31 protein-coding genes, 1 pseudogene and 1 riboswitch are annotated in these 45,534 nt (G+C 38.8%); of the genes and pseudogenes, 8 read left to right on the forward strand and 24 right to left on the reverse strand.

Annotated features, from left to right (window positions below; translation table 11 throughout):
• Window positions 1-149: 149 nt before the first annotated feature.
• Together EDC17_RS11115 and EDC17_RS11120 are read right to left on the reverse strand one after the other, a co-directional pair.
• The gene (locus EDC17_RS11115) at window positions 150-3,548 is read right to left on the reverse strand and encodes a DUF1080 domain-containing protein (RefSeq protein ID WP_132778145.1); all 3,399 of its coding nucleotides are present in this window, start codon (window positions 3,546-3,548) and stop codon (window positions 150-152) included.
• Window positions 3,549-3,560: 12 nt separating this feature from the next.
• Window positions 3,561-4,826, reverse strand: coding sequence for a Gfo/Idh/MocA family oxidoreductase (locus EDC17_RS11120; RefSeq protein WP_132778146.1), 1,266 nt, complete (start codon window positions 4,824-4,826; stop codon window positions 3,561-3,563).
• A 193-nt stretch (window positions 4,827-5,019) separates the two neighbouring features.
• Between EDC17_RS11120 and EDC17_RS11125 the strand changes: the two genes are divergently transcribed.
• The 3 genes from EDC17_RS11125 (at window position 5,020) to EDC17_RS11135 (ending at window position 7,788) form a co-directional block, all read left to right on the forward strand.
• Entirely contained in the window at window positions 5,020-5,619 is a 600-nt protein-coding gene (locus tag EDC17_RS11125; RefSeq protein WP_132778147.1) for a 50S ribosomal protein L25/general stress protein Ctc, read from the forward strand.
• A gap of 84 nt (window positions 5,620-5,703) precedes the next feature.
• Window positions 5,704-6,267 (forward strand): aminoacyl-tRNA hydrolase, encoded by a 564-nt coding sequence (pth, locus tag EDC17_RS11130; RefSeq protein WP_132778148.1) that lies wholly within the window; start codon window positions 5,704-5,706, stop codon window positions 6,265-6,267.
• A 291-nt stretch (window positions 6,268-6,558) separates the two neighbouring features.
• On the forward strand, window positions 6,559-7,788 hold the full coding sequence (locus EDC17_RS11135; RefSeq protein WP_132778149.1) for an ROK family transcriptional regulator: 1,230 nt from the start codon (window positions 6,559-6,561) through the stop codon (window positions 7,786-7,788).
• On the opposite strand, the gene EDC17_RS11140 is transcribed toward EDC17_RS11135, so the two are convergent.
• Window positions 7,785-9,026: a hypothetical protein gene (locus EDC17_RS11140; RefSeq protein WP_132778150.1), complete on the reverse strand. Its 1,242-nt coding sequence runs from the start codon at window positions 9,024-9,026 to the stop codon at window positions 7,785-7,787. The genes EDC17_RS11135 and EDC17_RS11140 overlap by 4 nt on opposite strands.
• A gap of 97 nt (window positions 9,027-9,123) precedes the next feature.
• Here EDC17_RS11140 and EDC17_RS11145 point away from each other — a divergent pair, with 97 nt between their 5' ends.
• The gene (locus EDC17_RS11145; RefSeq protein WP_132778151.1) at window positions 9,124-10,794 is read left to right on the forward strand and encodes a glutamine--tRNA ligase/YqeY domain fusion protein; all 1,671 of its coding nucleotides are present in this window, start codon (window positions 9,124-9,126) and stop codon (window positions 10,792-10,794) included.
• A gap of 47 nt (window positions 10,795-10,841) precedes the next feature.
• Here EDC17_RS11145 and EDC17_RS11150 read toward each other — a convergent pair whose 3' ends face one another.
• From EDC17_RS11150 to EDC17_RS11165, 4 genes are all read right to left on the reverse strand, one after another.
• On the reverse strand, window positions 10,842-13,829 hold the full coding sequence (locus tag EDC17_RS11150; RefSeq protein ID WP_132778152.1) for a protein O-mannosyl-transferase family: 2,988 nt from the start codon (window positions 13,827-13,829) through the stop codon (window positions 10,842-10,844).
• A gap of 129 nt (window positions 13,830-13,958) precedes the next feature.
• Window positions 13,959-14,915, reverse strand: a complete 957-nt coding sequence (locus EDC17_RS11155) for a methylenetetrahydrofolate reductase (protein WP_132778153.1) — start codon at window positions 14,913-14,915, stop codon at window positions 13,959-13,961.
• A 58-nt stretch (window positions 14,916-14,973) separates the two neighbouring features.
• A riboswitch (SAM riboswitch) is annotated at window positions 14,974-15,075 on the reverse strand.
• 154 nt (window positions 15,076-15,229) lie between these two features.
• Entirely contained in the window at window positions 15,230-15,757 is a 528-nt protein-coding gene (gene rimM, locus EDC17_RS11160; RefSeq protein ID WP_132778154.1) for a ribosome maturation factor RimM, read from the reverse strand.
• Between the two features lie 126 nt (window positions 15,758-15,883).
• Window positions 15,884-16,408: a 30S ribosomal protein S16 gene (locus tag EDC17_RS11165; RefSeq protein WP_132778155.1), complete on the reverse strand. Its 525-nt coding sequence runs from the start codon at window positions 16,406-16,408 to the stop codon at window positions 15,884-15,886.
• 172 nt (window positions 16,409-16,580) lie between these two features.
• On the opposite strand from EDC17_RS11165, the gene EDC17_RS11170 reads away from it, so the two are divergent.
• Together EDC17_RS11170 and EDC17_RS11175 are read left to right on the forward strand one after the other, a co-directional pair.
• Window positions 16,581-19,943, forward strand: a complete 3,363-nt coding sequence (locus tag EDC17_RS11170; RefSeq protein ID WP_132778156.1) for a UvrD-helicase domain-containing protein — start codon at window positions 16,581-16,583, stop codon at window positions 19,941-19,943.
• Window positions 19,944-19,996: 53 nt separating this feature from the next.
• Complete coding sequence (locus tag EDC17_RS11175) at window positions 19,997-22,882, forward strand: PD-(D/E)XK nuclease family protein (protein ID WP_132778157.1); 2,886 nt, start codon at window positions 19,997-19,999, stop codon at window positions 22,880-22,882.
• Window positions 22,883-22,925: 43 nt separating this feature from the next.
• On the opposite strand, the gene EDC17_RS11180 is transcribed toward EDC17_RS11175, so the two are convergent.
• The 5 genes and pseudogenes from EDC17_RS11180 to EDC17_RS11200 all read right to left on the reverse strand — a co-directional run bounded on the left by EDC17_RS11180 (window position 22,926) and on the right by EDC17_RS11200 (window position 26,740).
• The gene (locus EDC17_RS11180; protein WP_132778158.1) at window positions 22,926-23,792 is read right to left on the reverse strand and encodes a cupin-like domain-containing protein; all 867 of its coding nucleotides are present in this window, start codon (window positions 23,790-23,792) and stop codon (window positions 22,926-22,928) included.
• Between the two features lie 175 nt (window positions 23,793-23,967).
• On the reverse strand, window positions 23,968-24,516 hold the full coding sequence (locus tag EDC17_RS11185; protein WP_243646130.1) for a hypothetical protein: 549 nt from the start codon (window positions 24,514-24,516) through the stop codon (window positions 23,968-23,970).
• A 1-nt stretch (window position 24,517) separates the two neighbouring features.
• Window positions 24,518-24,772 (reverse strand): annotated as a pseudogene (locus EDC17_RS17510) (gliding motility-associated lipoprotein); the annotation flags it as partial.
• A gap of 201 nt (window positions 24,773-24,973) precedes the next feature.
• Window positions 24,974-25,741, reverse strand: coding sequence for a uroporphyrinogen-III synthase (locus EDC17_RS11195; RefSeq protein WP_132778160.1), 768 nt, complete (start codon window positions 25,739-25,741; stop codon window positions 24,974-24,976).
• 6 nt (window positions 25,742-25,747) lie between these two features.
• Window positions 25,748-26,740, reverse strand: coding sequence for a DUF4271 domain-containing protein (locus EDC17_RS11200; protein WP_132778161.1), 993 nt, complete (start codon window positions 26,738-26,740; stop codon window positions 25,748-25,750).
• Between the two features lie 45 nt (window positions 26,741-26,785).
• On the opposite strand from EDC17_RS11200, the gene EDC17_RS11205 reads away from it, so the two are divergent.
• Window positions 26,786-27,355, forward strand: coding sequence for a DNA-3-methyladenine glycosylase I (locus tag EDC17_RS11205; protein WP_207895748.1), 570 nt, complete (start codon window positions 26,786-26,788; stop codon window positions 27,353-27,355).
• Here the strand turns inward: EDC17_RS11205 and hpt are convergent.
• The 4 genes from hpt to EDC17_RS11220 all read right to left on the reverse strand — a co-directional run bounded on the left by hpt (window position 27,352) and on the right by EDC17_RS11220 (window position 30,809).
• Complete coding sequence (gene hpt / locus EDC17_RS11210; RefSeq protein WP_132778162.1) at window positions 27,352-27,897, reverse strand: hypoxanthine phosphoribosyltransferase; 546 nt, start codon at window positions 27,895-27,897, stop codon at window positions 27,352-27,354. The two genes, EDC17_RS11205 and hpt, sit on opposite strands and share 4 nt — an antisense overlap.
• Window positions 27,897-29,387 carry a biosynthetic peptidoglycan transglycosylase gene (locus tag EDC17_RS11215; protein WP_243646131.1) on the reverse strand — a complete coding sequence of 497 codons (1,491 nt, stop codon included), beginning with the start codon at window positions 29,385-29,387 and terminating at the stop codon, window positions 27,897-27,899. The genes hpt and EDC17_RS11215 overlap by 1 nt, the downstream gene beginning before the upstream one ends.
• Window positions 29,388-29,399: 12 nt before the next feature.
• Window positions 29,400-29,936 carry an AsmA family protein gene (locus tag EDC17_RS17290; protein ID WP_243646132.1) on the reverse strand — a complete coding sequence of 179 codons (537 nt, stop codon included), beginning with the start codon at window positions 29,934-29,936 and terminating at the stop codon, window positions 29,400-29,402.
• 63 nt (window positions 29,937-29,999) lie between these two features.
• Entirely contained in the window at window positions 30,000-30,809 is an 810-nt protein-coding gene (locus EDC17_RS11220; RefSeq protein WP_132778163.1) for a DUF3575 domain-containing protein, read from the reverse strand.
• 160 nt (window positions 30,810-30,969) lie between these two features.
• Here EDC17_RS11220 and EDC17_RS11225 point away from each other — a divergent pair, with 160 nt between their 5' ends.
• On the forward strand, window positions 30,970-32,031 hold the full coding sequence (locus EDC17_RS11225; RefSeq protein WP_132778164.1) for an Mrp/NBP35 family ATP-binding protein: 1,062 nt from the start codon (window positions 30,970-30,972) through the stop codon (window positions 32,029-32,031).
• An 88-nt stretch (window positions 32,032-32,119) separates the two neighbouring features.
• Here the strand turns inward: EDC17_RS11225 and EDC17_RS11230 are convergent, their stop codons facing one another.
• From EDC17_RS11230 to ltrA, 8 genes are all read right to left on the reverse strand, one after another.
• Window positions 32,120-32,803 (reverse strand): energy transducer TonB, encoded by a 684-nt coding sequence (locus tag EDC17_RS11230; protein ID WP_165894406.1) that lies wholly within the window; start codon window positions 32,801-32,803, stop codon window positions 32,120-32,122.
• A gap of 61 nt (window positions 32,804-32,864) precedes the next feature.
• Entirely contained in the window at window positions 32,865-33,728 is an 864-nt protein-coding gene (locus EDC17_RS11235; protein WP_132778166.1) for a DUF1735 domain-containing protein, read from the reverse strand.
• A gap of 8 nt (window positions 33,729-33,736) precedes the next feature.
• Complete coding sequence (locus EDC17_RS11240) at window positions 33,737-35,332, reverse strand: SusD/RagB family nutrient-binding outer membrane lipoprotein (RefSeq protein ID WP_165894407.1); 1,596 nt, start codon at window positions 35,330-35,332, stop codon at window positions 33,737-33,739.
• Window positions 35,333-35,351: 19 nt separating this feature from the next.
• Entirely contained in the window at window positions 35,352-37,871 is a 2,520-nt protein-coding gene (locus tag EDC17_RS11245) for a SusC/RagA family TonB-linked outer membrane protein (RefSeq protein ID WP_207895749.1), read from the reverse strand.
• The gene (locus EDC17_RS17070; RefSeq protein ID WP_207895750.1) at window positions 37,822-38,484 is read right to left on the reverse strand and encodes a carboxypeptidase-like regulatory domain-containing protein; all 663 of its coding nucleotides are present in this window, start codon (window positions 38,482-38,484) and stop codon (window positions 37,822-37,824) included. Before EDC17_RS17070 ends, EDC17_RS11245 begins: the two co-directional genes overlap by 50 nt.
• 515 nt (window positions 38,485-38,999) lie before the next feature.
• Window positions 39,000-40,541, reverse strand: a complete 1,542-nt coding sequence (locus EDC17_RS11250) for a RagB/SusD family nutrient uptake outer membrane protein (RefSeq protein WP_132778168.1) — start codon at window positions 40,539-40,541, stop codon at window positions 39,000-39,002.
• A gap of 13 nt (window positions 40,542-40,554) precedes the next feature.
• A complete protein-coding gene (locus EDC17_RS11255) occupies window positions 40,555-43,773 on the reverse strand; it encodes a SusC/RagA family TonB-linked outer membrane protein (RefSeq protein ID WP_132778169.1) in 3,219 nt (1,072 codons plus the stop codon).
• A 475-nt stretch (window positions 43,774-44,248) separates the two neighbouring features.
• Window positions 44,249-45,534 (reverse strand): group II intron reverse transcriptase/maturase (gene ltrA, locus EDC17_RS11260; protein ID WP_132778170.1); only part of this gene is annotated, 1,286 nt, incomplete at its 5' end.

Here is a 45,534-nt window from a genome sequence, read left to right on the forward strand (position 1 = left end):
GGACACCCTTGTCCTAAGCTAACACTTCCCACTGTAAAGGCGTGTTCGGGACTTACACCCTAGAGTTATTGCACATGCTGGGCACACAAACAAAAAGGATGAGCAAATTGCTCATCCTTCTTCGTATAATGATTAGAAATTCCGGCTAATTACAAAGTCTTAACCCTAATATTTCTAAAGAATACTTCTGTACCATGTCCAAGGAAACCAATATGCCCCTTCGTTTGATTCAAACCTGGATGCTGTTTGTTATCCGCAGTACCGTTTTTAGCAGCTTCTTTGATGTCGCCGTCAACGATTACTTTGCCATTCAATGTGACTTTGATTTTAGAACCTTGCACGCGGATCTCTTGCTCATTCCATTCGCCCATTGGTTTTAAAGCGCCTCGCTTGGCAGCAATAATTCCATATACAGACCCATGGTATTGATAAGGTTTTAGATTCTTATATACATCTGCATCATCATCCAATATTTGGATTTCATGACCCAAGTATGCTGCATCACCTTCCATAGGCGTACGTATACCCACACCATTATTTGCGCCAGGAGTCAATTTGAATTCAAATCGATACACAAAATCACCGTACTGCTCCTTGGTATAGATATTTTTACCAAACTTAGCGTCGGGATTTGCTCTCAAAACACCTTCTTCTGTGATCTCATAAGCCGAAGAAGAAGTCCATTTGTCTAGATTCGTACCATCAAATAACATATCGAATCCTTCTTTTTTCTCCTGCTCAGACAAGGTATAAGTGACCTTACGCGGAAGTTCCTTCAGATAAATATCGCGGTACCACACTTGTGAACCATGCGCTTGCAATTCGATTTGCTCCATTGGGAAAATAGATTGATTGCGATCCCAAAAGTTCTCTAAAGTCACATTATCAACAACCAATTCACCATTCAACCAAACCCAAACTTTTTCTCCAACCATCTTGATTTTCATGTTATTCCATTCACCAAGAGGATTATCGGCAACTTTTAAAGGTTTAGACTCATTTTTTTGATTGTTATACAATCCTCCAGAACCTACCTGAGCACCTACATTTGTACGTGAAATATCCCACATTTGAACTTGCGGAGTACCTCTCAAATATACGCCTGCATCAGGTTCTTTACCATTTTTGTCTAATTTCCAGTCGAGCAACAATTCAAAATCACCGTATTGTTTTACCGTAGCGATATTGTCGCCGTGTCCGTTAAACACTAAAACACCATTTTCTGCTCGCCAGCTGTCGCGCATCTTTTTGTCTGCCTCAACTTGTTTAGCTGCTAACTCCTTAGCACTCATTTGCGCACGCTTAATCGGATTTTCTACCAATCCTTTCCAGCCTGTCAAATCTTTACCATTGAATAATGCGACGTAGCCTTCTCCTTTTGGCATTTCCGCTAAATGACGTACAATAGCCTCACGAAGATACGAGCTTTCGCTACCTTCCAGATTCTTCATTGCTGCTTCTAACCAATCACGTACATCTGCACCCACATACGAAGGATTGTCTGTGGCGATATTCATTACCACATCGGTAGCCGCACCTTTGAGTTCAGGATGTGTTAAGTATTTGCTCGCAAATACCAAGGCCATATAAGTACCTGTAGACTTAAGGTTAGATAAGGCTGTGTTCTTCTGTCTTGTTGTCTGTGCGTATTCGAAAGCGTCTTTAAGCAAGATTGTCTTTTGGTCGGTATTGACTTTACTAGCACTCAATTGTCTAATAAATCCATCGAAAACGACATTAAACAAAGTCGGATCTTTTTCCGTACGCAACAAAGTTGTCAACGCATCCAGAGAGGAAGTATTCGACCAGCTCGCTAAAGAAGCTATCGCCTCTGCACGTAAGGGATTGCCTGCAGGAAGATAATTCTTAACCGTTTGCAATGCTTCGGCACTACCTTCGCCAGCAAAAATCGGAAAATAACGCGCCGCCGATGGAGCCATCGAACGCGAAATATTCGCGGATAGTCGCTTTACTATATTTTCCTTTTCTGGATTATTCTGTAGGGCAACTACTGCTGCACGCTGTGCCAACGCTATTTCTTGATTATTAGCTTTGTCCAATAATTCAATCACAGTATTGAAATCACTATCCTTAACCACACTTGGTAAGGCTGCGAATGCTGCTGTACGTACGTTGCCATTAGCGCTTTTGATTAATTTTATAATTTCAGCAGAAGAATTAGCATTTGAACGTTTAGCTAATACATCTAAAAGAGCAATTTGTGTTTTCTCATCAGCGGATGCCAATGAACTATTTACTACATCTATAGTTTGTGCATCAGCGGCAGTCAACAATAAGGTCTTAAGCACATTCAATTCTTTTTCCGAAGCTGTCGGAATCTGGCTGATGACAAAAGATGCATTATTCCCTTTGCTCAAAGCAGATAGGGTGTAATAGGACGCTATTCGAGCTTCTTCGCCTTTGATTTTTGGAAGACCTTTTTCGATCGCTTTTATGGATGCTGTCGCATCATTTGTTTTCAAAAAGTTCAATACGCTTTCCTGTCCCTCTGCATCCAATTTCACTAGAGAAGATGTTATTTTCTTCATCTCGGAAGCAGATACATCTGTACTAAGTAAGCCCAACGCAACATTACGCAAGATCGGATCTTTACCTGTCGACAGCGACATTAAGTTTTTACGTTGTTTCTTCGGGTCAAGTCTTGCTAACAATTCTAGAGACGCTATTTTCGCACCCAAAGCCTTCTCTGTAGAAGCTTCGGCATACACCCTAGAAGCGATAGACGAAGCTAATTTGGCATCACCATTATTCGCCAAATTATTCGCGTATTCCAATAGTAAAGCAGAAACATTGGTTCTGTCAAATTCCAGATTATTTGCCTTTGCTTTCGCATATAGAATATCATATGATTTGGCAGTACCCAACTTGCTCAATGCAGCGTACGCGTTATACTGGAAATTATCGGAGTCATAGTTTTTCAACAATTCCAAGATACGGTCTTCAGCGTCCGTATTGCGAACTTCGCCCAATGCACCAATAATCGCTGTCGCTGTTTTTTCGGTTACATTAGCTGATAGCGCCTTGTTCAGCGCCGCCGAGGACTCATTCGTGTGTATAGCACTTAATACACGTGCTGCCTTTTCTGCTAAATATTCGTCTGACAAATAGGAAGAAACCTTTGATATTGCTTCGTTTTTCGCGCAGAATTTCAACAACTCGAGTACGTATCCTTTATTATCTTTATCAGACAATTTATCTAAGGCCAACAAAAGTCCTTGTGCATATTTCTCGCGTGCAGCTTCTTTACCTGGCTGCATGACATATAATGCATAAGAGTTCGTAGCGTATTCTATAGGAGAATTGTCATTGCCTGCAGGACGCAGTTTGGACAACAATTGAGCCACGTCCTCCGAACTGAAATTCTCCAGCTCACCCATTGCCAGTAGAAATTTATCCATCTCTGCTGCAGGTTGCTGAGCCAGCACATCGGCGATTTTGGTTTCGGCAGTACGCCCCGCAGGTTGTTGCGCGTATGATGCTGTCTGTAACAGCAATAGTATTGATATGGTATTAAAAATCTTTTTCATTGGTAGGGCAGATTACATAGTCCAAGGACCTCTCATAGGTTGATTAATTAAACGATTTGCAGCTTCGTCATTGACAAATTCTTGCTTAGCAGAATCAAAATGCAATGTTCTATTAAGTCTTAAGGCAGCTAAACCTAAATTTACCAACGTACAAGAATAATATCCATTCTCCTCATTCAGAGCAAATTTCTGACGTGTACGCACGGCTTCTACAAAATCTGTAAGCTGAGGTGCTGGATCCGGATATTGAGCTAATTTGCGTTCCAAATCCGGAATATCGGATTTGAACCCTCTATATAATTTACCTTTTGGACCTTCTATATACGCTTTGCCCACCTCTGTACCTTCGCCATCTAATATGATTTGACAGCCGTCCGCATAGGTGTAGGTAATTTTACGCCATGTACCTACTGCATCTGAGTGCTGTTGTGGAGCGTCTACCTCAATTTTCACGGGACTTTCATTGTCCTTACCTAGGAAATACTGCACAGGGTCTAAGTAATGCTGTCCCATATCACCGAGGCCGCCACCATCATAATCCCAATATCCACGGAATGTGGTATGTACACGGTGTGTGCTGTATGGCTTATGAGGTGCAGGACCCAACCACATGTCGTAATCCAATTCTTTAGGCACTTGCTCCACTGGAAGCTGCTCCTTTCCTACCCAGTAGAATTTCCAGTCAAATCCCGTATGCTTACTGATGGTGACCTTCAAAGGCCAGCCTAGCATTCCTGTATCGACTACTTTTTTGATTTTCTTTACAGGAACATTCATTCCATAAAAGTTAGCATCAAATCTAAACCATGTATTTAATCTGAAAATATTGCCGTGTTGAGCAATAGCTTCTTTGACCTTTTTACCCTCGCCGATGGTACGTGTCATCGGTTTTTCACACCAGATATCTTTACCTGAGCGCGCTGCTTCTAGAGCCATCAGACCGTGCCAATGTGGAGGAGTAGCAATATGCACAATATCCACATTTTGATCTTGAATCAAATCCCTAAAATCATGATATTGCTTCACGCCGCCTCCGAGCGCATTCTGCGCAAGAGCTAAATGCCTAGAATCTACATCACATATAGCTACTGTTTTTGTACCTGCATAATTAAAATGTCCTCGTCCCATGGCACCTACACCAATTACACCTTTTGTCAGATGGTCAGATGGGGCCAAGTAACCCTTGCCCAAAACAAATCGCGGTACGATAGTAAAGGCTGCGGCTCCAATCAATGATTTCTTGATAAAATCACGTCTTGAAGAGTGTTGTTTTTCCATAATATATTAAATTGTGTTGTAAGGTTTAATATTCTAAGTTTAAGTTGCATGCTATGGACGCAGGTGTTAAATATAAGAATTAATCTTTTTATATCTGCGTAACAATCTTTTCACTTTTCACAAAATCGATTGTTTATTTTTTTATTCAGAAAATTTCGCTATTTTTGCACCTCAAAATTTATATATTTTTAATATGAAATCAATTGCTATTAGCGGTTCTGTAAGACAGAACGTAGGGAAAAGAGATGCAAAAGAATTGCGTTACGAAGGTCAAGTGCCTGCAGTTCTTTATGGAGGTGCTACTCAAACTCACCTTTCTGTATCCGCAGCTGATTTGAAACAAGTTCTTTACACTCCTGAAGTAGTATTCGTAGAATTAAACTTAGAAGGAAAAACTGTAAAAGCTATCGTTCAAGACGCTCAATTCCACCCTCTAACTGACTTAGTTAGACACATAGACTTCTTAGAATTATCTGATGATAAAGAAGTATCAATGAACATTCCTATCAAATTAACTGGAACATCTCCAGGTGTTAAGATGGGTGGTAAATTAGTTCAAAAATTACGTAAATTACGCATCAAAGCTCTTCCTGCTAATATGCCTCAAGAGATTGAAGTACCTATGGAATCATTAGAAGTAGGTAAATCATTCCGCGTAAGTCAAGTAGTATTAGACAACGCAAAAGTATTAAACAACGCTGACGATACTATCGTATCTGTAATCATGTCACGTGCATTACGTCAAGCGGAGCAAGAAGCTGCTAAAGCTGCTAAAGGTACTAAGAAAAAATAATTTTGCTTTACCGCAATCTAAAGGGCATCGAAATATCGATGCCCTTTTTTCGTGCCATATGAAATCATTTTTTACCTTTGTAACATGAATTTTTTGATTGTAGGTCTGGGCAATATTGGACGCGAATATGCAGACACAAGACATAATATAGGTTTTATGGTGGCGGATGAATTAGCCAATCAGGCGGGCACATCCTGGTCTTTGCAAAAGCATGCCTATTATACCGAATTCAAAATCCGTAATCATAATGTATACGTCATCAAACCGACGACCTATATGAATTTGAGCGGCAAAGCCGTAAACTATTGGATGCAGCAATTAAAGGTTCCTATAGACAATGTGCTTGTAGTAGTCGATGATCTGGCAATCCCTTTTGGATCTTTGCGTATCAAGCCAAAAGGATCTGCCGCAGGACACAATGGTTTGAAATCCATTGAGGCCTTGTGCGGAGGACAGAATTACCCTAGACTACGATTCGGTATTGGTGACAATTTCCCAAAAGGAAGACAAGTGGATTACGTATTAGGACCATTTGATAAAGAGGAACAAAAAGATCTACCCGCACATATTGAACACGCCGTAAAGATGGTACATTCTTTCGTGACCATTGGAATCGGTCTTACCATGACGAATTTGAATACAAAATAATACAAAAGCCACATTCATGTGGCTTTTGTGATATAAAGGATTTTATACTTTTATTTTTAGCGTATTCCTTCTAGAAAATCTTTCATAAGCATCTACAAATCTATATGAAATTTATTCTACAAAAAAAACAATATTAATTATTAGACAAGTTTAAGAAGTTAGATTTTCTCTTACAGAGAAAAATACATTTATAGTTAAATTGAGTAAATTACAGATAATAATAAATTTATTTATTAACACATCAAAAATAGCAGATATATTTGCTATTTATGGACTTAGATAACAATTAATATGACATCCAATTTTTTTAAGCATATTCACGAGGCGAACAAAAATGGAGTCGCCTACAAGAATATTCGGCTGAAAAAGAAAATACTAGCTTATTTTGCCACGCGAGAAACAGCGACTATTGCGGAATTAAGCAAAGAGTTCAATATAAGTATTCCAAAAATCAACGAAAGTGTAACGGAGCTCATTCAAGATGAGCTGGTAAAAGACTATGGCAAGACTACCTCCGCTGTTGGGCGCAAACCCAACACCTATGGCTTGGTAGCGAATGCAGCTTATTTCATAGGCGTGCAAGTCGGTGTTGATAATTTAAGCATTTCGATGATCAACATGAAAAAGGACATCGTTTCGCAGAAAGACAACATCCTTTATAGTCTTCAAAACAATGAAGAGTCTTTACTGGATATTTGCAAAGAAATCAACGAATTCATCAGCAAACATAGTATCGTGAAGGAAAAAATCCTCGGGGTAGGCATTAACTTGACCGGAAGGATCAACTACCGAACAGGCTATTCGTATAGCTATTTTAATTTTTATGAGAATCCACTTTCCGAATTATTCGAACAGAACCTAGGTATCCCAACATTTTTGGAGAATGATACGAAAGCCCTTTCTTATGCCGAATTCAATAGCGGCACTTTGGCCGACGAAAAGGATGCCCTATTTGTAAATGTAGACAACGGTATAGGGTTAGGGATCTTAATCGATGGCAAGTTATACTATGGTAAATCGGGGTTTTCGGGAGAATTTGGACATATTTCTATCTTCGACAACGATATAATCTGTAAATGCGGGAAGAAAGGCTGTCTGGAAACAGAAGCTTCGGGATACGCTTTGATACGCCGCGTGACCGATGAAATCAATAATGGCGCAACAAGTATTCTGACTAAGAAATTCAAAAAAACCGAAGATATTAAATTGAATGACATTATCAGTGCAGCTAAAAAGGATGACAATCTATGCATTGAATCCATCAATTACATCGGTGATAAACTGGGTCGCGGCATCGCTTCACTCATAAACATTTTCAATCCCGAGCTAATTATCATAGGTGGTGTCGTAGCCAAGTGTGAAGAATATCTGAGTCTACCACTAAAAAATGCAGTGAATAAATACTCGCTATCCTCCGTAAATAGAGACACAAAAATTATACTTTCTTCCAAAAGTGACAATTTGGCTTCCTATGGAGCTTGTCTATTGCTAAGAGATCGTTTATTAAACGTAACGGACTAACGAGAAATCGTTTGTCCATCCTGACTCACTTTCTTCACAAAAGGAGCAGCGTATATATCAAACAATACAGCGAATTCATAACGAGAGATAACCTTTGAGGGATTATAATCACCCTTGAAGGTTAATTCCATATTCCACAATCTTTTGACCTCCACGTCGAGTTCTTCCCCACGAAAAGCGGTATATTTAATTAGATTCAAAGCATCTGCCACAGTCATAAATTCGGGATTATTGTCCACAAACCACAGCTGTGCCCGAGTAAAGAATTGATTAATGACAGGACGGATATCGGCAACACGAACGGAGTCATCTCCCTCAAAAATCAGCTGCTCATCTTTCTTATGAAGTGGTAGAATTCCTGCAAGATACATCCGTTGTAAGGACATGAAATTTTGATCCTTAAAACTAACATCTTGTGCAGGTAATAGACGGCTTCGGAACGTCAACAATTCATTTTGCAAAGTGCGTAAATCAATTTTATCGACTGTGGTTTTGAAAAATGCACAATAGCTTACAATTGCGCCCATTATTTGGCCATATGCTATCTGGAACGCCTTATTGGTTTCCGCTTCGCGCGCAAGAGCATCCAATACAAAGAAATTATCCTTTTGTGTAAACAAATCCGTCAGCGTATAAGTATAAATTTCTTTATTTTTTTCACCTAATAAGACAGTTGCCCTCGAAGCGGCTAAAGTAAGGTCTTTGGCCGGAGTAGATTTTAATGCAGGAAGGTTACCGAGTGAAGTTTTACGCAGAAGATCCTGGGAGAGGCTTGCATCGAGTACAGAAAGAAAGTCATAGCTTTTCCTATTGGACAGCGTTACTTTCCACGTTTTGCCACGCACGATCTTTACCACATCTTCATTAGATAATGACGTTAAGAGGAGATTGTCTGGAGAGAGAACATTGTAAGCTTCTCGCTTTCCATTCTGGCGTACTCCTGGTATGGAGTCTTGGGCTAAACTTTTCTTATCGACAAATTGATATACCACACCCCCGTCTAGCACGGTAGTGGATAGAGCTTCCTGAATTCGAAAACGATCCTCTTGAAAAGAGTATCCCTGCGGATTGACCCATAGTGTAGGCACACCCGAAGCAGCGGATTGCACAGCAGCTACATACGCCTCTAACGTACTGCCATAAATCAAAATTTTAGGCTTTGGCGTTTTAGCAGACAGAAATAAGGGAAGGGATAATAGTAAGAATACCCCATAGCGCGCGTAATGCAAAATTTTCATATCTAAATTTAAAAACAATTTACATTTATTAGGCTAACCTACCATTTATTTTGAGCTAAGCATCCTATATTTAGCAATATATAAGTAACTTTGCCTTATGATAGAGGAAGAAAAATCATTAAATTTTATTGAAGAAATCATCGAAGAAGATCTTCGATCAGGGAAGCATGACGGTCGCGTATTGACTCGATTTCCTCCTGAGCCTAATGGCTATCTTCACATTGGCCATGCCAAATCCATCTGTCTTAACTTCGGATTGGCACAAAAATACAACGGCAAGACAAACCTTCGTTTTGATGACACAAACCCTGTGACTGAAGACACAGAGTATGTAGAAAGTATCAAAAACGATATTCAATGGTTGGGCTTCCAGTGGGCACAAGAATTATACACCTCGGATTATTTCGAAACATTATATGAATATGCGGTAAAGCTCATCAAAAATGGCTTAGCATATGTAGATGACAGTACTGCGGAGGAGATTGCAGCAGCTAAGGGTACACCAACTGAACCAGGCGTGCCTACACCTAACCGCAGCCGTTCGGTGGAAGAGAACTTACAACTTTTCCAAGAAATGCGTGATGGTAAATACCAAGACGGTGAAAAAGTATTGCGTGCTAAAATTGACTTAGCCAACCCCAATATGCACATGCGCGATCCGATTATCTATCGCATCAAACATGCACATCACCACCGTACAGGCGACAAATGGTGCATCTATCCGATGTACGATTTCGCACATGGACAATCAGATTCTATTGAGAAAATTACCCATTCCGTATGTACGTTAGAGTTTATTCCTCACCGTGCATTGTACGATTGGTTGATTGAGCAATTGGAAATTTTCCCTTCTAAACAATACGAATTTGCGCGTCTTAACATGACGTATACGGTAATGAGTAAGCGTAAATTATTACAATTGGTGAATGAGGGACATGTAGAAAGCTGGGATGATCCACGTATGCCAACGATCTCAGGACTTCGTCGCCGCGGTTATACGCCAGCAAGTATTCGCAATTTCTGTGATCGTATAGGTATCCAAAAACGTGAAAACATGATTGATGTCAGCCTATTGGAATTCTGTATCCGTGAGGATCTGAACAAGACCGCTTGGCGCAGAATGGCCGTATTGGACCCTATCAAACTCATCATCACCAACTATCCCGATGGAAAGGTCGAAGAATTAGTAGGCGAAAACAATCCAGAAGTAGAAGGTGGCGAGGGTTCTCGTATTATCCCTTTCACTAAAGAATTGTGGATCGAGCGTGATGACTTCATGGAAGATGCACCTAAGAAGTTCTTCCGTCTAGGACCTGGGCTTTCTGTACGATTGAAACATGGGTACATCGTCGAATGTCACGATTTCAAAAAAGATGAAAATGGCAACGTAACGGAGGTACACTGTAACTATATTCCGAATTCCAAATCTGGAGAAGATACGTCAGGGCTGAAAGTAAAAGGTACAATTCACTGGGTTTCGACAGCACATGCCAAAGAAGCAGAGGTGCGTTTGTACGATAGGCTTTTTCAAGTTGAAAATCCCGCAGCAGAAGAGGATTTCAAAGCTTCTTTGAACCCAAATAGCTTAACGGTAATTCCTAAAGCCTATATTGAGCCAGATCTAGCGAATGCAATTCCAGGAAAAGGCTACCAATTTATCCGTCTTGGATACTTCAACTTGGATACCAAGTCTACATCCGAACATTTGGTATTCAACAGGACAGTAACATTAAAAGATTCTTGGGCTAAAGAAGTCAAAAAAGGATAAAACATACAAAACAAAAGGAGGTCGTTAACCTCCTTTTGTTTTGTATGTTAATTTTTAAAATATCTATCATCCATTCGCTTTATTTGTGCCATCAGCTGCTTATTATCTAAAGCAAATGCAATCTCTCTATACCGATTAAAAGAATCTACCGTAGTCTGCATATCCATCTGATCAAAAGCTGTAAGTCGATTTCCTTTTCTCACCAAATAATCTAAATGGTTGTTGATATAATCAATATTACGGGTTACTATTTTCTCAGCAACTCCCTTTTCTCCTACTTTGAGTAAAGTATCCCCCACAGTCGCATTAGAATATACATGATTGATATCGACTATGTGTTGAGGCATATGCTTTTCGGCCAATAGCGCAATCTCTTTAGCTTCTCCTAGCCTCTCTTCTGCAAGCAACGTGTCTAGCGCGACATTGATTGTATTATCAAACAAATAACTCTGCACAAAACGACGGTAGTCCACCTCAAAATGCTTCATCTGAGAAATATTGCCAAAGGCATATTTAGTTTTGATATTACGATATATTGTATCTGTATTTACTAAAGATATCGTTTCCTCCGGTTGCCCCTTTTCGATAGGCATTAATTGATACAGAAGACCTTCATTAACCAAATATTTGTCTAGTCCTAGAAAATTCTCTTTTCCAAGCATATTGGCAAAGTAAATAGGACGCTTCCAATTGTTATTTAATATGATGGAAAGCATGCTTAATTCTGCTTTGGTGACATAGGATTTATTATATGTCCAGCGTAGCGCGTCTGCAATATCATTCTGCCAAGAAACAGGCACGGCACGATTTCTAATCACAGAATCCTTATCTACTGGCAGTGCCATATTTTTGGTTGGAAGAATATTGACGTAAGCTCCATCTGAAAATTGAACCTGATTGCTTTTATCATCCGAAAGCATGATTTTCAATAGCGTATCCACATCTGTATAGCCTTCCACCTGCATATCATAATAGTATATCACATCCCGAATTCCGCTCTTTATTTTGGAGAGATCAATATTTATAGGGGCCTTCGGAGCCGCATTGATATCCTTCATCGTCTGATTGACGTACCAATCCGATTGTAGATAACTCAAATTGACAATACGGACATCCGTGCGGATGCCTTCGACTTCCTGCAGATACCACAATGGGAATGTATCATTATCGGCATACGTAAACATGATGGCATTCGGTTCACACGACACCAAGTAATTGTAGGCCATATCTCTAGTCCATGTACGCGCTGAACGATCATGATCATCAAAATTTTGATGCAGTAAAAGCCCCGGCACGAGCACAAAAGCGGTTATACCCGTAGCTATTACGACAACTTTGTGTGTAAAAAATCGACCGACGAGATCCATGAATGCTATAACACCTAACCCTATCCATATGCTGTACATGTAAAACGAACCTGCATAAGCGTAATCACGTTCACGCGGCTGCATAGGGGTCTGATTCAAATAAATTACAATAGCCAAACCCGTAAAGAAGAATAATAATCCCACGATAAAAGCATCACGTTTACTCCGCTTATAGTGCCATACCAATCCAGCAATACCCAACAGCAGAGGTAAAAAATAATATACATTGCGCGAAGGATTTTGATGCGTATTTGATAAGCTTTCTTCACCGATCCGAACTTGATCTAAAGCCGAGATACCAGAAAGCCAATTTCCGTTGAGGACACTTCCATGGCTAGGTTCGTCATTTTGTCTTCCAGCAAAATTCCACATAAAATAACGCACATACATGTGGTTAATTTGATAGTTCCAAAAGAATTTTAAATTGTCCCACATGCTGGGATCCTCTCCCTCCTGCAATCCGGTATAATAGGTATAGAAGTGCGCCTTGTCTGCACTCCATAATCGAGGAAATAACATTTCCTTATCGTAAGTATATTCCCCACGACCATTGATAGCGGTATATTTCTCGGCATCCTTACGATAAGTTGTACTTTCTTCTACGCCTGTAGCCTTGGAGGTATAAACTGGGCCTTTGATGAGTGGTTCGGATCCATACTGCTCTCTGCTCAAGTAGCCAAGAAAACTAAACGCATCATCCGGCGAACCATTATTTAAAGAGATATTCGTTTGTGAACGAATCAGCAACATGCTGTATGAACTGAATCCAAACAGCACAAAACAAAGCGACAACATAGATAATTGCAATACTGCTTTCTTTCTCTGAATAGAATAAAATATTCCATAAACCAAAAGTCCGGCCACGAGCAGGACAAAGAAAGCAATACCAGTCCCAAAGCTGAGACCTAAATTATTGACAAAGAACAGATCAAAATAAGCTGCCGACTTTACTCCATATTGAATTACGCCCCATAGCACAAAGGCCAAAACGCCTATCCCAACACCAAGTGTCTGTAATATCCCTTTTATTTGAATCTGTTTCGCTTTCTTAAAATATATTACCAACGCCAAAGCAGGAATTGTTAATAGATTCAACAAGTGTACCCCTATGGATAATCCCATAACAAAAGCAATTACCAACATCCATTTATTGGCATCTTCTTGTTCAGCTCTGGCTTCCCATTTCAGGATAAGCCAAAATACCAACGCCGTACATAGGGATGACATCGCATATACTTCACTTTCAACCGCTGAAAACCAAAATGTGTCCGTAAAAGCATAGGACAACGCCCCTACAACGCCTGCGCCGAAAATTTTCAGATTATTCAAGGGAAGCGAATTGCTTTCGGATATGGTAACTTTTCGCGCTAACGCAGTAATAGTCCAAAATAAAAACGTAATCGTGAGGCCACTGCATACAGCCGAACCAATATTCATCCAATAGGCAATCTGACTCTTATCGCCAAGCGCCAGGTTTGAAAATAGATTTTGAATCATCAGAAACAATGGTGCTCCAGGCTGATGCACGACTTGCAGTTTGTAAGCTGATGCCACAAATTCACCTGTATCCCACCAACTGTTATAACGATCGGCCGTATAGATATATAATAGCGTTGCGATAATTCCGCACATCCAGCCCAACAAATTATTGGTTTTCGAGTAATTCATAATCTAGTGTATTTAATAATGGGAAATAATACCATATAAATTTAGGAGATTACGGAATGTTAATGTGTTAATTAACAGAATTTAACACAATTAAAAAAAGCTTTCCTTTCGAAAAGCTTTTTAATATTTTTAGGCTAATTTTTCCACGATCCGTTTAGTAGGCCCAGGATTACTCATCGTATAAAAATGCAATACCGGTGCACCGAAAGCTATAAGTTCTTTACACTGCTGGACAAGCCACTCTTCCCCTACCTGACGCACCTCCGCATTTGTTTTACAAGCGTCCACGGCATCACTAAGATCTTCTGGAATATCCAGATGAAAAATTTTGGGAAGCGTGATCAACTGTTTTTTTGAGGTCAACGGTTTAAGACCGGGAATGATAGGCACATGAATATCATTTTCACGGCATTTGGTGACAAATTCTTTGTACTTTTCGACATTAAAAAACATTTGAGTCACAATAAAATTTGCACCCATTTCTACTTTTTTCTTCAACCATTTAAAGTCGGTATTGAAGTTTGGCGATTCAAAATGTTTTTCGGGATAGCCGGCTACACCGATACAGAAGTCTGTTTTGGAACTATTTTCGATGTTTTCATGCAAATATTTACCATTATTCATATCGACGACCTGTTGTAAGAGATCCGTTGCAAAAGCATGACCTCCAGGCGTCGGAATAAAGTCAGGATCGCCCTTGCGCGCATCGCCACGGAGTAACAATACATTATCAATACCCAAAAAATCCAAATCAATCAACGCATTCTCAGTCTCTTCTTTGGTGAATCCACCACAGATCAAATGAGGCACCGCATCCACCTTATACTTGTTCATAATAGCTGCGCAGATCGCCACAGTGCCAGGGCGCTTGCGGTAGGCTACGCGCTCCAATAATCCGTTGGAATGCTGCTTGTACAGGTAATCCTCACGATGGTATGTCACATCAATAAAGGGCGGTTTGAACTCCATCAATTCATCCATCGTATTGAAGATGCTTTGTATTCCCTGACCTTTAGCTGGCGGCAATAGTTCAAATGAGAATAATGGATTACCGTCTGCACGTTTAATATGGTCTATGATTTTCATGTTATTTTCTCGTTTAGGCTTACAGAAAAGACACGGGGGCTTGTATATCTTTACTATCCACTTATCTTTCCCTTTTTGGGGGTAGAATTTAGCACCTTGAGCATATGTCAGGTTGCTAAGGCTTCATTGGGTCTATTCCCTCTGCCTTTCTCTATAAGCTCTGCTAATATCGGTATTTAGTCTAATAAACTCAAAAGAAAATCATTCATTTTTTCAAATTATCTTATTCGCTACATTTTATGTTTCAAAATCCTGCAATGAAAGCAAGAAAATATTGACTAAAACAAAAAAGGAAAGATATTAACTTTCCTTTTCTATTCTCTATATAAATCCACCAAACCTTCGGGTAAATCTACTTCGACAATTTCCTCCTCTCCATCTATTCCGAGAATTAAATCTTCGGACAGCGGAAACATGAGTTGTTTACCATCTTCCAATTCAACCGTAGCGATAAATTGCTGCGGCATCTCCCGTACATCGATTATCTCGCCCAGTTCGCCATGTTCTTCGTCAATGACCAAAAAACCTACTAAATCCGTCCATCTAAAATCATCTGGATCACGCTCAGGCATTTTGTCATTCGGCAAATACATTTTTTTGTGCACTAAAGCTTTCGCTTTATCGATATGATCTACATCTTCAAATGTAGCGTAGGCAGTACTATTTTTTTGTAATTTGATTGTATTTACAAAATAGGGCACCAGTTTTTTGTTGACTTCCAGAAAAATGACATCCAGCTCCAAATCATCGTAATCTTCAAATTCAAAAAACAATTGAACCTCTCCTTTCAAACCCCGCGTCTTAGATACATATCCGATGTAAAAACTTTCTTCTGTAGTCATATTTCAAAAATAAAAAGTCAAAAATAATAAAATAATGGCACAGCAACTTCATCCTACAGCCATTTAAATAACTAAAAAAGCCGATTCAACGTGTGAACCGGCTTCTTTGAATACTGTATGAAAGGATTAACCTTCAGTTTCTTCAGTGTTTTCAGTAGCTTCCGCTTCTTCAGCTGGTGCCTCCTCAGCAGCAGGTGCATTTTTAGCAGCGATAGCTTCAGCTTTAGCAGCTTTTTTAACAGCCTCAGCAGCTAATGCAGCTTTTTTAGCTTCATCTTTAGCGTTAGCAAGACCATCTTTTTTACCAGAAATTTGAGATTCTTTAGACGCAGTCCAAGCAGCAAATTTCTCTTCTAAAGCAGCCTCATCAAAAGCACCTTTTTTCAAACCACCTTGCAAGTGTTTTTTGTACAATACACCTTTGTAAGAAAGGATAGCACGAGCTGTGTCTGTAGGTTGCGCACCTTTGTTCATCCAATCCAAAGCTTTGTCAAAATCCAAAACGATAGTCGCTGGGTTTGTGTTTGGGTTATAAGAACCGATACGTTCGATGAATTTACCATCACGTGGAGCACGTGAATCTGCTACTACTAGGTGGTAAAAAGGACGTCCTTTTTTACCATGTCTTTGCAATCTGATTTTAGTTGCCATGTTTTATTATTTTTTTATGTATTCAACATATCCCCCGTACTTCATGTAAGAGGGGACGCAAAGATAAAAAGTTTTTCTGAAACTAAAAAGCTTTAAATGAGGGGTCTTACTATTTCTCTTGTCGAAGACGTAATTTTAGTGTATTTTCAATCTTCCAAATCACAGTATTATAATGACTCATGTTGCTCCTTTAAAAATTCTTAAAGCTTCTGCGGGTTCCGGCAAAACATTCAGCCTGACCTTACATTACATCACCCTTCTCTTGTCCAATGAAAATAGATACAGAGAGATTTTGGCAGTGACCTTTACCAACAAGGCGACAGCGGAGATGAAAGAACGTATTCTTTCGGTTTTGCAGGGACTAACCCGAGTTAATTTTGAACGTCTACCGGCTAAAAAGCAGAAAGAAATCCAGCATTTTGAGCAACTCATCATAGAACAAAATCCAAGCTGGTCGGCTGCTCTCATTCAAGAAAAAGCCCAGCGTGTGTACCGCAAAATATTACACGACTACAGTCATTTTACGATTAGCACGATAGATGGTTTCTCCCAAAAAGTAATACGCTCATTCACCTATGAACTGAATTTGGACGCCGCATACAAAATTGAGATGAACACCAATAAGGTCAAGACCGATTTGACCATTATGTTGAATCAATTATTGGACGAAAAACCCGAACTGTTGGAGTGGATAATTGAATATGCGGAAAAGAAAATCAACAATAATGAAAACTGGAATTACCGCACGCAGCTGAGTCAATTGGCGGGTTTAATTTTCAGCGAAAATTTTCAGGAATTTGATGGTGCGCTCGCTTCTGCAGACACCAATCAGATTTTCAATCTCCTCAACAAAGAGATTGTAGAGAAAACCAAGTCCTACCTGGACAGCCTGAGTCTGGCGATTCAATCCTATCAAGAAGTATTCAAGTCATTGCATGTAGATGCCGATGAGATGAAAGGTAAATCGCGGAATCCACTCATTTCGGCCAATAACATTTCTTCTCAGGTCAACAAACTATCGACCTCGGACCTCATCAAAATCATTGGCAAATTCACTAGCTTAATAAATGACGAAAACGCATATACTGATACATCCAAGAATGTACGCTACGATCTGATTGCAGACTTTAAGCCGATTTTGGATCAATTCCATGCTTTAGAACAGCTATTACCGACTTACATCGCTTATCAGTCCGTACAGGCTAATCTTTATTATCTGCGTCTACTCAAAGAAATGTCAGATTTATTGAGCAGCTGGCGAAAAGAGAATTCGGCGCAATTGATATCCGACTCACAAATCTTATTGAACAAGCTCGGTCTTGATGCGCACAATGACCCTACATTCGTGTGGGAAAAAATAGGTAATCGCTATAATTATTTCCTATTTGACGAATTTCAAGACACTTCGCGCATACAATGGAAAAACTATAGTCCATTGTTATTAAATGCATTGAGTAATACGCAAGGTCAACAACACGAACACCTGATTGTCGGTGATGTCAAACAAAGCATTTACCGCTGGCGTAATGGTGACTGGCGTATTCTCTTGCAACAAGTCGAGGAACAGGTTGCACAGATTTTTCATCTTGATGAAGAAGGTAAGGCTCAATTTATACACAACGGTAATCTCGAAACGAATTTCCGCAGTCTTCCCAACATCATACGATTCAACAACTATCTGTATCAAACTATTCCGACGCACATGCAACATGCGCTCAATGATATTGCGAAGCAAGAACTGTCGGAAGAGGGACTACGCTGGTGGACACAAGCGAAAAATGACAGTATGCTCATCCGAGCTTATGAAAATAGTGCGCAAGAAATCCCTGAGTTCAAATTGCAGGATCCTAGCAAAAATGGTTCTATTGAGATCGAATACATCGAGGTCGAAAATAGCCGATTCAGAGCCAACCAAGTACAAGAAGATTCGGTTCAGAAACTATGCGAAAAAGTGGGTTCCTGGATATCGTCAGGGAGATACGAACCCAAACAAATTGGCATTCTTGTTCGCAGCAATAAGCAAGCGATGTTGGTGATTCAGAAACTGATGGAATATAAAAATACCACCGGTATTCCATTCGATGTCATATCTGGAGACGCCCTATCGCTCAATTCGAATGACGCGGTAAATCTACTTGTCGAGACACTCAAAGCATTTGTGTACAACAGCAACCAACACGTGATACATCACGCTCGGATGGCTTATCTGTACCAAATCATTCAAAATAACACCTGTTTTGATGGGACAGCATGGCTGGATTTTAAGCAGAATAATATAAAAAACCTGAAAAGCCTGCTTCCAGAACGCTTAATTGAAGATTGGGAAGTATGGCAAAAGCTTCCTTTGGTCCATTTGGTAGAAAAGCTTATTGAAATATTTGGGTTCACCTCCAAGAATAATGTACACCTACCTTATATCCTTACTTTCAAAGATATTGTCGGCAACTTTACGGCCAACGGTGAAAGAGGCATCAACCAATTTATCGAATTTTGGGAAGAAGATGGAAACAAAGCGGTGTTGCCTTCTAGCGGTAAAGTAAATGCGATCGAAGTGACTACCATTCACAAATCAAAGGGATTGGCTTATGATGTAGTCATGATTCCTTTCTGCTCTTGGACGCTAGATGGTATGACGAATGGTGATTTTTGGATTAACACGGTTAATACACCTTTTGCACAGCTCGGCCGTATTCCGATAAAATATAATAGTGCCGTAGGAAAATCTATTTTCTATCAACAATACTTTGAAGAAAAGCTCTTCAACTATATGGATACGCTGAACACCCTTTATGTGGCGACAACGCGTGCCGTCGAACATATTTACATTACAGCACCTGCCTTTTCTTGTGATAAAAAGACAGGCGAAACCAAAATATGCAATGATTTGATTTCTGATGTGATGTATCAGGTGTTGGAACACCAGAATGCACCTTTTCGTTTAGAAGAAAATAAACTGTCCATCGATCATATCATCACCAAGCAAAAGGATGGCGAATCAGACTTTGGCGCATATACTTTGGTATCTCAATATCCAATTTCGGTGGCAATGGAAAATGCCTTAAATAAAAATACCAAACGCAGCATCAACACCATTCTAATGCTGGAAAAAGCGGCACAATATGGCATTCTCGCCCATGAAGTGATGGCTGAAGCATCCAAAGAATCCGATATACAAAAAATCATTGATCGCTATATCGACGAAGGTGTACTCGCGAAGGAAAATAAAGAGGTATTAGAGAAAGAAATCTACCTGATATGGCATCATCCCCAAATCAATCCCTGGTTGACGGGTGATTACAAAATTTGGAACGAATCGGCTATTATCACGGCGGATGGGAGCACATTGCGGCCTGACAAAGTATTTACCAAAGAAGATGAAACTATTATTCTGGATTTCAAATTCACAGGCGACAACTATATCGAACATAAAACGCAGATCGATCAATACATGAAGGCTTTACAGAATTTAGGGCTCAAAAATGTCCGTGGATTTTTGTTTTATGCCAAAGGCGGGGATTTAGTAGAGGTCAAGTAAATAAACACACGTCATATCGACCACAAGGAGATATCTAAGAAATATAGAATATAATGAATTCATTTTTAGCACTAGTAGCTCAAGATATCAAACAACGCTTTGGTTCAAATCTCTCCGACATAGCGATTGTTTTTAACAATAAACGTCCTATCACTTATCTCAAGAAGCATCTTGCCGATACGTATGGACATGCCATTTGGTCACCGCAATTTTATACGATTCAAGAATTTTTTGCGCTGTCCTCCGATGCAGAGCAGGTGAGTCCACTCACTCAATTCTTCTATTTGTACGAGTTGCACAACGAATTATTGGCCCAAGAAGGCCATAAGCCGGAGACGTTGGAGGAATTTTATCCTATTGCGGAGATAATCCTAAGTGATTTTAGTCAATTAGACTACGATTTAGTCAATATTGATCACATCTACATGGAACTGTATGACACTAGCAAGATTGATATTGAATTCCAACATCTGACCAAAGAACAGCAAGATTTTATAAAGCAATTTTGGCAATCTTTTAGCATCTCTGGACACACGGGCATTCAAGAGCGTTTTCTGAAATTATGGAAAAGACTCCCCGTATTATACCGATTATTTAAACAAAAACTTGCTGCCCATAATCAAACCAATTTTCCGACCATCTATAGGCAGTTGGCTAATGGCGAGCTGAGTACGGCATTTACTGCGCCATTCAAACAAATACTTTTCGTTGGATTCAATGCCTTAAATAATGCCGAGGCAAAGCTTTTTAAGCAATGGCAAGATGAAGGCAAGGCTTTATTTTACTTCGATGCGGATGCGTATTATTTGGAGGACACCCAACAAGAAGCGGGTCTGTTCATCCGAAGGAATATCTTCCAGACCGGGCTACAAAATGCTTTAGGCGATGTTCCCAATATCATTGGCAATCGTTCCGATGCTATTCATCTTTATGCTTCGACCGGAAAAGTGAGTCAGACCAAGTTACTTCACGACGTATTGATTAAAAACAATATTTTGTGCAGCTGCAAGAGCCATGCTATTTTATTGGCGGACGAATCCTTGTTAGTCCCGTTATTACAGAGTTTGCCCGATACTAAGGTGAATATCACTACCGGATTTCCCCTTACCCAATCACCGATTTTTGGGATTCTAGACTTATGGATGAAAGTGCATGAGCAGATTTCACACCTCAGAAAGAAGAAAATTCCTTTTCAGGATGTGGAAACGTTTTTGAATAATCCGTTGACTAAGACGTCCAGCCAAGAAAAAACTGAACTCCAAACTTTCATTGCTCAAAAGCAATTATTTGATATTGATATCCAAGATATCCATATACGCACTTCGGTGTTACCACATTTCTTCCGACCGTTGGCGTCCTCCAAAGATGTGATTCCGACCCTGGCCCATATTCTGCAGAATGTGCTGGAATCATTGGCTCAAGACACACAAATCAAACAGATAGATGCCAACCTACTGATCGAGACGCAAAAAGTACTGAACCAATTGCAATTGGGATTTGATAAGATACCACAGCTCAGCATTCTATTCCAAATAGGGTTAATACGTAAAGCTATTGCCCCTATCAATTCAGCAATCGAAGGGGATCCTTTGGATGGCATACAAATCATGGGACTGCTCGAGAGCCGCTGTCTTAATTTTGACAATGTCTATATTTTGGGTGTCAATGAAGGTATTTTACCAAAAATATCGAGCGCGGCGACTTTTCTTCCAAACACCTTGCGTAGAGCTTATGGGCTGCCGATTCTAGAGAACCAGGATGCCCTATCAGCCTATTTGTTCTATCGTCATCTTCAATATAGCACAGGAATACATTTGTTCTATAACAGTATAGTAGATGAAAGCAGCACAGGCGAAGAAAGCCGATTCATACGTCAGCTAGAGTTTGAAAGTAATTTCAATTTCCTCAAACAGCAACAGCAGCAGCCAATTCTTTTTCCGCCTAAAGAGGAAGAACTCATCGTTCCCAAGACGGGTAAAGTTTGGGATTATATGCGTGCAAAATACATTGACGGGCAGGCTAAAATTTCAGCCACCGCGTTGACGACATATTTGCAATCCCCTTTGCAATTTTTCTTCAAGCACGTAGCCGAAATCAAAGAACCGCCCCGTATATCGCAGGAGTTTGAAATGAATTTGCTTGGCACAGTTATTCACAATGTCATGGAGGAAATATTGAAGCCCTACAAAGGGCTCGAGGACTTCACTCCTACATCTGTGCTCTTGGACAAAATCCCTGAGATAGACGGTCTCATCCTAGCCGAAATTGCAGAGCAATATAGTTTAGATTGTAAGGAAATCAACGATCTCAGTAGTTTGCAGCGTATCATGCATAAGATCGCTCGTGAATACTTAAAAATGTATTTGGAGTACGATGCTTCCAATTTCCAATCCTTTCGCATCATCGAATTGGAAAATGATCAGGATTACGTTATTTCTTTGCCGATTCAAATCAATGGACAGGTAGAGCACGTAAATATATACGGTATCATCGACCGTGTAGATCAAGTGGTGACCGATCTAGGCGAAATAAAAACCCGCATTGTGGATTACAAAACAGGGGCTGATGCCGTCAAATTTACCTCCATGGATAAAGTGTTTGCGGCTAACACAGAGAATAAAGCTTTGGTGCAAACATTGTTTTATGCTTTTGTCTTCGAACAAAAAACGGGAATACGGAATTTGGAACCGAATCTGTATGTAGCCCGCAAGATGCGCGAAGAAGGGACGCTATTCTATGGAAGCCGTGGCGCACTGATGGAAGGAGATTTTCTAGCACAACAGAAAGAAGAGTTTGTAGGCTTCCTGATAAGTACGCTAGAAGAAATCTTTAATCCGGATATTCCATTTAAGCATAATCCGGATGCCCATATCTATGAGTCTGATCCCTATACTTTATTCTATCGTAATGCGATAAAAGAAGAAGAAGAAAGTGAATGATAACAAAATGGGCGAATTTAGATCCGCCCATTTTATTTATTTGTTATTTATAACGCCTCATTGCTTTATTTGCTCTTTGCGTAGCTTTTTCAATTTTGTACTGCAACCATTTATCTTTAAAAATCTTTCGCATCGTATCATCAAAATGACGGGTAATGAATAGATTTCGAGCACCTTTTAATTTCTCGCCCAACGAATTTGCCAATGCGCGTACAGAGATGGAATACCCCTCCGTCTCGTACTGAATATAATGCCACCAACCGGCAGGCATATAACAGGTATCACCGGGACCAATTACCGCTTCATAACCATTCAGATATTGTAGCGCAGGATATTCTTCCACAGAACTAGTCTTTAAATTCGTTATACTGTGAAAATTATAAGGCAATTTGTACATCAGATCTGATTGCTCATTTGGAAACAACCAAATACGTTTGTAGCCCTGAAATTGAGAAATGAACACATGCGACATGTCAATATCGAAATGGTTACGTGTAGCCGAGCCCTCACCTCCAAAAAACATATAAGGTAACCCTTGAATAACTTTACCTCCTGTTACATCATTGTATATTAAATCTTTTTTTAGCTCTGGTCTAATTTTCAATAAATTAAATAAGAAAAGACGTAACTCAGTCGGCTCTGTACTAATTTTATCTAAATATTCGGCAAAAGTCATTTTACCAACTGGTGGACTAGCTGCGTAATTATGACCTTCTTCTTCCCTTCCGTAAACATCGATTTTAACATCACCAGCTATTTCCTTGAAATAGTCATAACTCCATTTTGTCCAACATGCGCTATCCTTACTAATAAAATCTTTTAAGATAACAGGCTGACCTTTGTTAAGATAATCTCGAACAAAATCATTTGGAGATATTCCAGAAATACTATCAACAGGTTTTAGTTTCACAAGCTTTTAGTTTTTTACCTTTAAGTACAAACATAAAAAAAAATATTTCTACATTTTTAACACAATCCATATTTTATAATCCATATCCAACAGACCTTTAATATGTTGTTAAAATTAGTAGAAATATTGTTAATATTCTAGCGATAATAGTCACCATTTAGTAGGACCACAAGTCCTACTCATAGTCCATAAGTGCTTTTTTGATACGCTCAGACTCCAATAGTCGATCTAAATCATTCTGTATGTAATCTTTAATCCGCAAGTCTTCTGAATTGGATTGTTTAACGATATAACTATAAAACAATCTTTTGATAAATACATCATCGTAGCTCAATCCAGTGGCATCATTATTTCTATTTACCACTTCCTTATTGACCAATACATGTTTTGCTTCAGGAAAATAAATCCAAAAAGCAGGGGTTGCATCTATCTGCGGGCCAAAGGCAGGAGCTGCCACCGCTGGAATAGGCGGCTGAGTTGTTTCATTAGCCCCAGCTTGTGCGGATTGTGCGGGCTGCACAGCAAACGGATCAAAAGGGTCCGCATTGCTCGCTGCCGCAGCGATCGGCATATCAAAATCTACTGCTGCGCCGGGTATCTGCGGAGTAATCAAGGGTGCAATACCAATGATACGAGGTTCGAATACTGAACGTTGTTTGTCGAAAATCATCTCTAACCCATTGCACGAATTGTCTGTACTCGCTATTGGATATTTCGGTATCATCGATGTAAAAAGGAGCGATTGTCACTTGGCGGTTTTGTGCCGTCTGTGCATAAGTGATATCTTCATCAGACTGCCCCATAATAAATGTTCCACCTGGTACTAAGACCATACCATATGGTGTTTTACTCGTTTTCAGTTTATTTAATCGGACACCTACTAATTCCCCATTGTTAGTGGAAGTTTTACAGCTCACAGACACGGTAATTATAATAAGCGCAACCAGAAATTTATAAATCTTCAAATGATTAATAATCATAAGTTTTCAGCATATAGGTTAGTTCAACAGACAAAACATTACAGTAATGCGCATAAAAATAAGTTAATTAATGCATTTAAAGAATTTTAATTAAAAAAACTTACAAAAAATCACAGTAAACTTTAGGGGCAACATGGATAAAAAAAAGGCAATATTGAATACAATATTGCCTTTTTTGAAATCTTTATGCTTAAATAAGAATTACTTATTTACCAATTTTATGTACTGCTCTACAGCCATTGTCATACTTGGAGCCGTCGGCGTAGGAGCAGGAATATCTAAGATAAGACCTTTGTCCAATAGTGCCTGTTGGGTCGAAGTACCGAACGCTGCGATACGCGTATTGTTTTGAATAAAATCCGGGAAATTCTCGTACAAGGATTGCACACTTGAAGGACTAAAGAATACGATTACATCGTAAAACACATCCTTCAGATCGGTGATGTCACTGATGACGGTGCGAAAAAGAACAGCTGGCGTAGAATTGTAACCATTCTCCTGTAGCCAATTTTGCGTTTCTTCATTTGCTACATCAGAACATGGGAAAAGGAACTTTTCTTTGCTGTGTTTTTTCAATACTTCCTCTAGATCCTTAGCGGTTTGCTTACCGAAGAAAATTTTACGCTTGCGATACTGAATGTATTTTTGCAAATACAACGCTATAGCTTCAGAGATACAGAAATATTTCATCTCAGCAGAAACTTCAAAACGCATCTCTTCGCATACTCTGAAAAAATGGTCTACCGCATTCTTACTCGTGAAAATTACTGCCGTGTGCTCAGCAAAATTAATACGCTCTTTTCTGATTTCTTTTGCAGGAACTCCCTCCACATGTATAAAACCACGAAAATCTAATTTCAAGTTATATTTATCCGCTAAAGCGAAATAAGGTGACTTGTCATTTTCTGGTCTTGGCAACGTAACTAAGATACTTTTTACTTTCTTAGCTCTAGCAACATCAAACTGCATAAACTCTTATTTATTTGTTAGTGTTTTCACTAATATTAAAATCGGTGCTATTTCTAGAGCACAAAGATAAAGAATTAAGTAAAAGATTGAAAACTTTAGATTACCTAATAAACTCCAAGCCGTACGTATTAGTCGATAAGAAAATAGCAAAACAGTACATACAACAAGGAAAATGAGCAAATAATCCAGGTAAAAAAAAGGCAAAAAAATGACTAAAATTAATAATGGGGTAAGAAATATCATACTGTTGAAGTATACTACATACAAAACAGTGATATAATCACGAGCTAATTTTTCGGCTTCAAAAATAACTGAAATAAACCTAATTAGTAACAACTTAGCTACAAAAAGGACACCAATAAATCCCGATAATCGGATGAAATTATTGAATGTCAAGAATGAAATATTCTCCTTGGCACCAAAATATATCACCGCAAAGAGCCCTAACGATAAGCTAAAAATTATATACAAAAATATGTACGGCCAGGAGGTCAATACATTGTCTTCCTTACTTATCTGCAATAAGATCCGTTCGTTATAATACCCATATATTATATTAAGAAATGTAGGGTAGAAAAATACTCGAACCATCCCCAGACATATAAGAATCAACAAAAGCACCCCGATGAGCCAAGATGGTCGATAGGCTTTCTTAAATACGGGGGCCACATCCTTATCTTTCTTGAGCTTGTCCATTTTACTGAACCATGCTTGCAGATCGGTATATTCGATTTCGATCATGCGCAGCACACTATCCTGTACATAATTCACAGCGGGCTTTTGCGCTGTATCGATAAATACATAGTCAAATGTGCTTACCGCAGGTGTATCCAGGCTTTCCACTTGTGTGGAATCCATAGGTAACTGGAAATTGTTGGTATGAGCCGACAATACCGAAGATGAGGAAATCAAAAAAATGACCGTCCACAAAAGCACATTATACAATCCAAAGTATTGCTTATTTTTTATAATTTGCTCTAAATATGTAATCCTTATCATTTGATGTCAAAGGTAGGGTTTAGAACTAAATTTTTTAAATACAATATGATAACTCCTTCACTCCACCGCTGTCCTTGGTGCGGCACTGATGAATTATATGTAGAATATCATGACAAAGAATGGGGAAGACAGGTTAAGGATGACCAAACCCTATTCGAATTCTTAATCTTAGAATCCGCGCAGGCTGGCTTGAGCTGGATTACAATTCTTCGTCGTCGCGAGGGCTACAGACGGCTATTTGCTGATTTTGACGTACATCGAGTCGCTGCATTTACAGCTGATGATGTCGACCGTATTGTATTAGACCCCGCAATTATCAGACACCGGGGCAAGATAGAAGCCGCGATACAAAATGCAAAAATATTTATAGCCATTCAGCAAGAATTCGGATCTTTCTATACGTATCTATACCGATTCATGCCCGAAAATAAGCGTTTAGAAAATAGAAGATCGTCGATGAGAGACATTCCTGTCGATTCGGAAGAATCCAAAGCTATAGCGAAAGATTTGAAAAAACGGGGAGTAAAATTTTTCGGGAGTACCATCTGCTATGCTTACATGCAAGCGGTAGGCATGGTCAATGACCATTTGCTAGATTGTGACTTTAGGGATTAACCTCCTAAAGTCACTTCTTTGTATATATCTTTGAGGTTACGATAATAGCCGTTATAATCCAACCCATAACCAATCACAAATTCCTTCTCGATCTCAAAACCCACATATTCGATATTATCGAAGTCATACTGCAGACAAGAAGGTTTCATCAGCAAAGTGCAAACAGCAATCTCCTTTACATTTTCACGTTCCAAAGCCTCAATGGTATGCTTCAAGGAATTACCACTATCGACAACATCTTCCACAATTATTACATGCCGATCTGTCAAATCAATACCTACACCAATTAATTGTGAGATCTGCCTCTGGTCCGTGCCCACATAGGATGCTAGCTTGACGAAACTCATCTCACTGGGAATATCAATTTCCTTCATAAGGTCCGCCATAAACATAAAACAACCATTCAATACACCAATAAATACAGGATTTTTGTCCGCATACTTACGGCTTATGTCGATACCGATTAATCGGATGCGTTTTTTTATCTGTTCATAACTAATAAAAGGCTCAAAGCAAAGGTTGTTTATCTCGATTTTATCCATTATTGTCTTATCAATTTATCTAAGAGCGATTTTCGCGCCTGCTCTTCGGCTTCCAATTCTTTGATGATTAATTCTTGCTCGTTATCCATATCCCACGTTACCGTATCGCGCATTACAGGTGCTTTGGGACGCAAATTCGATTGCAATACAACTTCGTAGAATCCATAATTTTCAGGCACCGAAACATTATCCAACTCCCCGAGTTTACGCATAATAGAACCGTAGGTGTTGAAATGTCGCTGCACCCAGCCTTTGAGATGTCCGGTATAATCAAATGATGATAGCCCGGTCTTTGGTCGGGGAATAATACTTGACAAAAATAGACTCTCTCCCAGCGTCAAGTCCTCGGGCTGTTTCTTGAAATAATAGTTTGCTGCCTCCGTGATACCATACACATTCTTACCCCATTCGATGACATTGAGATAAATCTCAAAAAGCCTATCCTTACTCACCCGCCCGGATGCTTCCATCATCCAAACCAATAAAATCTCCTCAAACTTTCGATTCAATGTCTTCTTACGATTCAAAAACACATTTTTTATCAGCTGCATGGATATCGTACTAGCACCGCGTTTGAACTTTTTTTCTTTGATATTGGTAGCAATAGAAAGTTTGAAAGCCTCCATTTCAAAACCATTGTGTTTATAAAAAAATGGATCTTCGGTATTACGCACGGTAGTTTTTAATACGTAAGGAATTTGGCCCAATCGTCTAAAGTTCGGATTCTCTGGTCCTACTAAAAATTGTCTCACACGGACAGTATCATCATAAGCGTCATAGACAAAGGATGTATTTAACGAATCGATATTGGCAGCTCCCCACTGGATTATCTTTAAGTCCGCATCATCAATTTTGGACTCAAACTTAATGTCATCCGGCTTGTCTAGATTAACCGAAAAATCCAAATCGTAAGCAATACTCCCTTCGACTTTGACCCCATCTATATTCTGAAACAATCCTCTCGGCAAGGCATCAAAAAAATCCTGCGCCTGAAATACACCCGTATGCAATGATAAATCTACTTGGTTATCGGGTTTGAGCGTCACCTTCACCTGCGGTGATACTTCAAAGTCTTTCACACGTATCGTCGAATTATCTTTCAAAGCGATATAATTCTCAGCAAACTGAATCCCTCCCGACATCTCGGCTTGAGGAAGAATAATCGTGGAGTCCGAAAGTCTATGATGGGTTACTTTTAAGTTTTCATACGCAAAAGCACCATCTATTTCAAGCAGTTTCTTATTTATTTTCTTAACATCTTTCAGGTCGAATATCAACTTATCAAAACTGACCGCCAGTCCATACTTACCATATAAAAACGGTAATTCGACATCAGGCTCTTTCGACGACACTTCCACACGCATGCGCTGATCTTCCGCTTGTACCTTGCCCTCCAGCAGCCACTCGGCCTCTTCATCATTCAGAAAAACAGAAGACGAAAACTTACCCGAATTCATGACCGCTTGAGGAACGGTGATCCGCTGAGCCATGCGATCATCCTTTTAAGACAATTCGAAATTCTCCAGATCTAAGTCATCCGGAATAAGCGAAAAGAACTGTGTGGCCAACCGATCCGCCAAATCGGCAAACCCTTTGGAAGTGTTTGTTTCGGGTTCTGGGACTGTGGGATCTTTTTTCTTGAATAGAAAATCATAATTGCTCAAGGAGTCTTTTTTTACGAAAGAGACGGCCCCATTCTTTACACCAAGTCCACCCACCTTGATATCCCCCCAAATCAAAGGCATCAGTTTTACCGTCACCGAAAACTTTTCCATGGTAGCGAGTGTGTCTCGATCCTTCGGAACAACGAGTAAATTTTCGAACTCAACCGTATTAAGTCCTGCAAAACGATATGTATCTACTTTAAAATCGACTTCATATTCTTGACGTAATTTTTCTTTTACTTTTACAACAGCGCTATCCAGATAACCTTGGCGCTTGGACATCCCCACGGCAAAGCCTATCCCCAAAAGTAGCAGAAAGCTACCTATGCCTATGAAAAGCCATTTCTTCCGAGTATCCCTAAAAAAATCAATCATGAATCTTTATTTAAAATTCTAAATAAAAATAGAGTTTATTGTCGAATAGTAAAGCAAGAATGATCAAAAACTAAATCCAATAGATAATCCACTTCGAATATTTGCCCAAGGACTTTTGTTTACTTTAATATCAGCCCCATTGCCATGCACCGAGAAATCCACATTAAATTTCAATGGCAGATCATCGAGACTCTCTTGCAGTTCTTCGAGCTGTTGATTTAATCCGTTCTGTTCATCGGCATTCAAGGTAATTCTACCCGCCAGATTACCACGGGACTGACCATATCCCGGACCTAATATCCGCCAATCCAAATGTATATTCTTGGTCAATCTAAAGTTAAATCCGGCAGACAAACCCATCGAAAAAGTTGATAGATCTCCTTTAAATAAGATAGTTTCTTGCCTATCATAAAGTACCTGCCCTTGGTACGCAATCGTCACGTCATACGCATAAGGCACATTGAAATCATATTTGGCAAATTTCATGTACGGAGCGATATAAAATCCATTTCCGTATCCTCTCTTGGAAAGGTAGAATCGGACTTCGGGTGTGAAACTCGTGGTGCTAGTTTCTAAGTCCTGCAAAAAAGTATTTACGGTCTCATCGTCTATAATATCAGTCAAAACCGACCTGTAAGGCATCTTACCACTTGGTCTCCAACCTACCGCCGCAGCAACAGCAATTTTTTTGTTCAAAACCCGCTCATATTCCAAAGTAATATTTCCGGATAGCAGCGGAACCACATTCCATCGTATGTGATTCAGATTATAGGTATTTTCTGGCATTCTATCTTCCTGTTGTGGATTTACATCTTGTGCAAATGACAATTGCATCGCCAACAGCGAAGAGCAGATCAGAATAAGGTATTTCATAGTAGAGTAAATGTTAAAGCGCAAAGCTAAAAATTAAGCACGAATTTAAAACCTCAATAAGAATCGTTTCGACTATCCAGATTTGCTTACTTTAAAACAGTGAAATGACAAGATTTGTTGAGTATATTCTTAGCTTTGTACAAAAAAGAATTTATTAACCATGACAATTACACAAGAACAAGTATTGCATGCGCTTAGTCACGTTGAAGAGCCGGATCTTAAAAAGGATCTTGTCACTCTTCACATGATTCAAAACATTGAAATACTGCCCAATAAAATAAAATTTGATGTAGTACTCACTACACCAGCATGTCCACTCAAAGCCCACATCGAACATGCATGTCGTAATGCGATTGGCTTATTTATCAGCAAAGACATTGAGGTTGAAATCAACATGACATCGCGCGTGACGAGCGTGGATCCTAACCAACTGAAAGGTATAAAAAATATAATTTTAGTATCATCGGGTAAGGGTGGTGTAGGCAAATCTACAGTTGCCAGCAACTTGGCTTTAGCCTTGGCAGCTACAGGCGCAAAGACAGGCTTATTGGATGCCGATATTTACGGTCCATCATTGCCTATCATGTTTGGTCTAGAAGGGGCAAAACCGCTTGCTACACAAATGCCTGATGGTTCAACAAAAATTGAACCTATCGAAAAATTTGGGTTGAAGTTACTTTCAATTGGCTTCTTTACGGATCCCAATCAACCTATTCCTTGGCGCGGCCCTATGGCGACTTCCGCGATCAAACAACTTTTCAACGATGCGGATTGGGGTGCTTTGGACTACCTTATCGTTGATATGCCTCCAGGTACGGGTGATATCCACATTACGGTATCGCAAACTTATCCTATCTCGGGAGCTGTAATCGTGACGACTCCTCAACATGTTGCAATAGCTGATGCCATCAAAGGTATAGGTATGTACAAAATGGAAGGAATTAATGTCCCTATTTTGGGAATCGTGGAGAATATGGCGTATTTTATCCCGGCGGAGTTTCCAGATCACAAATACTTTATCTTTGGAAAAGATGGTGGTAAGCGCCTAGCAGAAGAAAATAAAATCCCATTCTTAGGAGAAGTTCCATTGGTAAAAGCAGTTTCGGACGCTGGGGACAATGGTTTTCCTATTGTATTGGACACTGATGAGGCCGTAAGTGAGGCATATAAAAGCATAGCCGGCAAAGTTGCTCAAGAATTGAGCATTTTGGCAAATAGATAAAAAAGGAAGGGTGTAGATTTACATCCTTCCTTTTTAATAAGTATTTTTACATTACTGACGTTTTGATTGGATGAATGCTCTACTTCGATTACATTACATGTCTTCTAAACTCTTTCAAGGATAGCGTAAAGGGAAAGGAAGTTTTACTTAAAACAGGCTTTCCTATTTCGGTGGTCGCAGGCAACCATTTCCCTGCACGTTTTAATGCGCGTATTGCTGCCTCTTCTATATCATACCCAGGATTCTTTAATATTTTAATATTCGAAAGAGTGCCATCTACTTTCACATCAAAAGTTAATTCAAAATCACCTTGTATTCCGGCATTTATAGCCTTTTCCGGATATCTAAAATTCTCAAGGAATTTCTTTTTGAAATTTTCTAACCCCATAGCTGGCTCAGGTGTAGTAGAAATAAATAAGGAAGCCCTGGGCACCCCCAATTCATAAGGTAATTTCATCCAATGAGCTGTAGCTTTACCATTTTTGTAGGCAGGAGTCCATCCACCAGCTGACTTTATCGACTTAATTAAATCAAAAGCAACTTTTTCATTTAAATCTTTAACTATATTAAATGAATCTGTAACTCCCTTTTCATTAATGCGAAATTCTAGAACTATCGTTCCCTTTTTATCCACAAACTTTTCATTCGAATCGAAATCTTTATATAAATAATCAAAGAACATTTCTATACCACCTGGAGGTACCGGTTTGGAAGTTTGACAAAATATAGAAAGTGGAAATGCAAATAACAGAAATAATAGAGTGATTCTCATAATCATAATTTTTAGAATGAGTAAAAAAAGTGAGGGAAATTTATTCCCTCACCATATATCTCTATCTTGGACCTGTATAAGTAAATGTCTCCTCAAAAGTACGTCCACCATTTCCTTGTTTCCAATAAACGGTTAATACTTTTGTAGTTGGATTCCAATTACTTCTTGTATCTTGAGGAGTTTGAACACCTAAAGAGGGACATTCTACAGTAACATGATTAGTAGAAGGATTTACAGTATAGTATACTTCATTAGAATAAGTACCCAATAAACCTGGCGTAAGCTTTAATCTATTTGCTCCTACAGTTACTAATTTAACGGATTTAGTTGCGCTAGGAACCAAAGAGGTATTCGCTGAAGTCGTCAATGTATATGATCCATCATAAGGATTTTTACCGCTTATGGCAGCTACAATTTGTCCAAAGTTTCCAGAAATAACACCAGAAGAAACTGAGCTTATCTTAAATCCTAATGCGTAATCTTCATCGAACGTGAATTGATCAGGTTTCAAGTTTAATGGAATAATTGCTTCACGCTCACCACTCTTAATTGTCACCTCTGATGACGGCAATGAGTATTGAGAAGTGGGTAGAGCTACATATTCGGTTTCATTTTCCTCATTGTACTTATTTAATAAGGAATTATCTATTGAAATATTTACCTTAATATCAGTAGTTGCGGGTTTAGCACCAACACATTTTAATACCAAATTCAGAACGCCTTCCGGATCCATATCAAATGAAAGCGCATACAATGGTATACTGCTTGTCACATCCGATGCGGGTGCTGCAAGGTTGCCAAATTCAATAATATTATCCACTGCTCCATCTGCATCAGGACCTATCAATTCTTTATCCTTTAAACAGGATGTTGTAATTAATGGTAGGATGAGCGCTATAGTTATATATTTAATAATCTTTTTCATAATTGTAATTATTTTGCCCAGAAAATTTTAGAAGAAAATTTATCCACTTCAGGTACATTTTTTTGATTATATGCGAATTCCGTATTTGGATAAAGGATTCTTGTAGGAAGTCTATCCGGTGTTGTTGCTGTTGATCCATAAGAAACAAATGTATTTCTCGCATTTGCTTTATTATTATTTGGATATGGCTGGTTAGTAGCAGGATTAATTATAGAAGGATATGCTGTTCTTCTAAATTCATTCCATGCTTCGTGTCCAAATTGGAAATTAAAAGCAATATACTTTTGGGTAATAATAGCTTCAATTTTTTGCTCATTTGAAGTCGCCAAATCAAAATTCACTAATGCTGAAGTACTATTATCAGCTTTGTAAGCAGCTAAATAATCCGTAGCATTTACAGTTGCAGTAATTGCTCCTGCTTCATTTTTGTACAGATAATTATAACTTGCTTTAATTCCGTCTTCAAATGGAACTTTAGCATCACCACTCATTATGCCCCTTACTTTAGCCTCTGCCTCTAGAAACTTAGCCTCTGCTAGTAACATAATAGGTTGACCTGCAGATGGTCCTTTCACAATACCAATGCCTCTATAGTTAGTAGAACTAATTGTACCTGATGTCGGTCTTAAAACCCATGCAGAAGGAGCGATACCTGTAGGAGGATCATCCTGATCTCCTAATTGGTTCTTTGGTACACTAATACCATTTGCAAATGTAACATTTGCTCTTCCTTCGTCATCCAATTTATAACCATCATAGAATGAAACTATAAAGTATGTTGGGACAAATTGAGTACCCCAAGTACCCACTGCAGCACCACTAGCAACATAAGCCCACTGATTCCACATAGGATTCTGCTTACCATCTATTTTTGTAAATGTAGGTTGTACAATAGCATCATCTGTTAATACTCCCACAGCATCAATCGTTTCATTTGCAAAAGCAACTTTACCTTTACCTTTAAGGACAAGCTTTAACTTTAATGTATTTGCAAAACGAGCCCAATTAGTAATATTCCCTTTAAACAATACATCTGCATTAGAAAAGGATGATGGTGCTGTACCAGATTTAAACCAAGCTATCGCCTGGTCTAACTTCGAAGCTAGATCCGCATAAATCTCCTCTGCAGCATCATATTTAGGATGGACAATTTCATTACCTTTTAAAGCCTCTGAGTATGGTACATCATTATACGTGTCAACCAAGTTTGCAAAATTGTAAGCTTTCATGACTTGAGCAGCATGATGATAGGCAGCAAGCGCGTCATTTTCTGCCGTTTGCGTAATTACATATTCATAATCTAACAGGTTATTATAGGTATTTGACCATAATCCTGCTTCATTTGCTGTAGAGTAATTATAATCCAAAAATCCATTTCCCCATCCAGACACACCTCCTGCATTCGCAAAGTACATAATTCTGCTACCATACGTATTATAAGGAAGGAGTATTTGAGAGGTATTTACCAAAGCTTGTGGCAACACTAATTCAGGTGTTGATTCAGTGGCCTGATTCGGATTATCATTAATATTTAGTACCTTGTCACAGGAAGTAAATGCTAAGGATAAACACAATCCGAATGAAATATATTTAATTTTATTCAACGTTATCATATCTTTTCAATTAAAAAGTTAAAGAAACTGAGAAACCCAAGTATCTTGATGGCGGTGTTTGACCTAATCCAGTTAAACCAATTGCGTTACCATTAGCAGCACCATTCCCATCAGAATATTCTGGATCTGTGTAGACATTTGTAGATGGTGTCCATAAGAATAAGTTTCTACCCTGTGCACTAATACGAGCAGCTTTCACAACACTATTGCCTAGAATTGATTTTGGCAAATTATATGATAGTGACATTTCTCTGATTTTCCAGAATGCCGCAGATGTAATGTAAGTCTCATCGATATCTGTTCTTTGAGGTCCCATAGTCCAATAATCAGCTCCACCATCTCTTACTGTAACATTTGTATTAGCAACATACGTACCAGTTGCTTCATCCCAATATGAGGAATTAGGTATTACAAAACGTTCTCTATCATAAGAGACAGTATTTATACCAGCTCCTGAGAAATCAAATGAGCCACCTCCATTGTTGAAAATATAATTTCCCGTTCTGTATTCTGCACTAGTATAGAATGTTAAATCCTTATAGGATAAAGTCATATTCAAGCCTAATGTATGTGTAGGCAATGCTGGCCCTAAATTGATTAATCCTTCAGTTTGACTAGGGTAACCTGTGATCTTGTCTACTATTATTCTTCCTTGATCGTCTCTTTGATACCCGTACCCTTTTAATATTGGGAATTTCTCACCAGCAATGGCGTATGAACCTGTAGTACCTCCATAAGTTCCTAAAGCTAGTTCTTCCAAACCTTCCGCTACCTCTTCTACTCTATTGTCAATATAAGTGAAATTACCTCCTAATGTTAAATCCCAATCAGTAGTACGAATTGGAGATATTGAAAGTCTGGTTTCAACCCCTTTTCCTGATGTAACACCGGCATTTAGTAAATAAGAACTATATCCAGTAGCCCAAGAAATATTAGTTGGAACAGTATTATCTGTTGTTCTATTACTGAAATAGGTTAAATCTGCAGACACACGATTATTCCACCACGCAGATTCAAAACCGATTTCAAAAGATCTAGTCATCTCAGGTTTTAACCCTTGTTGAATTACTTGGTTACCTAAAGTAAATCCTCCCATACCATTATAAGGGAAGCCGGCCCCTTGACTGAATGTTGGTAGCAAACTATATGCCCCAAAGTTTGAAAAGTTGCCTACGTTTACTTGTCCTACTTTAGACCAGCTTGTTCTTAATTTCAAGAAATTCAAGTACTCTAATCCTTGTAAAGATTCTATAGCATCTGTTGCCACGAAAGACAAAGTCGCACCAGGATAGAAGAAAGATCTATTCTCTGGATCCAAAATAGAAACCCAGTCATTTCTTCCCGTTAAACTTAAGAATAAATAATTCTTATACGCCACGTCTACTTTTCCTGCTAAACCAAATATTCGAGATAGATATTGACTTTGTGAAGCAGAAGGTGGATTTAAACTATTCCCCAAATTATACAAATCATCTAATACTAGACCATTTACAGAAGCTCCTAGACCTGAGTTTTGATTTTGCACATATTGGAATAAAGCAGTATAATCAAATTTAAAATCTCCTTCTGTATGTGTTGCGTGAGCCGTAAAATCACTGACGATGTTCGTTGTGTAATTGAATCCATCACTTACACTACCCGCAATATTTTGAGATTTATATGCCCCATGCAAACCAGCAGCATAAGGAGTATAATTAAATTTACCAACTGTATTCTTGAATGACTGATTTTGTGTGGTCATACCGACACGTCCCATAAAGTCTAACCATTCTAATGGTTTAAAGTCCAATTGAACATTACCCATTAAATAGTCATTACGCGTATTTGCACGATTATTCTCTGCTACAAAATATGGATTGTTATAATAGGCATTATAATAACCATTAGGATTAGCAAACGGATTGTTTCTCCAATCCTTATAACCCAATAAATTAATATGTCCAGGAGATTGAAGAACATTATCGTAGATAGTAGCATTTGCAGAGGTTATGTCATATCTATTTTGCGCATAATATGCGGTATAACTAACATCTAAGTTATCATGCACTTTTCGAGTACCGTTTAAACGAGCTGAAGCACGATTATACTTATCAAAGGCAACAGTACCTGAAGAACCTAAATATTGACCAGAGAAACGGAAAGATCCCTTTTCGTCTTTTGAACCAATTGAGATATTGGTCATATTCGTAGCACCTGTCTCCCAAAACTTATCTTTATCCCCAGTCCATGAATAAGCACCTGTTTGTGTACTTCCATCTTCCAATGGATCACCTATTAATACCGTTGAACCATCAAAAGCTGGACCATACTGTTGATTTTCATAAGCTACATAATAAGGATAAAATGCAGCATATCCCGATCCAAAACGCTTTTGCATTTGAGGGAGAAATACAATGTCTTCAAAAGTTGTAGTATTCTCTACTACAACCTCAAAACCATCAGATGAAGCTCCTTTCTTAGTCTTAATGATCAAGGCACCATTAGATGCTTGAGAACCGTAAAGTGCAGCAGCTGAAGAGCCATTTAGCAACCGTAATATCCTCTACATCATCAGGGTTAAGATTCCCTAGCATTGACGATGGAGATATCACATTATCAATTACGACAAGAGCCTGGTTATTACCAGTTAATGAACGCATACCACGAAGCATAACCCGATAGTTTGGATTAACACCCGAGCCAACCCCTTGAACGGTCAAACCTGCTACTTTACCAGTTAAGCCTGTAACAATATTTGTTGGCCTAGCCTGTTGCAAATCTTCTGCTTTAATCGTGGTTTGTGCCGCACCTATGGATCTTCTTGAAGCCGTTAAACCCGCACCTGTTACAACAATCTCATCTAAGACATTGTTTGCGTCAGAAAGCACAACATTAATTACAGAAGAGTTTCCTATAAGAACTGTCTGAGACGTAAATCCAACGTAGGATACAGACAGCCTTGCACCTTGAGGAACATTGATTGTGAAATTACCTGAGCCATCAGTTTGAGTAGCTACGTTTCCTCCAATGACTGATACTGAAGCTCCAGCAATTGGAGCGCCCTCAGGCGAAGTAACTTTACCACTCACTTGACGTGTTTGAGCGTACGACACACTTGTTATGCATGCTGCCGCCAAAATTGTTGTGAGTAACTTTTGTTTCATAATATTAGTTTTTTGTTTAGTAGTAAGTATAAGATCTGACAAGTATCAGTCTTATTTAAACTACGCTAACATAACTATTTTAACGTTAAATGTTAAAATATTTAACATTTTTCTCAAAAAAATATTATTATTTTATGAAATAAGTTATTCATTGACCGTTTGTACTTCTCAAAACAAATATTTTCAATAAAAGAAGAAAAAATATTTAAGTATAAATACCAACTATCTTAATTATATAAACTTGCCAAAATTAATTTTAACTTTTTTTTAACAAAAATTTTAAAAGTTAGAGAACCGTAATTTGTAATCTTTAAGAACAAAAATATAATTAAACCTTCTTAAATAGACGTTTGAAAAGTCGGTTTATAGAAAATAGAGCATTCATATTAATTGCCTTCTACCCAATAGAATGCGCTTTATGGAATTAAATCAAGACATTATGCAGGGATAAAAAAAAGGGGCTGTACCACTTATTTATGATACAGCCCCCTAATTAAGGATTATTTTCAATAGACCTAGTCAATTAATGTATTAAAATCAACCTCACGAGCTGGAGTCACGATTTTCCATTTATTGTTTTGTGTAGGATCTATTGTAGCGGCTAATATTGTTTGGAAGTTACCACCTTCTGAGAAAGATTTTCTTTTAATAGTGTCTCCCCAACGTTTCATATCAAACCAATCGAAACCTTCACCCCATAATTCAATAGCTCTATACTTTTTAATCTCATTAAATAATGCGATACCTGTCAAAGTACAATTGTAAGAAGCGTCTCGGCCAGTATTTTTATTCAACTCATTTAATAATGCTTGAACTTCTGAAGCAGGTTTATTTTGCTTATATTTCGCTTCAGCTTCGATCAAGACCATTTCAGCTGACCTAAAATTATTGGTATGACCAATACCGGGCATTCCATTTGCTTTTATCTTGAATTGCATGTACGAATAGGCCGTTGCATTGGATGGAATATCAGCATATAGGCTACGAATGTATGCCAAACCTGCCGCATTACCTTGTCCCGTAGTGGCATTAAACGCAGTACCCGCTGCCGCTGGATTTAAAAACAAATCTTTACGTATATCTGTTGCTGGTATTTGATCATACAATTCTTTACTTATCATTTTGGGTGCAGTTCTTACAGCACTAGCAGTAGAATTGTAAGCAATATATGCTTGATATGAGTAAAAATGAATAGTTTCCTGCTCGGAGTCGAATACCGACCAAATCCACTCTTTGTTAGGATTTGAAAATCCAGATTTATATTCAGTATTTGACATCAATGGATAATTAGCTCGTGCTAATTTCGCGTACTTTTCTGCATTTACATAATCTTCTTTATTTAAAGCAGCTCTGGCGTAAATCGCATAAGCAACGTCTAGGTTTGCCTCATAATTACGGCCTGATGTTCTGTTTAGACCAGATGAAGTATATAACTGTACTGCCTGATCCAGGTCATCATAGATTAACTTATAGGCATCAGCTAAGCTCGATAAAGGTAAATCTTCTATACCCTCATTTACGCGTAGTACAACAGCCGGAGTCGCTCCATTGTTGGAATCTGCCCATCTATCGCCATATAATTGCACTAGCATCATGTATGAATACGCTCTAAAAGTCAATCCTTGTGCTTTAAGAAAAGCTTTCTCATTATCTGAGCCTGTGGCATTATCTATATTTGTGATTACAGCATTTGCGTTACTGATTATCATATAATAGTAATACCAAGGGTAATATGTATATGTACTAACAGGGTTAGAAACGAATTCCATATTCATCACAGATGACCATCCTGGAAGAGGAGCTGTAAAATGATTACCCATATAGTTACCATAATACATCTTAATAGTTCCTTCGCCATTAAAACCTTGGCTTCCAAGATACTGTCTCTTCATAAGACGAGAAAGACCGTTAACCGCAGCCTTGGCATTAGCTACATTTTCGAAAGCCACATCTGGACCTGTCGATTGTGTAGGTGCAGTATCTAAAAATTCGTCAGAACAAGAAGTAAAAACTACTGATGCTGCTAATAATATTTTTAATGTATTTAATAATTTCATGATTTTCTATTGATTAAAATCCAACATTTAACCCAAAAGATATTGTTCTCTGCGGTACAAATTGATTTTGACTGTATCCTCCAAAGGTTTGCTGAGAACTATAGCCTTTCAAAGCATTAAATGTTGCTAAATTCTCCCCACTCAAGATAAAGCTAACGCGACTCAGACCAGCTTTTTGAGAGATCTCGTTTGGCAATCTATATCCTAATGCTACATTTCGAATTACAAAGTAAGAATTATTCAATAAGAATCTTGTTGATGTGGCATTGTTATATTGACTATTCGTAAAGTTTACTTGAGGAACTGCATCAGGATTAATTCTATTAGAAGATGTCTCTGTCATACCAGCTGGAGCCTCAGTCCAAGCTTTACTCAAATCAGCATGTGCAGAACTAGGTGACGCACCCAACGACATCAAATCAATGTATGAATAATCGAGTCCCTTACCTCCTACAGAGTAGGTGAACAAGCCTGATAGATCCCAATTTTTATAATTCAAACTGGTAGTGATACCACCTGATACTTTTGGAATTGAAGACCCACTAAATTCTTGTTTAGCGTAAGAAGCATTTCTAGTATACATAACACCATTAACCTCTTCTAAGAAAGGATGCCATGCACCTGTAGCATCTGTTGGATCATACGTTTCAGTATCTGCATAGTATAATGATTGACCTGTCATCATATCTACTCCCGCATATTGTCTTAGGAAATAATCGAATACCGAATGACCTTCCATATATTTAAATGGTGCAGATATAATACCATTTTCCTTATTTTCTTCAGGCAAGTTGATAATCTTGTTCTTTATAAGGGTAGCATTGAAACCTAAATTCCAAGTAAAATCCCTATTCTTGATTATATCACCATTCAAAGTAAACTCAAAACCCTTGTTAACTAAATCTCCTACGTTGCGCGTTACGGATGCTGTACCTGAACCTGACGTAGTAGAACCTACAGATAATGGTAAGTTAACATTGAATAATAAGTCTTTAGATCTCTTGTCAAAATATTCAACCACAAAATTCATACGGTTAAATATTCTACCTTCTAAAGCTAACGAAGAAGATTGACTGCCTTCCCATCTTAAATCTGGGTTACCAATATTAGATTTATATAATGCAGAGAGATTATTGTTTTGGGCCAGTGCATATAATGATAAATAATCATTAAAACCTAAACTAGCTAAGCTTCCTACCACACCAGTAGCGGCTCTAAATTTTAAGGTATTAACCCACGCAAAATCTTGCATAAAGTTTTCCTTAGAGATTAACCAGCTACCACCAATACTCCAGAAGTTATCCCATCTGTGCGCTTTTGACACACGTGAAGTACCGTCTCTTCTTATCGAACCTTCCACGAAGTATTTTTCATTGTAGTTATATCTCGCACGTCCAAAGTAACTTTCAGACTTATCATTGTATTCGTAATCCGTCAAGCCAACAATAGTAGTGAAGTTAATTAAGTGATTTTGACCAGCAAATGTTTCTGTATTTTTAGAACCATTCAAATAGGTGTAGATATTACCATAGTTTTCATGCCCTACCATAAAATCTACATTGTGCGCCTCATTAAATGTGTTCACATAGGTCAATAATTGCTGTGCTGTATAGTTTTTATAGTTATAAATAGTACGGGAAGCGCGTCCATTATTACCTGTACCATCACCGATGACAGCGTTATCATATCCACGATCTTCATTATATCTCAAGTTGATATCGGCTAAAGCGGAGAAGGTAAAATGCTTCAAGAAATCAAAATTCAAATATGCCTGTGAGGCCATTGTATTTCTTTTGGTTTTATCTTCGTTTAATTCATTTTCCCAGATTACGTGCCTTCCGATTAATTGATTTCTGGAAGTCTCCCCATTATCATATATTTTATTACCCGCTGCGTCAAAGATATAATTACCTGTTATAGGGTCATGAGCATGAACTGGATAAATAGGCGCTATATTACGTGCAAAATACCAAGGGTTAACTATTGTTGAGTTACCTGTACTTTCCAAGAAGTTTGATAATTGATGAGAAGCATTCACAGACATACCTGCTCTTAGCCAAGTTTTAGGAGTGATTTCTCCACTTACACGACCTGTCAAACGGTTAAAATTTGATGTAGTAATGTATCCTTCTTCTTCTAGATAATTAGTAGAAAAATAATATCTTGACTTTTCACTACCACCTCTTCCGCTAATAGAGTAATCTTGACGCTTACCGACGCGAGAAATAGGGTCAAACCAATTCAAGTCACCAGCATAATCGCCTTTTATTTTTGCATTTGGATTTACTTTACCATTTGCATCAAATAATTGTTCAGGCTCCATATCAAATATATTTAATTTTAATATACTTGGTATTAGACCTTTCGTAGCTTCTTCATTGGCTCTAGCTAGTGTCCAAGTAGGATTAGCTGTCGCTAGTTGATTGCGGTAACCCGCCCACGAAGCCTCCATATATTGCTTTGGATCCAACATGTCATATTCGGGAATACCACGGCTAAAAGCACCCAAATTAGCTATTAAATTTATATCTGCCGTTCCTGCTTTGCCCTTCTTTGAAGTTATCACAATCACACCATTCGCTGCTCTAGACCCATATAATGCTGCAGATGTAGCATCCTTTAGAACAGTTACTGACTCAATGTCATTAGGGTTCAAATCGGAGATATTACCTCCCATTACCACACCGTCTAATACATACACTGGGGATGAATTTCCATTAATAGAACCAAAACCACGAACACGAATATTTGGACTTGATCCCGGCTCTCCATACGAGTTATTAACCTGCAAACCTGGAGCCGCACCTTCTAGCACAGCCGTAACAGAAGATACTGGTCGTTTCTCAATATCTTTTGCAGTCACACTTGCGACAGCACCTGTGATAGCCTCCTTATTTTGAGTACCATAAGCGACTACTACTACTTCTTCAAGGTCTGTTTCATCTGATTGCAACACTATTGACAATACAGACGAATTGCCAACTAATACACGTTGGGATATATAACCAATAACCGACACATTCAACGTAGCACCTGGGCTTACATTGATAGCAAAATTTCCAGAGGCATCAGTCTGAGTAGATACGTTAGAGCCTACTACTGTCACGGTCGCACCTCCTAGAGAAGCGCCGTCCGAGCCGACTACCTTACCTGTCACCTGACGTGTCTGTGCATAAGACGCGCTTGCCACACACGCTAATGCGAACATAGTACTGAGTAACTTGTGTTTCATAAACATTTGTTTTAATTAATAATTGTTAGCGTTTTTACGGTTTAGAACAAAACATCCTAATTCGCCTCGCGCAAACTTAGAAAATTATTTCTAATTATTTTTAGATTTTTCAACAAAAACCGTTGATTCAATAATAAATTGCAATAACAACCATGTTTAAATAAAAACCTTTCAATTACCTACTCTCTGATTAAAAAAGAACAGTCAACTTATATCGAATCTATGTTGACATATTCATTGTCACATCATCCAGAGAGGAACGCTAGCAACGGACCAAATAAAAATTGATTAGTTTGATATGAAACTATACTAAATTATAACCAGCTTCAAATTATTTTGAAGGGGTTTGTTATGTTATTGTTTGTAACATGCTTCCTGTCGGCCTATTCAACAGTAATCGGATAGGAGGAACGGGATTAATTCCCGTTCCGACCTTCCACAGCACCGTACGTACCGTTCGGTATACGGCGCTTCCCTAAGTTGTAACACGAACTCGCGTGCACTCTGCCAGTAAAGATGGGCATCCCAGATGTTTAAGATAATCGTTGGAAAGAGTGGTTGACAGTATCCAGCTTTTTGCTGTGTGCCAATAACTTTTCCTTGTATGTGCCCATTCATACGCCTTGTACTTACTTACCCCTAGTTGCGTCAGCTTAGTGACTTTAGTCGTACTATGTTTCCATTGTTTCCATTTGACCATACGTAGCCCACGGCGATACCATTTATCCATTTTTCGCAGACTCGACTCCATGTCCGCTAGTTTAAAGTAATGCATCCAGCCAGTGAGGTATTCCCTCAAGTAGAGAATTCGCTGTTCCTCGCTCCAACCCCGGCTGCGACCCGTTAGTCCTTTAATCTTAGCTTTCATCTTCCCTAGACTTTTAGGGTGAATACGTAAGCGCCACTCCCCTCTGTAATTGTAGAAACTGTAGCCTAGAAATTTAATCTTGGATACATGACCAACGACGCTTTTCTCTTTATTGACTTTAAGCATCAGCTTACCTTCAACAAATTTTGTGATCGATTCCATAACCCGCAAGGCACTCCGTTTACTACGACAAAGTATCATAACGTCATCAGCGTAACGTACAAATTTGTGTCCTCGAGATTCCAGTTCTTTGTCCAGTTCATCAAGCATAATATTGCTCAAAAGTGGGCTTAGTGGGCCTCCTTGAGGTACACCTTCTGTAGTTACTATAGTCCTTCCGTTTATTTCTACACCTGCTCTCAAGTATTTATGAATCAGCCAAATCAATCTTCCGTCTTTAATCTTCCTAGACAGTAACTCAATCAGTTTACTGTGATTAACCCTATCGAAGAACTTCTCTAAGTCCATATCTACAGCATACTTGTAACCCTTTTGAATGTAGGATCTGCATTTGATAAGCGCTTGGTGAGCGTTGCGACCCGGACGAAAACCATAGCTGTGGTCACTGAATTCAGGTTCGTAGATTGGGGTCAGGATTTGACTAATGCCCTGTTGGATGAAACGGTCAACTACCGTTGGGATGCCTAGCATTCGCTTTGACCCATTGTCTTTAGGAATTTCAACACGTCTTACTGCAGCAGGAGAATAATCCCCTTGCTTGATGGATGTTAAAAGTTTCTCCTTATGCTCTCTAAGATAATCCACAAGGGATTCGACGCCCATCTTATCGATACCGCAAGCACCACCATTACCGACCACTTGGAGGTAGGCAGCATTTAGGTTCTGACGGTCAAGAAGTTGTTCTAACAGTTCATCTACTCGTGTGTTTGTGT

The sequence above is a fragment of the Sphingobacterium alimentarium genome, from assembly GCF_004342685.1.
GTDB lineage: Bacteria > Bacteroidota > Bacteroidia > Sphingobacteriales > Sphingobacteriaceae > Sphingobacterium > Sphingobacterium alimentarium.

What these genes read in the sequence shown, in the direction of transcription:
- EDC17_RS11115 (WP_132778145.1), bottom strand. Translation starts at nt 3,548, where the DNA reads ATGAAAAAGATTTTTAATACCATATCAATACTATTGCTGTTACAGACA.
- EDC17_RS11120 (WP_132778146.1), bottom strand. Translation starts at nt 4,826, where the DNA reads ATGGAAAAACAACACTCTTCAAGACGTGATTTTATCAAGAAATCATTG.
- EDC17_RS11125 (WP_132778147.1), top strand. Translation starts at nt 5,020, where the DNA reads ATGAAATCAATTGCTATTAGCGGTTCTGTAAGACAGAACGTAGGGAAA.
- pth (WP_132778148.1), top strand. Translation starts at nt 5,704, where the DNA reads ATGAATTTTTTGATTGTAGGTCTGGGCAATATTGGACGCGAATATGCA.
- EDC17_RS11135 (WP_132778149.1), top strand. Translation starts at nt 6,559, where the DNA reads ATGACATCCAATTTTTTTAAGCATATTCACGAGGCGAACAAAAATGGA.
- EDC17_RS11140 (WP_132778150.1), bottom strand. Translation starts at nt 9,026, where the DNA reads ATGAAAATTTTGCATTACGCGCGCTATGGGGTATTCTTACTATTATCC.
- EDC17_RS11145 (WP_132778151.1), top strand. Translation starts at nt 9,124, where the DNA reads ATGATAGAGGAAGAAAAATCATTAAATTTTATTGAAGAAATCATCGAA.
- EDC17_RS11150 (WP_132778152.1), bottom strand. Translation starts at nt 13,829, where the DNA reads ATGAATTACTCGAAAACCAATAATTTGTTGGGCTGGATGTGCGGAATT.
- EDC17_RS11155 (WP_132778153.1), bottom strand. Translation starts at nt 14,915, where the DNA reads ATGAAAATCATAGACCATATTAAACGTGCAGACGGTAATCCATTATTC.
- rimM (WP_132778154.1), bottom strand. Translation starts at nt 15,757, where the DNA reads ATGACTACAGAAGAAAGTTTTTACATCGGATATGTATCTAAGACGCGG.
- EDC17_RS11165 (WP_132778155.1), bottom strand. Translation starts at nt 16,408, where the DNA reads ATGGCAACTAAAATCAGATTGCAAAGACATGGTAAAAAAGGACGTCCT.
- EDC17_RS11170 (WP_132778156.1), top strand. Translation starts at nt 16,581, where the DNA reads ATGACTCATGTTGCTCCTTTAAAAATTCTTAAAGCTTCTGCGGGTTCC.
- EDC17_RS11175 (WP_132778157.1), top strand. Translation starts at nt 19,997, where the DNA reads ATGAATTCATTTTTAGCACTAGTAGCTCAAGATATCAAACAACGCTTT.
- EDC17_RS11185 (WP_243646130.1), bottom strand. Translation starts at nt 24,516, where the DNA reads ATGATACCGAAATATCCAATAGCGAGTACAGACAATTCGTGCAATGGG.
- EDC17_RS11195 (WP_132778160.1), bottom strand. Translation starts at nt 25,741, where the DNA reads ATGCAGTTTGATGTTGCTAGAGCTAAGAAAGTAAAAAGTATCTTAGTT.
- EDC17_RS11200 (WP_132778161.1), bottom strand. Translation starts at nt 26,740, where the DNA reads ATGATAAGGATTACATATTTAGAGCAAATTATAAAAAATAAGCAATAC.
- EDC17_RS11205 (WP_207895748.1), top strand. Translation starts at nt 26,786, where the DNA reads ATGATAACTCCTTCACTCCACCGCTGTCCTTGGTGCGGCACTGATGAA.
- hpt (WP_132778162.1), bottom strand. Translation starts at nt 27,897, where the DNA reads ATGGATAAAATCGAGATAAACAACCTTTGCTTTGAGCCTTTTATTAGT.
- EDC17_RS11215 (WP_243646131.1), bottom strand. Translation starts at nt 29,387, where the DNA reads ATGGCTCAGCGGATCACCGTTCCTCAAGCGGTCATGAATTCGGGTAAG.
- EDC17_RS17290 (WP_243646132.1), bottom strand. Translation starts at nt 29,936, where the DNA reads ATGATTGATTTTTTTAGGGATACTCGGAAGAAATGGCTTTTCATAGGC.
- EDC17_RS11220 (WP_132778163.1), bottom strand. Translation starts at nt 30,809, where the DNA reads ATGAAATACCTTATTCTGATCTGCTCTTCGCTGTTGGCGATGCAATTG.
- EDC17_RS11225 (WP_132778164.1), top strand. Translation starts at nt 30,970, where the DNA reads ATGACAATTACACAAGAACAAGTATTGCATGCGCTTAGTCACGTTGAA.
- EDC17_RS11230 (WP_165894406.1), bottom strand. Translation starts at nt 32,803, where the DNA reads ATGAGAATCACTCTATTATTTCTGTTATTTGCATTTCCACTTTCTATA.
- EDC17_RS11235 (WP_132778166.1), bottom strand. Translation starts at nt 33,728, where the DNA reads ATGAAAAAGATTATTAAATATATAACTATAGCGCTCATCCTACCATTA.
- EDC17_RS17070 (WP_207895750.1), bottom strand. Translation starts at nt 38,484, where the DNA reads ATGAAACAAAAGTTACTCACAACAATTTTGGCGGCAGCATGCATAACA.
- EDC17_RS11250 (WP_132778168.1), bottom strand. Translation starts at nt 40,541, where the DNA reads ATGAAATTATTAAATACATTAAAAATATTATTAGCAGCATCAGTAGTT.
- EDC17_RS11255 (WP_132778169.1), bottom strand. Translation starts at nt 43,773, where the DNA reads ATGAAACACAAGTTACTCAGTACTATGTTCGCATTAGCGTGTGTGGCA.